Source organism: Aquamicrobium sp., from assembly GCF_023954335.1.
Classification (GTDB): domain Bacteria; phylum Pseudomonadota; class Alphaproteobacteria; order Rhizobiales; family Rhizobiaceae; genus Aerobium.
Window position 1 is genome coordinate 557,243 of sequence record NZ_JAMLIE010000001.1, and the last position, 54,891, is coordinate 612,133.

At 68.3% G+C, this 54,891-nt stretch carries 56 protein-coding genes and 1 riboswitch (2 of these 57 only partly in view); of the genes, 20 read left to right on the forward strand and 36 right to left on the reverse strand.

Features of this window, described 5'->3' with window-relative positions:
• The 10 genes from M9945_RS02760 to M9945_RS02805 form a co-directional block, all read right to left on the reverse strand.
• Positions 1 to 1,096: the 5' portion of an ABC transporter substrate-binding protein gene (locus M9945_RS02760; protein ID WP_367943307.1), read on the reverse strand. It extends 626 nt beyond the left edge of the window; 1,096 of the gene's 1,722 nt are visible here — the first part of the coding sequence; the start codon lies at positions 1,094 to 1,096; its stop codon lies off the left edge, out of view.
• A gap of 73 nt (positions 1,097 to 1,169) precedes the next feature.
• Complete coding sequence (locus M9945_RS02765; RefSeq protein WP_367943308.1) at positions 1,170 to 1,451, reverse strand: DUF2160 domain-containing protein; 282 nt, start codon at positions 1,449 to 1,451, stop codon at positions 1,170 to 1,172.
• A gap of 15 nt (positions 1,452 to 1,466) precedes the next feature.
• Positions 1,467 to 2,339, reverse strand: coding sequence for a carbohydrate ABC transporter permease (locus tag M9945_RS02770; protein WP_367944749.1), 873 nt, complete (start codon positions 2,337 to 2,339; stop codon positions 1,467 to 1,469).
• A gap of 43 nt (positions 2,340 to 2,382) precedes the next feature.
• Positions 2,383 to 3,249 (reverse strand): carbohydrate ABC transporter permease, encoded by an 867-nt coding sequence (locus M9945_RS02775; protein WP_367931177.1) that lies wholly within the window; start codon positions 3,247 to 3,249, stop codon positions 2,383 to 2,385.
• Positions 3,246 to 4,322, reverse strand: coding sequence for an ABC transporter ATP-binding protein (locus tag M9945_RS02780; protein ID WP_367943309.1), 1,077 nt, complete (start codon positions 4,320 to 4,322; stop codon positions 3,246 to 3,248). Before M9945_RS02780 ends, M9945_RS02775 begins: the two co-directional genes overlap by 4 nt.
• 14 nt (positions 4,323 to 4,336) lie before the next feature.
• Positions 4,337 to 5,419: an ABC transporter ATP-binding protein gene (locus M9945_RS02785; RefSeq protein WP_367943310.1), complete on the reverse strand. Its 1,083-nt coding sequence runs from the start codon at positions 5,417 to 5,419 to the stop codon at positions 4,337 to 4,339.
• A 41-nt stretch (positions 5,420 to 5,460) separates the two neighbouring features.
• Positions 5,461 to 6,987 (reverse strand): glycerol-3-phosphate dehydrogenase, encoded by a 1,527-nt coding sequence (gene glpD / locus M9945_RS02790; RefSeq protein WP_367943311.1) that lies wholly within the window; start codon positions 6,985 to 6,987, stop codon positions 5,461 to 5,463.
• Positions 6,988 to 7,355: 368 nt separating this feature from the next.
• Positions 7,356 to 7,823, reverse strand: a complete 468-nt coding sequence (locus M9945_RS02795) for a protein-disulfide reductase DsbD N-terminal domain-containing protein (RefSeq protein ID WP_367943312.1) — start codon at positions 7,821 to 7,823, stop codon at positions 7,356 to 7,358.
• 7 nt (positions 7,824 to 7,830) lie between these two features.
• Complete coding sequence (locus M9945_RS02800; protein ID WP_367943313.1) at positions 7,831 to 8,523, reverse strand: DsbA family protein; 693 nt, start codon at positions 8,521 to 8,523, stop codon at positions 7,831 to 7,833.
• 107 nt (positions 8,524 to 8,630) lie between these two features.
• Positions 8,631 to 9,446 carry a PaaX family transcriptional regulator C-terminal domain-containing protein gene (locus M9945_RS02805; RefSeq protein ID WP_367943314.1) on the reverse strand — a complete coding sequence of 272 codons (816 nt, stop codon included), beginning with the start codon at positions 9,444 to 9,446 and terminating at the stop codon, positions 8,631 to 8,633.
• Between the two features lie 45 nt (positions 9,447 to 9,491).
• Between M9945_RS02805 and M9945_RS02810 the strand changes: the two genes are divergently transcribed.
• The 7 genes from M9945_RS02810 (at position 9,492) to M9945_RS02840 (ending at position 17,838) form a co-directional block, all read left to right on the forward strand.
• Positions 9,492 to 11,165: an isovaleryl-CoA dehydrogenase gene (locus tag M9945_RS02810; RefSeq protein WP_367943315.1), complete on the forward strand. Its 1,674-nt coding sequence runs from the start codon at positions 9,492 to 9,494 to the stop codon at positions 11,163 to 11,165.
• Between the two features lie 63 nt (positions 11,166 to 11,228).
• Entirely contained in the window at positions 11,229 to 12,140 is a 912-nt protein-coding gene (locus M9945_RS02815) for a LysR substrate-binding domain-containing protein (RefSeq protein ID WP_367943316.1), read from the forward strand.
• A gap of 129 nt (positions 12,141 to 12,269) precedes the next feature.
• The gene (locus M9945_RS02820) at positions 12,270 to 13,430 is read left to right on the forward strand and encodes an ABC transporter substrate-binding protein (RefSeq protein WP_367943317.1); all 1,161 of its coding nucleotides are present in this window, start codon (positions 12,270 to 12,272) and stop codon (positions 13,428 to 13,430) included.
• Positions 13,431 to 13,630: 200 nt separating this feature from the next.
• Positions 13,631 to 14,635 (forward strand): ABC transporter ATP-binding protein, encoded by a 1,005-nt coding sequence (locus tag M9945_RS02825; RefSeq protein WP_367943318.1) that lies wholly within the window; start codon positions 13,631 to 13,633, stop codon positions 14,633 to 14,635.
• Positions 14,632 to 15,588: an ABC transporter permease gene (locus M9945_RS02830; RefSeq protein WP_367943319.1), complete on the forward strand. Its 957-nt coding sequence runs from the start codon at positions 14,632 to 14,634 to the stop codon at positions 15,586 to 15,588. The genes M9945_RS02825 and M9945_RS02830 overlap by 4 nt, the downstream gene beginning before the upstream one ends.
• Positions 15,578 to 16,393, forward strand: a complete 816-nt coding sequence (locus M9945_RS02835; protein ID WP_367931165.1) for an ABC transporter permease — start codon at positions 15,578 to 15,580, stop codon at positions 16,391 to 16,393. The genes M9945_RS02830 and M9945_RS02835 overlap by 11 nt, the downstream gene beginning before the upstream one ends.
• 20 nt (positions 16,394 to 16,413) lie before the next feature.
• Positions 16,414 to 17,838, forward strand: coding sequence for a gamma-aminobutyraldehyde dehydrogenase (locus M9945_RS02840; RefSeq protein WP_367943320.1), 1,425 nt, complete (start codon positions 16,414 to 16,416; stop codon positions 17,836 to 17,838).
• A gap of 58 nt (positions 17,839 to 17,896) precedes the next feature.
• On the opposite strand, the gene M9945_RS02845 is transcribed toward M9945_RS02840, so the two are convergent.
• A complete protein-coding gene (locus M9945_RS02845) occupies positions 17,897 to 19,768 on the reverse strand; it encodes a TonB-dependent receptor plug domain-containing protein (protein ID WP_367943321.1) in 1,872 nt (623 codons plus the stop codon).
• Between the two features lie 160 nt (positions 19,769 to 19,928).
• A riboswitch (cobalamin riboswitch) is annotated at positions 19,929 to 20,133 on the reverse strand.
• A gap of 202 nt (positions 20,134 to 20,335) precedes the next feature.
• Between M9945_RS02845 and exbB the strand changes: the two genes are divergently transcribed.
• From exbB to M9945_RS02860, 3 genes are read left to right on the forward strand one after another with little or no spacing between them, the layout of a single operon-like run.
• The gene (exbB, locus tag M9945_RS02850) at positions 20,336 to 21,433 is read left to right on the forward strand and encodes a tonB-system energizer ExbB (RefSeq protein ID WP_367943322.1); all 1,098 of its coding nucleotides are present in this window, start codon (positions 20,336 to 20,338) and stop codon (positions 21,431 to 21,433) included.
• A 5-nt stretch (positions 21,434 to 21,438) separates the two neighbouring features.
• Complete coding sequence (gene exbD / locus M9945_RS02855; RefSeq protein ID WP_367943323.1) at positions 21,439 to 21,915, forward strand: TonB system transport protein ExbD; 477 nt, start codon at positions 21,439 to 21,441, stop codon at positions 21,913 to 21,915.
• The gene (locus tag M9945_RS02860) at positions 21,912 to 22,817 is read left to right on the forward strand and encodes a TonB family protein (RefSeq protein WP_367943324.1); all 906 of its coding nucleotides are present in this window, start codon (positions 21,912 to 21,914) and stop codon (positions 22,815 to 22,817) included. Before exbD ends, M9945_RS02860 begins: the two co-directional genes overlap by 4 nt.
• Positions 22,818 to 22,852: 35 nt before the next feature.
• On the opposite strand, the gene M9945_RS02865 is transcribed toward M9945_RS02860, so the two are convergent.
• The 16 genes from M9945_RS02865 to M9945_RS02940 all read right to left on the reverse strand — a co-directional run bounded on the left by M9945_RS02865 (position 22,853) and on the right by M9945_RS02940 (position 40,696).
• Positions 22,853 to 23,641, reverse strand: a complete 789-nt coding sequence (locus tag M9945_RS02865) for a thiosulfate oxidation carrier protein SoxY (RefSeq protein ID WP_367943325.1) — start codon at positions 23,639 to 23,641, stop codon at positions 22,853 to 22,855.
• Between the two features lie 15 nt (positions 23,642 to 23,656).
• Entirely contained in the window at positions 23,657 to 24,721 is a 1,065-nt protein-coding gene (locus M9945_RS02870) for a YeeE/YedE family protein (RefSeq protein WP_367943326.1), read from the reverse strand.
• Positions 24,722 to 24,828: 107 nt separating this feature from the next.
• Entirely contained in the window at positions 24,829 to 26,127 is a 1,299-nt protein-coding gene (locus M9945_RS02875; RefSeq protein ID WP_367943327.1) for an FCSD flavin-binding domain-containing protein, read from the reverse strand.
• 11 nt (positions 26,128 to 26,138) lie between these two features.
• Positions 26,139 to 26,462, reverse strand: a complete 324-nt coding sequence (locus tag M9945_RS02880) for a cytochrome c (protein WP_367943328.1) — start codon at positions 26,460 to 26,462, stop codon at positions 26,139 to 26,141.
• 210 nt (positions 26,463 to 26,672) lie between these two features.
• Positions 26,673 to 27,692: a class I SAM-dependent methyltransferase gene (locus tag M9945_RS02885; protein ID WP_367943329.1), complete on the reverse strand. Its 1,020-nt coding sequence runs from the start codon at positions 27,690 to 27,692 to the stop codon at positions 26,673 to 26,675.
• A 130-nt stretch (positions 27,693 to 27,822) separates the two neighbouring features.
• The gene (gene pnp / locus M9945_RS02890; protein WP_367943330.1) at positions 27,823 to 29,973 is read right to left on the reverse strand and encodes a polyribonucleotide nucleotidyltransferase; all 2,151 of its coding nucleotides are present in this window, start codon (positions 29,971 to 29,973) and stop codon (positions 27,823 to 27,825) included.
• 250 nt (positions 29,974 to 30,223) lie between these two features.
• Positions 30,224 to 30,574: a 30S ribosomal protein S15 gene (rpsO, locus tag M9945_RS02895; RefSeq protein WP_367944750.1), complete on the reverse strand. Its 351-nt coding sequence runs from the start codon at positions 30,572 to 30,574 to the stop codon at positions 30,224 to 30,226.
• Positions 30,575 to 30,645: 71 nt separating this feature from the next.
• Positions 30,646 to 32,352 (reverse strand): sensor histidine kinase, encoded by a 1,707-nt coding sequence (locus M9945_RS02900; RefSeq protein WP_367943331.1) that lies wholly within the window; start codon positions 32,350 to 32,352, stop codon positions 30,646 to 30,648.
• A gap of 181 nt (positions 32,353 to 32,533) precedes the next feature.
• Positions 32,534 to 33,517, reverse strand: coding sequence for a tRNA pseudouridine(55) synthase TruB (truB, locus tag M9945_RS02905; protein WP_367943332.1), 984 nt, complete (start codon positions 33,515 to 33,517; stop codon positions 32,534 to 32,536).
• Positions 33,517 to 33,951 (reverse strand): 30S ribosome-binding factor RbfA, encoded by a 435-nt coding sequence (gene rbfA / locus M9945_RS02910; protein ID WP_367943333.1) that lies wholly within the window; start codon positions 33,949 to 33,951, stop codon positions 33,517 to 33,519. Before rbfA ends, truB begins: the two co-directional genes overlap by 1 nt.
• A complete protein-coding gene (locus M9945_RS02915; protein ID WP_367943334.1) occupies positions 33,938 to 34,513 on the reverse strand; it encodes a YcxB family protein in 576 nt (191 codons plus the stop codon). Before M9945_RS02915 ends, rbfA begins: the two co-directional genes overlap by 14 nt.
• 13 nt (positions 34,514 to 34,526) lie before the next feature.
• Positions 34,527 to 37,091, reverse strand: coding sequence for a translation initiation factor IF-2 (gene infB / locus M9945_RS02920; protein ID WP_367943335.1), 2,565 nt, complete (start codon positions 37,089 to 37,091; stop codon positions 34,527 to 34,529).
• Complete coding sequence (locus M9945_RS02925; protein ID WP_367944751.1) at positions 37,088 to 37,753, reverse strand: RNA-binding protein; 666 nt, start codon at positions 37,751 to 37,753, stop codon at positions 37,088 to 37,090. Before M9945_RS02925 ends, infB begins: the two co-directional genes overlap by 4 nt.
• 74 nt (positions 37,754 to 37,827) lie before the next feature.
• Positions 37,828 to 39,432 (reverse strand): transcription termination factor NusA, encoded by a 1,605-nt coding sequence (gene nusA / locus M9945_RS02930; RefSeq protein WP_367943336.1) that lies wholly within the window; start codon positions 39,430 to 39,432, stop codon positions 37,828 to 37,830.
• Between the two features lie 52 nt (positions 39,433 to 39,484).
• The gene (gene rimP, locus M9945_RS02935) at positions 39,485 to 40,111 is read right to left on the reverse strand and encodes a ribosome maturation factor RimP (protein ID WP_367943337.1); all 627 of its coding nucleotides are present in this window, start codon (positions 40,109 to 40,111) and stop codon (positions 39,485 to 39,487) included.
• Positions 40,112 to 40,240: 129 nt separating this feature from the next.
• Complete coding sequence (locus M9945_RS02940) at positions 40,241 to 40,696, reverse strand: SRPBCC family protein (RefSeq protein ID WP_367943338.1); 456 nt, start codon at positions 40,694 to 40,696, stop codon at positions 40,241 to 40,243.
• A gap of 47 nt (positions 40,697 to 40,743) precedes the next feature.
• Here M9945_RS02940 and M9945_RS02945 point away from each other — a divergent pair, with 47 nt between their 5' ends.
• From M9945_RS02945 to M9945_RS02965, 5 genes are all read left to right on the forward strand, one after another.
• A complete protein-coding gene (locus M9945_RS02945; RefSeq protein ID WP_367943339.1) occupies positions 40,744 to 41,067 on the forward strand; it encodes an ArsR/SmtB family transcription factor in 324 nt (107 codons plus the stop codon).
• Positions 41,068 to 41,149: 82 nt separating this feature from the next.
• Positions 41,150 to 42,739, forward strand: coding sequence for an apolipoprotein N-acyltransferase (gene lnt / locus M9945_RS02950; protein WP_367943340.1), 1,590 nt, complete (start codon positions 41,150 to 41,152; stop codon positions 42,737 to 42,739).
• A 126-nt stretch (positions 42,740 to 42,865) separates the two neighbouring features.
• Positions 42,866 to 43,270, forward strand: coding sequence for a helix-turn-helix domain-containing protein (locus M9945_RS02955; RefSeq protein WP_367931284.1), 405 nt, complete (start codon positions 42,866 to 42,868; stop codon positions 43,268 to 43,270).
• A gap of 164 nt (positions 43,271 to 43,434) precedes the next feature.
• The gene (metK, locus tag M9945_RS02960; RefSeq protein WP_367931283.1) at positions 43,435 to 44,682 is read left to right on the forward strand and encodes a methionine adenosyltransferase; all 1,248 of its coding nucleotides are present in this window, start codon (positions 43,435 to 43,437) and stop codon (positions 44,680 to 44,682) included.
• 20 nt (positions 44,683 to 44,702) lie between these two features.
• Positions 44,703 to 45,401 carry a tRNA (guanosine(46)-N(7))-methyltransferase TrmB gene (locus M9945_RS02965; protein WP_367943341.1) on the forward strand — a complete coding sequence of 233 codons (699 nt, stop codon included), beginning with the start codon at positions 44,703 to 44,705 and terminating at the stop codon, positions 45,399 to 45,401.
• A gap of 21 nt (positions 45,402 to 45,422) precedes the next feature.
• Here the strand turns inward: M9945_RS02965 and M9945_RS02970 are convergent, their stop codons facing one another.
• Complete coding sequence (locus M9945_RS02970; protein WP_367943342.1) at positions 45,423 to 45,587, reverse strand: hypothetical protein; 165 nt, start codon at positions 45,585 to 45,587, stop codon at positions 45,423 to 45,425.
• Between the two features lie 211 nt (positions 45,588 to 45,798).
• Positions 45,799 to 46,614 carry a tetratricopeptide repeat protein gene (locus M9945_RS02975; RefSeq protein WP_367943343.1) on the reverse strand — a complete coding sequence of 272 codons (816 nt, stop codon included), beginning with the start codon at positions 46,612 to 46,614 and terminating at the stop codon, positions 45,799 to 45,801.
• Positions 46,615 to 46,962: 348 nt separating this feature from the next.
• Here M9945_RS02975 and nirK point away from each other — a divergent pair, with 348 nt between their 5' ends.
• Together nirK and M9945_RS02985 are read left to right on the forward strand one after the other, a co-directional pair.
• A complete protein-coding gene (gene nirK / locus M9945_RS02980; protein WP_367943344.1) occupies positions 46,963 to 48,066 on the forward strand; it encodes a copper-containing nitrite reductase in 1,104 nt (367 codons plus the stop codon).
• A gap of 173 nt (positions 48,067 to 48,239) precedes the next feature.
• On the forward strand, positions 48,240 to 49,130 hold the full coding sequence (locus M9945_RS02985; protein WP_367943345.1) for an SUMF1/EgtB/PvdO family nonheme iron enzyme: 891 nt from the start codon (positions 48,240 to 48,242) through the stop codon (positions 49,128 to 49,130).
• 104 nt (positions 49,131 to 49,234) lie between these two features.
• Here the strand turns inward: M9945_RS02985 and M9945_RS02990 are convergent, their stop codons facing one another.
• Complete coding sequence (locus tag M9945_RS02990) at positions 49,235 to 49,669, reverse strand: pseudoazurin (protein ID WP_367943346.1); 435 nt, start codon at positions 49,667 to 49,669, stop codon at positions 49,235 to 49,237.
• A 209-nt stretch (positions 49,670 to 49,878) separates the two neighbouring features.
• Between M9945_RS02990 and M9945_RS02995 the strand changes: the two genes are divergently transcribed.
• Complete coding sequence (locus M9945_RS02995; protein WP_367943347.1) at positions 49,879 to 50,583, forward strand: Crp/Fnr family transcriptional regulator; 705 nt, start codon at positions 49,879 to 49,881, stop codon at positions 50,581 to 50,583.
• 17 nt (positions 50,584 to 50,600) lie between these two features.
• Here M9945_RS02995 and M9945_RS03000 read toward each other — a convergent pair whose 3' ends face one another.
• The 6 genes from M9945_RS03000 to M9945_RS03025 all read right to left on the reverse strand — a co-directional run bounded on the left by M9945_RS03000 (position 50,601) and on the right by M9945_RS03025 (position 53,980).
• A complete protein-coding gene (locus M9945_RS03000) occupies positions 50,601 to 50,804 on the reverse strand; it encodes a DUF1858 domain-containing protein (protein ID WP_367931640.1) in 204 nt (67 codons plus the stop codon).
• Between the two features lie 77 nt (positions 50,805 to 50,881).
• Positions 50,882 to 51,343, reverse strand: a complete 462-nt coding sequence (locus M9945_RS03005) for an Rrf2 family transcriptional regulator (protein ID WP_367931639.1) — start codon at positions 51,341 to 51,343, stop codon at positions 50,882 to 50,884.
• 37 nt (positions 51,344 to 51,380) lie between these two features.
• The gene (locus M9945_RS03010) at positions 51,381 to 51,845 is read right to left on the reverse strand and encodes a group III truncated hemoglobin (protein ID WP_367943348.1); all 465 of its coding nucleotides are present in this window, start codon (positions 51,843 to 51,845) and stop codon (positions 51,381 to 51,383) included.
• A 25-nt stretch (positions 51,846 to 51,870) separates the two neighbouring features.
• The gene (locus M9945_RS03015) at positions 51,871 to 52,407 is read right to left on the reverse strand and encodes a DUF2249 domain-containing protein (protein WP_367943349.1); all 537 of its coding nucleotides are present in this window, start codon (positions 52,405 to 52,407) and stop codon (positions 51,871 to 51,873) included.
• Positions 52,404 to 53,777 carry a hypothetical protein gene (locus tag M9945_RS03020; protein WP_367943350.1) on the reverse strand — a complete coding sequence of 458 codons (1,374 nt, stop codon included), beginning with the start codon at positions 53,775 to 53,777 and terminating at the stop codon, positions 52,404 to 52,406. Before M9945_RS03020 ends, M9945_RS03015 begins: the two co-directional genes overlap by 4 nt.
• Positions 53,774 to 53,980, reverse strand: a complete 207-nt coding sequence (locus M9945_RS03025; protein WP_367943351.1) for a hypothetical protein — start codon at positions 53,978 to 53,980, stop codon at positions 53,774 to 53,776. Before M9945_RS03025 ends, M9945_RS03020 begins: the two co-directional genes overlap by 4 nt.
• 294 nt (positions 53,981 to 54,274) lie before the next feature.
• Here M9945_RS03025 and M9945_RS03030 point away from each other — a divergent pair, with 294 nt between their 5' ends.
• Together M9945_RS03030 and M9945_RS03035 are read left to right on the forward strand one after the other, a co-directional pair.
• Positions 54,275 to 54,739, forward strand: a complete 465-nt coding sequence (locus M9945_RS03030; protein WP_367943352.1) for a hypothetical protein — start codon at positions 54,275 to 54,277, stop codon at positions 54,737 to 54,739.
• A 62-nt stretch (positions 54,740 to 54,801) separates the two neighbouring features.
• On the forward strand, positions 54,802 to 54,891 hold the beginning of the coding sequence (locus M9945_RS03035) for a DUF6522 family protein (RefSeq protein WP_367931633.1). 198 nt of this gene lie beyond the right edge of the window; the window shows 90 of its 288 coding nt (coding positions 1-90); it begins with the start codon at positions 54,802 to 54,804; the stop codon falls past the right edge of the window.

Sequence of the window (54,891 nt, forward strand, 5' to 3'; positions counted from 1 at the left end):
CCTCGTTGACCACGGGCAGCCCCTCCTTGACGAAGTCGGCGGTGAAGGCGGTGTAGGTGAACATCTGCTGGGCGACCTCGCCCTGCGACGGCACCGGGCCGGATTCGGAGAAGGTCATGCCTTGCGCCGCGGCCGGCGCGTACTTCTTCATCCATTCGAGATATTTCTCGATGGCGTAGACCGAGGCCGGGCCGTTGGTGTCGCCGCCGCGCGCGACGCACGAGCCGACGGGCCGCGAGTTCTCGTCGACCTTGATGCCCCATTCGTCGACCGGCAGGCCGTTCGGGATGCCCTTGTCGCCGTTGCCGGCCATCGACAGCCAGGCGTCGGTGAAGCGCCAGCCGAGCGAGGGGTCCTTCTTGCCGTAGTCCATGTGGCCGTAGACCTTTTTGCCGTCGATCTCGCGGCCGGTGAAGAACTCGGCGATGTCCTCATAGGCCGACCAGTTGACCGGCACGCCGAGGTCGTAGCCGTACTTCGCCTTGAAGTCGGCCTTGTTAGTCTCGTCGTTGAACCAGTCGTAGCGGAAGAAATAGAGGTTGGCGAACTGCTGGTCGGGCAGCTGGTAGAGGTCGCCGTCCGGCGCGGTGGTGAACGACTTGCCGATGAAGTCGTCGATGTCGAGATTGGGGTTGGTGACGTCCTTGCCCTCGTTTTCCATCCACTTGGTCAGGCTGCGCGCCTGCTGGTAGCGCCAGTGGGTGCCGATCAGGTCGGAATCGTTGATGTAGGCGTCGTAGATGTTCTCTCCCGACTGCATCTGCGTCTGCAGCTTCTCGACGACGTCGCCCTCGCCGATCAGGTCGTGGGTGATGTTGATGCCGGTGATCTTCGAGAAGGCGGGCGCCAGCACCCGCGCCTCGTATTCGTGGGTGGTGATGGTTTCCGACACCACCTTGATGTCCATGCCCTTGAAGGCTTCCGCCGCCTTGATGAACCATTCCATCTCGGCTTCCTGCCCGGCGCGGTCGAGCGCGGACATGTCGCCGATCTCGGCGTCGAGGAAGGCGCGCGCGGCGTCCATGTCCGCGAAGGCCGGAATTGCCCCGAACAGAAGCGTGAAGGCGGTGGTCGATGCCAGTAATTGCCGTCGCATGATTTCCTCCCATGGATTGCGATTGCATGTCCGGCCTCGCCGCGGGTTCGCGGCGAGGCCGTCTTCTTTCTCCCTAGACGTATCGGAACACGCCGATGGCGTAGACGACAGACAGGGCGAGAGCCCACCACAGGTCGGGTCCGACGAGACCCAGCCAGGCAAGATGGATGAAGGCGGAGCCGAGCAGCGACACGAACAGGCGGTCGCCGCGCGTCGTCTCGAAGCGCAGCACGCCGACGCGCGGGTTGCCGCCCGGCGAGACGTATTCCCACACCGCCATCGCCGCGAGCAGGGCGAAGATGGTGGCGAAGAAGGCGGCGGTCGGCCAGGTCCAGGCCATCCAGGAAAAGGTCATCCTCATACCCTCCCGTCATACCCGGCCAAGGGCGAAGCCCTTGGCGATGTAGTTGCGCACGAACCAGATGACGAGCGCGCCGGGGATCAGCGTCAGCACGCCGGCGGCCGCCAGCACGCCCCAGTCGAGACCGGAGGCCGAGACCGTGCGCGTCATCGTCGCGGCGATCGGCTTGGCGTCGGTCGTCGTCAGCGTGCGGGCGATCAGCAGCTCGACCCACGAGAACATGAAGCAGAAGAAGGCGGCGACGCCGATTCCGCTCGCGATCAGCGGCATGAATATCTTCACGAAGAAGCGCGGGAAGGAATAGCCGTCGATATAGGCGGTCTCGTCGATCTCCTTCGGCACGCCGGACATGAAGCCCTCGAGGATCCACACCGCCAGCGGCACGTTAAACAGGCAGTGCGCCAGCGCCACCGCGATGTGGGTGTCGATCAGCCCGAAGGCGGAATAGAGCTGGAAGAACGGCAGCGCGAACACCGCCGGCGGGGCCATGCGGTTGGTGAGCAGCCAGAAGAACAGGTGCTTGTCGCCGAGGAAGCGGTAGCGCGAGAAGGCGTAGGCCGCCGGCAAGGCCACGGCGACCGACAGCACTGTGTTCATCACCACGTAGATGATCGAGTTGATGTAGCCCGAATACCATGAGGCGTCGGTGAAGATCACCGTATAGTTGCGCAAGGTGGGATTTTGCGGCCACAGCGAGAACGCGCCGGTGATCTCGGCATTGGTCTTGAAGCTCATGTTGACGAGCCAGTAGATCGGCAGCATCAGGAACAGGATGTAGAGCGTCGGCACCAGCCACCAGAAGCGGGAGGCGGCGCCGCGCCGGCGCATCCGGCGCTGGAGCCCGGCATCCTCGGCCGGGCGCGCGGGAGAGGCGGCCGGCATCTCGCGCAGGCTGGTCGCCGTCGTGTGCTTCGCGTCGGCCATCTCACTTCTCCCCGTCATAGCTGGTCATGACCGTGTAGAAGACCCACGACAGGGCGAGGATGATCAGGAAGTAGATGATCGACATCGCCGCCGCCGGGCCGAGGTCGAACTGGCCGACCGCCATCTTGACGAGGTCGATGGAGAGGAACGTCGTCGAATTGCCCGGCCCGCCGCCCGTCACCACGAAGGGCTCGGTGTAGATCATGAAACTGTCCATGAAGCGCAGCAGGACGGCGATGGTCAGCACCCGCTTCATCTTCGGCAGCTGGATGTAGCGGAAGGTGGCGAAGCGCGAGGCGCCGTCGATGCGCGCGGCCTGGTAGTAGGCGTCGGGGATCGAGACGAGGCCGGCATAGCACAACAGGACCACGAGGCTCGTCCAGTGCCAGACGTCCATCAGGATGACGGTGATCCAGGCGTCGACCGGGTCGCGGACATAGTTGTAGTCGATGCCGATCTCGGCGAGCGCGCGGCCGAGCAGGCCGATGTCGACGCGGCCGAACACCTGCCAGATCGTGCCGACCACGTTCCACGGGATGAGCAGCGGCAGCGCCATCAGCACGAGGCAGACCGGCACGCCCCAGCCCTTGCGCGGCATGTTGAGCGCGATGAAGATGCCGAGCGGGATCTCGATGGCGAGGATGATGAAGGAGAAGGCGAGGTTGCGGCCCATCGCGTCCCAGAAGCGGCGCGAGTTCAGCATCTGCTCGTACCATTCGGTGCCGGCCCAGAAGAAGACGTTGTTGCCGAACGTGTCCTGCACCGAATAGTTGACGACCGTCATCAGCGGGATCGCGGCCGAGAACAGCACGAGCAGCAGCACCGGCAGCACCATGAACCAGGCCTTGTTGTTCCAGGTCTTGTTCATGGCCGGCCTCCCAGCTCTACGCGCCATGAGTCGGCGTAGAGGTTGATGCCGGCGGGGTCGAAGCTTATGCGCGGCTCGGCGGGGATCTCCTCGTCCTCGGCGGCGATCAGCGCGATGTCGCGGCCTTCGAGCGTCGCGCGCACGATCTTGCGCCGGCCGACATCCTCGATCTTGGCGATCCCGACCGGCATGCCCTCGCGCCCGAGGCGGACGAACTCCGGGCGGATGCCGAGCTCGACCGTGCCGGAAAGCGCGGCCGCCGGGGCGCCGGGCAGCGCGATCCGCGCCTCGCCGATCCGCGCCTCGCCGCCGGACACCGAAACCGGCAGCACGTTCATGCCGGGCGAGCCGATGAAATAGCCGACGAAGGTGTGGCGCGGCCGCTCGAACAGCTCGGCCGGGGTGCCGATCTGGACGATCTGGCCGTCATACATGACGACGACCGTGTCGGCGAAGGTCAGCGCCTCGGTCTGGTCGTGGGTGACGTAGACCATGGTGAAGCCATAGCGGCGGTGAAGCTGCTTCAGCTGCGAGCGCAGCACCCATTTCATGTGCGGGTCGATGACGGTCAGCGGCTCGTCGAACAGGATGGCGTTGACGTCGGCGCGCACCAGCCCGCGCCCGAGCGAGATCTTCTGCTTCTGGTCGGCGGTCAGGCCGCGGGCACGCTTCTGGGCAAGGCCGGCGAGGTCGATGATCTCCAGCGTCTCGCGCACCTTGCGGTCGACCTCCCGCTCCGGCACGGCGCGGTTGCGCAGGGGGAAGGCGAGGTTGTCGTAAACGCTCATCGTGTCGTAGACGACCGGGAACTGGAACACTTGGGCAATGTTGCGCTCCTGCGTCGAAAGCCGGGTCACGTCCTGCCCGTCGAACAGCAGCCGCCCCTCTGACGCGTGGATCAGACCCGAGATGATGTTGAGCAGCGTGGTCTTGCCGCAGCCGGAGGGTCCGAGCAGCGCGTAGGCGCCGCCGTCCTCGAAGGTGTGGGTGACTTCCTTCAGCGCGTAGTCGTCTTCCGATTGCGGGCGCTCGCCATAGGCGTGGCGGATGTGGTCGAGGTCGATGCGCGCCATGATGCCCTCCCTCTTTAGGCCGCTTGTCTTGCCGGGCCGCGCACGGCGCGGCCTTGCGCGTCGAACACCATCAGATGGCGCGGGTCGATGAACACCTCGACGCGCTCGTCCGGCTCGAAGGCGAGGATGCCCGGCGTCAGCATCACCCAGCCGGCGTCGGCGAAGGCGAGGTGGACGAAGCTCTCCGAGCCGGTGATCTCGGTGATCGTCACCTTGGCCGTGACCGGCACCGCCCCGGCCGAGCCGCGCTGCGGCGACAGGTGGTGCGGCTGGAAACCGACCGTGTAGACGCCGTCCGGCGCGTGGGCGGCCTGCGCCGGCACCGGCAGCCCGACGCCGCCCTCCAGCGCGAAGACGGCCCCGCGCTTCTCGAGGACGATGGTGTTGAGCGGCGGGTCGGCGAAGGTCATGGCGGTGACGAGGTCGACCGGCTCGCGGAACACCGCGACCGTCGGGCCGAACTGAGTGACCCGGCCCTCGGAAAGCGTCGCCGTGTTGCCGCCGAGCAGCAGCGCCTCGGACGGCTCGGTCGTGGCGTAGACGAAGATCGCGCCCGACTCCTCGAATATCTTCGGCAGCTCGGCGCGCAGCTCCTCGCGCAGCTTGTAGTCGAGATTGGCCAGCGGCTCGTCGAGCAGCACGAGGCCGGCCTTCTTGACGATGGCGCGGGCCAGTGCGGTGCGCTGCTGCTGGCCGCCGGACAGGTTGAGCGGGGTGCGGTCGAGATAGGGGGTGAGGCGCAGCAACTCGGCGGCGCGGCCGACCTCACGCCTTATCGTCGCGGCGTCCGCGCCCGCCACGTTCAGCGGCGAGGCGATGTTGTCGTAGACCGTCATCGCCGGATAGTTGATGAACTGCTGGTAGACCATGGCGACGTTGCGCTTCTGCACGGCGACGCCGGTCACGTCCTTGCCGTCGAACAGGACGCGGCCGCCGGTCGGCTGGTCGAGGCCGGCCATCAGCCGCATCAGCGTCGTCTTGCCCGAAAGCGTCGGCCCCAGCAGCACGTTGAGCGTGCCGTGGCGAAGTTTCAGCGACACGTCGCGGATATGGTCCGCGCCGTTCACCGTCTTCGTCACCTGATCGAGTTCCAGCATTCTCCTCCTCCCAGAGAAGCCCGCCCGGCGAAGGGCGGCCGCTATTCGGCCGCCGTGCTCCGTTCCCGGGCGATTCCTCGCATGTAGTCCTCCAGCGCTGCAGCCTCCCTTGCCGTCAGGCGCAGGCCGCGCTTGGTGCGCCGCCACAGCACGTCCTCGGCGGTCGCGGCCCATTCATGGGCCATGAGATAACGGATCTCCGCCTCGTAGAGGTCGGCCCCGAAATGGCGGCCGAGATCGGCCACTGCCCGCGCCGGCCCGAGCAGGACGCGCGCCCGCGTGCCGTAGAGGCGCACGAGGCGCGCCGCATGCGCCGCCTCGAGAAAGGGATAGGCGGCTCTGAGGCTTGCCACCTCGCGCTCGAAGCCGTCGGGGGCGAAGTCGCCGCCGGGCAGCGGCGCGCTTGCCGTCCACTTCGCCCCGCGCGGGCCGAGAAAGCCCTCGATCTTCTCCAGCATGTGCTCGGCGAGCCGGCGATAGGTGGTGATCTTGCCGCCGAACACGTCGATCAGCGGCGCTTCGCCTGCCGGCGCCTCGGCCATCAGCACGTAGTCGCGCGTGGCCTCCTGCGCCTTCGAGGCGCCGTCGTCGTAGAGCGGGCGCACCGCCGAATAGGTCCAGACGATGTCCTCGCGCCGCACGGGCTCGACGAAATACTCGCTTGCCGCCGCGCACAGATAGTCGATCTCGGACTCGGTGATCGTCACCGCGCCGGGGTCGCCCTCATAGTCGCGGTCGGTGGTTCCGATCAGCGTGTAGTCGTTCTCGTAGGGGATGGCGAAGATGATGCGGCCGTCGCGGTTCTGGAAGAAATAGGCGCGCGGGTCGGCGAATTTCTTCTCGATGACGATGTGGCTGCCCTGGACGAGGCGCACATTGTGCGCGCCGTTCTGGCCTATCGTCTGCGACAGCACCTCGTCGATCCACGGGCCGGCGGCGTTGACGAGCAGCCTTGCCCGGACAGTCGCGGTCTCGCCGGTGGCGGCGTCCTCGACCGTCACGGCCCACAGGCCCGCCTCGCGGCGCGCGCCTGTCACCCGGGAGAGGGTGCGGATGGTCGCGCCGCGGTCGGCGGCGTCGCGGGCGTTGAGCACGACGAGGCGCGCGTCGTTGACCCAGCAGTCGGAGTATTCGAAGGCGCGGCGGAACAGCTTCTTCAGCGGCTTGCCGGCCGCATCGCTGCGCATGTCGAGCGTGCGCGTCGGCGGCAGCAGCCTGCGCCCGCCGATATGGTCGTAGAGGAAGAGGCCGAGCCGGATCATCCATGCCGGGCGGATGCCTTTCGCATGCGGCAGCACGAAGCGCAGCGGCCAGACGATGTGCGGGGCGCTCCTCCAGATCACCTCGCGCTCCATCAGCGCCTCGCGCACCAGCCGGAACTCGTAGAATTCCAGATAGCGCAGGCCGCCATGGATCAGCTTGGTCGAGCCGGAGGAGGTGCCGCTGGCGAGATCGCTCATCTCGGCGAGAAAGACGGAGAAGCCCCGGCCCGCCGCGTCGCGGGCGATGCCGCAGCCGTTGATGCCGCCGCCGATGATGAAGATGTCGTGGATAGCTTCGCCGCCCACGCGCGCCTCCCATGCGTCTTGCGACGCGCATTTTCTGGTAATTCTTGCTTAGGAGAATTATTGCGAATGTAAAACGAATGTCAAATGAAATTAAGATGACAGAAAGCTTCGGCGATGAGACGGCCCGGATGAGGCTGTTCGCTTGCCCTTTCCGGAGAGGGAATCGAAAGCCGTTTCCATCCGGATCGAGGTCCGTCGCCTGTTAGGTCTGGGCCTTTCAATCTCCCGGAAAGTCAGCATGTTGGCGGGAGCTTGTCGCCGTGCGGCCGGATCGCTTCCGTGCGGGAAGGCTGTGCGCGGCAGGATAAAGGTTTCGTTTTTCAGAAAACGAAAGCGATAACGGGCTTCTTTCGGCCGGGCCGCTTTCGTCAGCGCGGTTCCGGCGCTGCGTCGAGGTCGAGACCGCCGCCGGCTTCGTCTATCGCCAGCGAGCGGGTGTCGACCGTGACGGAGACGGGCGGGTAGCAGATCTCGTTCTTGCGGCAGCCCTGCGAGACGAGGTTGACGCGCGCCGCCTCGCCGGGCGTGAGCCGGGCGACCGCCTCGCCGTAATAGACCTCGGACGGGCCGAAATTGGCGTCCGCCTCCTCCATGAACCCCGGCCCGGTGTCGAGCGCCAGCGGCGCGCCGGTTCCGGCGTCGCGTGCCTCGAAGCGCTCGCGATAGAGATAGTGTCCTTGGGCGATGTCCCAGCGGAAGACGAGCACGCCGCCCGCCTCGCGTCTCACCGAAAGCCGGAACGCCTCCTCCGCCGGCAGGAGGCGGGCCGGCTGGGCGCGCGCCGCCGCGGCGAACAGCAGCGCGGCGGGAAACATCAGGAACGCGCGGCGGTCCATGCTCGCCTCAGCCCTTCTGCGCGTCGCGCGCGTCGGAGATCACCTGCCTGAACCCGGCCTCGTCCAGCGCCGACGCGACGAGGAACGGGCCGACGAGGAACACCGGCGTGCCCTGAAGCCCCAGCCCCTCGGCCTGCGCGTTGTTGCGGCGCAGGAGCGTGGTGATCTCGTCGTTCCTAGCCTTGGCGTCCCGTTCCAGCCGCCCCATGTCGAAGCCGGCGGCGGTGAGCGCCTCGCGCATCCTCGCCTCCGGCACTCGCCCGCCGTCGATCGCCATCAGCGCGTGGTAGGCCTTCTCGTAGCCGCCCTGGTATTTCGCCGCCAGCGCCAGCTTCGCGCCGTAGACCGACGATTGCGTCAGGATCGGCCAGTCCTTGTAGACGAGGCGGATCCTGCCGTCGGCCTTCATCACTTTTGTCAGCGGAGCGACCGTGCGTTTGCAGAACGGGCAATTGTAGTCGAAGAACGAGACGATGGTGACGTCGCCACGGGGATTGCCGCCGACCGGCGCGGCCGGGTCGTTGAGGATCATCTCGCCGGAAAGGTCGTCCGGCTGGCTTGCCGCGGCCGGGCCGGCAGCGGCGAGCGCGCCCAGACCGGCGAGGATGGCGCGGCGAGTGAGGCGCGCGCCTGCCGGCGCGGCATCGAGCCAGCGCCGCGAAAAGCCGGAGGCGACATCCGGCGCGTTGAAATGGGTCATGCCGTTCCCTTCGTTCTCGTCCCGCACCGGCCGGCGAGCGCGGTGCGCTTCCTTGGGCCCCGCTTCGCCGCGAAAGCCAAATCACAATCTCTCGACTTGCGTGTCGGCTAGCCGGCCCGGCCGAGGAAATCGTCCCAGATGCGGCGGCCGAGGTCGTCGAACCGGCAGGCCGCTTCGATGAAGGCGTGCCGCTGCGCCGCGTCGACCAGCGGCGCCGGCAGCATCGGGTCGAAGACGATGCGGCGGATGGCGTCGTCGCCGAGAAGAAAGCTTTCGCGTGCCGCCACGTCGAGCGGCAGCGCGGCGGCGTTTGCCATCCAGGCGTCGAGCCGCGCCACGCTTTGCCGGTAGGTCTCCTCCAGCGCGTCCGCCGCCCACAGCGCCATCGCCGCCCGCTGCCGGTCGCCGTCGAGATCGTCGACGCCGAACACGGCGGCCTCCTTCTCCAGCCCGAGCCCGGCGAGGCGCGCGCGCACCGCCGCCACCCCGCCGGAAAAATTGTCCGGCCGGATGTAGAGGCCGTTCTCGAGCTCGCGCATGCCGAGCATCGACAGGGCGCGACTGCGTGTGCGTAAAAGCTTGCGATCGGAGCGCGGCAAACCGCCGGTGGCGGCTGCCACCCAGCGGCCCTGCCATGGCGCGAGCCGCGTTTCCGCCTCGCGCCAGCCTGAGACGTCGGCGGCGATGGCACGGCCGGCCGGCCCCAGCCGGTAGACCCCGCGCGCCGCCGCCTCGACCAGCCCGGCCCGCGACAGGCGGGCAAGGGTGACGCGCATGCTGTTGGCCGAGATGCCGAACAGTGCCCCGGCCTTCACCGCCTCGGGCGCGCCGAGTTCCCCGCCGCCGGCGGCGCGCAGGAGGTTGAGCACGACGCGGCGCGGGTCGGGTTCCGATATATTACATGAATTGACGATTTCGGTCATAATATGTAATTTATATGCCAAAAGCCTTCAGGTCGAGGAACCGCCATGTCGTCCGCTTCCGTCTCAGATTCTCCGTCCCTTAGCAGCCGCTTCCACACCCACGAAGTGGAAAATCAGCCGCTGCCGCTGCGCGACTACAATGTCTGGCAGAGCGATCCGGCGCTGCGCGAGGCGGTCGAGCGCGAGGGCGCGCGCTGGGCCACCGATCATCTGGAGGAATACGGCGCGCTGGCCGGCGGCCGGCTGGTCGATCTCGGCTACACCGCCAACGAGAACAGGCCGAAGCTGCGCTCCTTCGACCGCTACGGGCGGCGCATCGACGAGGTCGAATTCCACCCCGCCTATCACGAGCTGATGGGCGAGGCGATGCGCTACGGCATGAACGGCTTCGCCTGGCGCAACGCCAACCGCGCCGGCGCGCATGTGGCGCGCGCGGCGGTGATGTATGTCGGCTCGCAGGCCGATGCCGGCGTCGGCTGCCCGATGTCGATGACCTATGCCGCGATCCCGGCGCTGCGCCACAATCCGGCGCTGGCAGAGAAGTGGGTGCCGAAGCTGATCTCCACCGAATACGACCCGCGCAGCATTCCGATGGAGGAGAAGACCGGCTGCACCATCGGCATGGGCATGACCGAGAAGCAGGGAGGCTCGGACGTGCGCGCCAACACCACCCGCGCCGTGCGCCAGCCTGACGGCTCCTACGCGCTCGTCGGCCACAAATGGTTCTTCTCCGCGCCGATGTGCGACGCGCATCTGGTGCTGGCGCAGGCCGAAGGCGGTCTCTCCTGCTTCCTCGTGCCACGCTTCCGCCCGGACGGCGCGCGCAACGCGGTCGAGATCCAGCGTTTGAAGGAAAAGCTCGGCGACTGGTCGAACGCCTCCTCGGAAGTCGAGTTCCAGGGCGCGTTCGGCGAGCTGGTCGGCGAGGAGGGAAGCGGCATCAAGGTCATCATCGAGATGGTGGCGCTGACGCGGCTCGACTGCATGACCGGCTCGTCCTCGCAGATGCGCCAGGCGCTGGTGCAGGCGCTGCACCACACACGCCAGCGCAAGGCGTTCGGCAAGCTGCTCATCGACCAGCCGCTGATGCGCAACGTGCTCGCCGACCTCGCGCTCGAAAGCGAGGCGGCGATCGCGCTCACCCTGCGTATCGCCCGCGCCATCGACACCGCCTCGCGCGACGAGCACGAGGCCGCGCTCGCCCGCATCGCCACGGCCATCGGCAAGTACTGGATATGCAAGCGCGCGGTTCCCTTCGTCAACGAGGCGCAGGAGTGCCTCGGCGGCATCGGCTATGTCGAGGAGACGATGATGCCGCGCCTCTACCGGCAGGCGCCGCTCAACTCGATCTGGGAAGGCTCGGGCAACGTCCAGTGCCTCGACGTGCTGCGCGCGCTGCGCAAGGAACCGGAGACGCGCGAGGCGCTCATGGCTGAGCTCGCGGCCGCGAAGGGCATGGACGGCGACTACGACGTCGCGCTTGCGAGCCTGCCGGCGCTGTTCGACGACCCGCAGACGATGGAGTTCCGCAGCCGCTTCATCGTCGAGCGCGCCGCCCTGATGCTGCAGGCCTCGGTGCTGTTGCATTCGGGGCAGGCGAGAATAGCCGCCGCTTTCTGCCGCTCGCGGCTCGCCGGCGCGCACGGCCTCGCCTTCGGCACGCTTCACGCCGACGCGCCGGTCGACCTGCTGATCGATCGCGCCATGGCCGCTGCCTGAAGATGGCCGCGGCGGGGGAGGCGGGCGCTTGCCCTTGCCCGGCCGCTGCGGCACCATCGCGGCATGGCCTTCACGCTCCGCCAGCTTCAGTATTTCATCGCCGTTGCCGAGCAGGGCGCGGTGAGCCGCGCCGCACAGGCTTTGTCGATCTCGCAATCGTCGGTGACGGAGGCGATCCGCGAGTTGGAGACCGATCTCGGCGTCGAGCTGTTCGAGCGCCATTCGCGCGGCCTGTCGATCACCCACAAGGGCCACCAGTTCCTGCGCCATGCCACGCGCATCCTCGCCGGCGTCTCCGACGCGCGGCAGGCCTTTTCCGACGACAAGGCCGCCGGCGGCGGCGAGCTCCATCTCGGCGTCACCTCGCTGGTCGCCGGCTACGTGCTCTCCGACCTTCTCGCCCGCTATCGGCGGGCGTGGCCGTCCGTCTCGGTCTCGGCCATCGAGGACAATGGCGACTATCTCGAGCATCTCCTCGTCGGCGGCGAGCTCGACGTCGCGGTGATGGTCATCTCCAACCTGCGCGACCGCATGGCGCTCCAGGCCGAGATCCTCGAGGTCTCGCCCTACCGGCTGTGGCTGCCGCTCGGCCACCGGCTGGTCGGCGAGGAGATCATCTCCATCGAGGACGTGGCGCGCGAGCCGCTGATCATGCTCACCATCGACGAGATCGAGGAGGCGACGGGCAAGCTGCTCGCCGCGCTCGGCGCGCGCCCGCACGTGGCGTTCCGCACCCGCTCGGTCGAGGCCGTGCGCAGCCTCGTCGCCACCGGCGCGGGGGTAGCGCTGCTGCCCGACCTCGTCTACCGCCCGTGGTCGCTCGAAGGCGACCGCATCGAGAGCCGCGACATTTCCGGCTCGCTGCCGGCGGTGCAGGTCGGCATGGTGTGGCGGCGCGGCTCCGGCCTTTCCGCGCAGGCGCGCAACTTCATCGGCGTGGCGCAGGGCCAGCGGGCTGTCCGTCAAGGACGGTAAGCCGAGGTATCGGTTTTTCCGATATGCCATTTCTGATAAATGAATTTGCGAAAGCGCAGGATTTGGCGGACCTTTTCCCCGAGGGTTGCAGCCGCCACGGAGAGCGGCGCCCGAATGGGAGACGTTGCCATGAAATCCTTCCTGAAATCCTGTACCGCATTGACCGTCGCCCTCGGCTTCGTCGCGCAGGCGGCGGCCCAGGACATGAAGACCGAGGTGGGCGAGGGCGAGGGCCGGCTCAACGTCGTCGCCTGGGCCGGCTTCCTCGAAAGGGGCGAGACCGACCCGAAATTCGACTGGGTGACCAAGTTCGAGGAGGCGACCGGCTGCAAGGTCTCGGTCAAGACCGCCAACACCTCCGACGAGATGGTGGCGCTGATGAACGAGGGCGGTTTCGACCTCGTCACCGCCTCGGGCGACGCCTCGCGCCGCCTGATCGCCGGCAAGCGCGTCCAGCCGATCAACATCGACCTGATCCCGAGCTGGGGAAAGCTCGACGACCGGCTGAAGGAAGCGCCCTGGCACACGGTGGACGGTGTCCACTATGGCGTGCCTTACGTCTGGGGGCCGAACGTGCTCGCCTACAACACCGAGGTGTTCAAGGAAGCGCCGACCTCGTGGAACGTGGTGTTCGAGGAGCAGACCCTGCCGGACGGCAAGTCCAACAAGGGCCGCATCCAGGCCTATGACGGCCCGATCCACATCGCCGACGCCGCGCTCTACCTGATGACGCACAAGCCCGACCTCGGCATCAAGAGCCCGTACGAGCTGAACGAGGACCAGTACAAGGCCGCGCTCGACCTGCTGCGCGGCCAGCGCCAGCTCGCCAGCCGCTACTGGCACGACGCCTTCATCCAGATCGACGACTTCAAGAACGAGGGCGTGGTCGCCTCCGGCTCGTGGCCGTTCCAGGTCAACCTGTTGAAGGCCGACGGCGCGCCGGTCGCCTCGGTCTTCCCCGAGGAGGGCGTCACCGGCTGGGCCGACACCTCGATGATGCATGCCGACGCCGCCAATCCGAACTGCGCCTACAAGTGGCTGGAGCATTCGCTGAACTCGAACCTCCAGAGCGACCTGTCGCTGTGGTTCGGCGCCAACCCGTCCGTGCCGGCGGCCTGCACCGACGGCTCCGTTATGCTGACGGCGGAGGTCTGCGAGCAGAACGGCTCGAACAATTTCGAGAAGGTCCGCTTCTGGCAGACCCCGATCACCCAGTGCGAAAGCCAGGGCGAGTGCGTGCCCTATTATCGCTGGGTGTCGGACTACATCGCCGTCATCGGCGGGCGGTAATCCAGCCGCAGAGGCCGGCGCCGTCCCTCACCCGACCCTTCGGGCCGCCCTCTCCCCGTGAACGGGAGAGGGGATCGCCAGCGTTCCGGCCAATCCCCCTTCTCGCCGTTCACGGGGAGAAGGTGCCGGCAGGCGGATGAGGGGCAGCGCCCCGCCGCGCCGGTTTGCCGGCGACGCCATTTCCGCGAATGGAATCAAGCATGACTACAGCCGTTTCCTTCCAGAAAGTCTCGCGCCATTTCGGCGCGGTGCGCGCGGTCGACGCCGTCGATCTCGACATCCGCGAGGGCGAGTTCTTCGCCATGCTTGGGCCCTCCGGCTCCGGCAAGACGACGTGCCTGCGCCTGATGGCCGGCTTCGAGCAGCCGACCTCCGGCCATATCGAGATATTCGGCGAGACGGCGGAGGGCGTGCCGCCCTACCGGCGCAACGTCAACACCGTGTTCCAGGACTACGCGCTGTTCCCGCATCTCAACGTCCTCGACAACGTCGCCTACGGGCTGATGGTGCGCGGTGTGGCGAAGGCCGAGCGGCACGCCGAGGCCGCCGCCGCGCTCGAGCTGGTCAAGCTGCCCGGCTATGGCGGGCGCAAGCCCGGCCAGCTTTCCGGCGGCCAGCGCCAGCGCGTCGCGCTCGCCCGCGCGCTGGTCAACAGGCCCAAGGTGCTGCTGCTCGACGAGCCGCTCGGCGCGCTCGACCTGAAGCTGCGCGAGCAGATGCAGGACGAGCTGAAATCGTTGCAGAAGGCGCTCGGCATCACCTTCGTCTTCGTCACCCACGACCAGGGCGAGGCGCTGTCGATGGCCGACCGCATCGCCGTGTTCAACGAGGGCAGGGTGATGCAGGTCGGCACGCCCGAGGATGTCTACAAGCGGCCGCGCTCGCGCTTCGTCGCCGATTTCGTCGGCTCCTCCAACGTGCTGCCGCCGGATTTCGTCGCCGGCCACGGCGGGACGCGCCAGTGGGCGAGCCTGCGGCCCGAGGCGCTGCGCCTCGCCGGCAACGGGGCTGGCGCCGGGGAGCACGTCGCCGCCACGGTCCTCGCCCGCGCCTATCTCGGCGCGTCGACGCGGCTTTCCCTCGACGCCGGCGGCGCGCGCCTCCATGCCGTGATCCCGGCCGGCACGCCGCTGCCGGAAGACGGCGCCGCGGTCACGCTCGCCTTCGACCGGGCCGACCTCCACATCATGGAGGACCAGTCATGACCATGGCGGCGGCGGTTGGCTCTCCCATTAGGTCGGGCCGCGGCGGCGTCTTCGGCGCGCTGTCCGACGTGCTGTGGCGCAACCCGCGCCTGACGTTGTTCCTGATGCTGACGCCACCGCTGCTGTGGCTCGGCATCATCTATCTCGGCTCGCTGTTCGCGCTGCTTTTGCAGAGCTTCTTCTCGATCGACGAGTATTCCGGCCTCATCAACCGCGAGTTCACGCTCTCGACCTATGCCGAGCTGCTCAACCCGGCCAATATCGACATCATCGTGCGCACGCTCACGATGTCGGCCTCCGTCACGGTCGGCGCGGCGGTCATCGCCTTTCCCATCGCCTATTTCGCCGTCCGCTACGCGCGCGGCAAATGGAAGGCGCTGTTCTATCTCGGAATCATGCTGCCCCTGTGGTCGAGCTATCTGGTCAAGGTCTATGCCTGGAAGCTGATCCTGGCGCGCGAGGGGATCCTGAACTGGCTGTTCGCCAAGCTGCATCTGACATGGCTGCTCGACGCGTGGCTCGCCATTCCCGTCATCGGCGGCAACTCGCTCGCCGTCAGCCACACCGGCACCTTCCTCGTCTTCCTCTATGTCTGGCTGCCCTTCATGATCCTGCCGATCCAGGCCGCGCTTGAGCGCGTGCCGGGCAATCTGGTCGAGGCCTCGGCCGATCTCGGCGCCTCGCCGCGCCAGACCTTCACCAACGTATTGTTCCCGCTGGCGCTGCCCGGGATCATCGCCGGCTCGATCTTCACCTTCTCGCTGACCATGGGTGACTACATCATCCCGCAGATCGTCGGCACCTCGCGCCGTTTCATCGGCCAGGCGGTCTATGCCCACCAGGGCACGGCCGGCAACATCCCGCTCGCCGCCGCCTTCACCGTCGTGCCCATCGTCGTCATGGGCTTCTATCTGTGGTTCGCCAAGCGAAGGGGGGCCTTCGATGCGCTCTGACACCGGACGCCGCTCGCCGCTCGGCCTCAAGGTCGCCGCCGGGCTCGGCCTCGCCTTCCTGCACCTGCCGATCCTCCTGATTTTCGTCTACGCCTTCACGACGGAGGAGCGCAGCTACCAGTGGCCGCCCCCGGGCTTCACCACGAAATGGCTGGCCGTGACGTGGAACCGGCCGGATGTGTGGGAGGCGATGCTGCTCTCGGTCAAGGTGGCGTCGGTCTCCACCGCGATCGCGCTGGTGCTCGGCACACTGTGCGCCGCCGCCGTCTCCGGCTCGCGCTTCTTCGGCCGCGAGACGATCTCGCTCATCGTCATCCTGCCCATCGCGCTGCCCGGAATCATCACCGGCATCGCGCTGCGCTCGGCCTTCAGCCTCGCCGAGATCCCCTTCTCGTTCTGGACCATCGTCCTCGGCCACGCCACCTTCTGCGTCGTCGTGGTCTACAACAACGCCATCGCCCGCTTCCGCCGCACCTCCGGCTCGCTGATGGAGGCCTCGATGGACCTCGGGGCCGACGGGTTCCAGACCTTCCGCTATGTCGTCCTGCCCAATATCGGCACTGCGCTGCTCGCCGGCGGCATGCTCGCCTTCGCGCTGTCCTTCGACGAGGTCATCGTCACCATCTTCACTGCCGGCCAGCAGCAGACGCTGCCGATCTGGATGCTGGAGGAGCTGGTGCGCCCGCGCCAGCGCCCCGTCACCAATGTCGTGGCCATGGTCGTCGTCCTCGTGACGTTCCTGCCGATCCTGGCCGCCTACTACCTCACCCGCGACGGCGACCAGGTCGCCGGAGCCGGCAAATGATACCTCAAGGAGGAAGTCCCATGCACACGCAGCTCCTGATCGGCTCCCGGTTCGAGGCCGGCACGGAAATCGAGGAAACGATCCTCAACCCGCGCACGGGCGAGACGATCCTGTCGGTGCCGGAAGCCTCGCAGGGGCAGGTCGATGCCGCGGTCAACGCGGCGCGGCGCGCCTTCGAGGGCTGGTCGCGCACCACGCCCTCGGAACGCTCGGGATACCTGCTGAAGATCGCCGCGCGCATCGAGGAAGACGCGGCCGAGTTCGCCCGGCTGGAGGCGCTGAACTGCGGCAAGCCGATCAACGCCGTGCTCAACGACGAGATTCCGGCCATCGTGGATTGCTACCGCTTCTTCGCCGGCGCGGTGCGCACCATGCCCGGCACCATCGCCGGCGAGTACCTTGCCGGCCACACCTCGATGATCCGCCGCGATCCCATCGGCGTCGTCGCCTCGATCGCGCCGTGGAACTACCCGCTGATGATGATGGCGTGGAAGCTGGCCCCGGCCGTCGCCGGCGGCAACACCGTCGTCTTCAAGCCGTCCGAGCAGACGCCGCTGACCGCGCTGAAGCTGGCCGCCATCCTCGCCGAGGTGCTGCCCGAGGGCGTGGTCAACGTCGTCACCGGCCGCGGCGAGAGCGTCGGCAACGCGCTGATCAACCACCGCGAGGTCGACATGATCTCGATCACCGGCGACGTCGCCACCGGCAAGAAGATCCTTCAGGCGGCGGCCAAGTCGGTCAAGCGCACCCATCTCGAGCTTGGCGGCAAGGCCCCGGTCGTCGTGTTCGACGACGCCGACATCGACGCGGTCGTCTCAGGGTTGCGCGCCTTCGGCTACTACAATGCCGGGCAGGACTGCACCGCCGCCTGCCGCATCTATGCCGGCGCGAAGATCTACGAGAAGCTGGTCGCCGACCTGTCTGCCGCCGTCTCGACCATCAAATACGGCCTCGCCGACGATGCCGAGAACGAGATCGGCCCGCTGATCTCGCGCCGCCAGCAGGACCGGGTGGCGAGCTTCGTCGAGCGCGCCGCCGAGCAGAAGCACATCGAGATCACCGCCGGCGGCAAGCCGGGGACGGAGGGCTTCTACTACCAGCCGACCGTCGTCGCCGGCGCGTTGCAGGAGGACGAGATCGTGCGCCGCGAGGTGTTCGGGCCGGTCGTCTCCGTCACCCGCTTCACCGATGTCGACGAGGCCGTGAACTGGGCCAACGACTCGGATTACGGCCTCGCCTCGTCGGTGTGGACGAAAGATGTCGGCCGGGCGATGGCGACCGCCGCGCGCCTGCGCTACGGCTGCACCTGGGTCAACACCCATTTCATGCTGGTCAACGAGATGCCGCATGGCGGGCTGAAGCAGTCCGGCTACGGCAAGGACATGTCGCTCTACGCGCTGGAGGACTACACCGCCGTCCGCCACGTCATGGTCGCGCACGGGTAAGGCGCGGCGGGAATGATCCGGGAGCCCGCCCAAAGGCAGGCTCCCGTTTTCCTGAGGCTCAGAACTTCGCCTTGAAGCCCGCATAGGCGGCGATGCCGGGCGTGTTGTAGCCGCGGACGACCTGATAGTCCTGATCGAGCAGGTTCTCGCCGCGCAGATAGACCTCGGTCGACTCGTTCACCTGATAGGCGATCTTGGCGTTGAGCAGGACGTAGTCGTCGAGCTTCACGTCGGCATAGGCCGTCCAGTCGAAGTCGATGGTATCGGCGGCGTATTTCAGGTCCGCGCTGACGGTCCACTTTTCGGCGGGGCGCGCCGTTGCGGCGAGGGTGACGGCATGCCGCGGAACGCGCCAGCTCCGCGTCCCGTCCGAATTGCGCGAGTTCGTGTAGGTGTAGGAGCCGCCGAGGTCGAGCCAATCGGTCGCGGCGTAGGAGAAGGACGCCTCGACGCCGTCGGAAGTCGTCCCGCCGGCAACCTGATCGTAGTAGCCCCAGGGCGGCCCGCCGAAATCGTCGACCCAGAAGATGCGATTGTCGATCTCCAGATGGAAATAGGTGAGGTCGGCAACGAGGCGGCCATCGAGGAAGCGTTGTTCTACGCCGATATCAAAGCTGCGGCTCGTTTCAGGCCGCAGGGTCGGATCGCCGCCGTCCGAATAGAGCTCATAGAGGCTCGGAGCGCGGAAACCGGTCCCGAATGACGAGTGCAGCCGGGTTCCGGTCTGGTCGAACAGATAGGACGCGGTGGCGCGCCAGGTCGTGTGCCCGCCGAACATCGAGTGGTCGTCATGGCGAACGCCCGCTGTCAGCACGAGGTTGTCGACGGGCTCGACGACAGCCTGTACCCAGACCCCGGTAAGGTCGATCTTGCCGAGTGGGGTCCCGCCGCCCCCATCCTCGGCTTCCTGGCGCTCGTGATCGACGCCGTATTGCAACAGAACGCGATCCGTCGCCTCGAACGATCCCTGATAGTCGAACTTTTGCCGCGTGCCGATGAAGGAAGCCGGCGATCCGGCCCAGATGCTCTCCCTGTCGGATTTGAAGCCCTGTACGGAGAACGTGTTCTTCAATCGTCCGTCGAGCAGGTCGAGATTGAAGCCGACCCGGCCTCCCATCATCGTGGCCAGCTCATAGCTGTCGGCATCGTCGGCGCTGCCACCGTCGAACTCGGTCTTCGCATCGATATAGAGCAAGGACCCGAACACCGAGAACGCCTCGTTGATGCGGTGCTCGGCGGCGAGGTCGAAGGTCACGTTCTCGTAGCCGTCGCGCTCGGTGCCGCCGGCCTTCGCGGAAATGCCGTCGTTGCGGAAGCCGGTGACGTTGGCCGCAATCCTCGATCCGCCCTGTGCGCCGGCGAGGCCGTAGCGGCCGCGCACTGTGCCGAACGATCCGCCCTCGACGTGAACCGTATGGCTGATGCCGTCCTCGACCTCGCCCAGCGTGGTGATGTCGACGACGCCGGCGATGGCGCTCGAACCGTAGAGCGTGCTTTGAGAGCCCTTCAGTATCTCCATGCCGGTGACACCGCCCGACAGCAGATACTGGTACTGTGTCAGAACCTGCGTTCCGGTCGTGTCCGAAACGTCGATGCCGTTGTATAGCGTCTTCACATAGGCACCGCCCAAGCCGCGGACGGAGATGCCGGTCTGTGTTCCGATGCCGCCGCTGGAGGTCACCGAAATGCCCGGCAGCCGCGTCAGGTAGTCCGTGACCGAGACGAGCGATTTCGTCTCGATCTCGCCTTGCGTCACCTGCTCGACCTTGGAGCCGGTCTTGCTCTTTTCGGTCGGGGTGCGGTTGGCGGTGACGGTGATCGCCTCGAGGGTGGTGACGCCCTGCTCGTCGGTCTGCGCCGCGTCCTGCGCCTGCGCGGCGCCGGCCATCAATGCCAGCGCGCTGGCGGTGGAGATCAGAAACCTGTTCATGTCAGTCCCCAAAGGTGCTGGGAGGCGCGTTGGCCCCCGGGCTTTTCAAGAACCGCAAGGAAAGGAATTGGGAATTGAACCCGCCCCGGCCCGTTCGCATGCGGCAACACGTTCTCGTGTCACCGCTACGGACGGCCGCGCCTGCATGCCCCTCGCATGCGGACAGGGTGACTGAAGCGGCAGGTCTCCTGGCTTCCCGTGTCTTCGCCTCTCTCCCGCCTTCCCGGCCTTGCGGCCAGTGGCATCTGGAAGATGGCTCAACGGTTACAGTTGCGGGGGCAGCTGCGGATTTGGCCGGACAGCCCGGCCGCACCGCATTCCCTTTTCATCCACCTTTCGGCGGAACCAGCTTCGCCGACTTTGCTAGCGTCACTTCGCCGTTGCGTCAACGCGCGCGGCGTTCCCGCCACAATATTCCCGTAAAATTGGCTTCCAAAAGAAACATGATTGTTTTAGTCGTGTTTTGCCGCCGGCAAGGGCGGGCGAAGGTTGCATGTCGCGGCCGGATGTGAGAGGCATCCGCGCGAGACGCACGCCGGACAGTATGCGAAAGCGGAAAGTGCCAGAATGTCGTCTATCCTGTTGAAGAGTTCACGCTGCCGCCAGCCGGCCGGCCGGGTTTTCGGGCTGCTGCTTGCGGCATTGGCCGTCGCGGCCCTCGCCGCCGGTGTGCCGGCGCGGGCGCAGGAGGCGGCGCCGCCGGCGGCCGTCGAGCAACCCGCCCCGCAGCAGCAGCAACCGGCCACCGCGCCCGAGGCCCCGGTTTCCCAGGCTCCCGCGCCCCAGCAGCCGGCGGCCGGGACGCCTGCCCCGGCTGTCGACGCCGCTCCGCAGCAGGGCGAGGCGCCGTCCGCGCCGCCTGCCGGGCCCCCTGCTGGAATAGACGCTTCCGAGATCGAGATCGCCGAGGACGGCGCGCCGGCCGACGCGCGCGACGACACCCTGCCGCACGATTTGTCGCCATGGGGCATGTTCATGGCCGCCGACTGGGTGGTCAAGGCGGTGATGATCGGCCTCGCCTTCGCCTCGCTCGTCACCTGGACCGTGTGGCTCGCCAAGTCGCTGGAGATCGCCGGCGCCAAGGCCAATGCCGGACGCGGGCTGAAGCGCATCGTCCAGGCCGAGAGTCTGCCCGACGCCGTGCGCTCGCTTCCGGGCAGGGGCGGGCCGGCGGCGCTGATGGTGCGCGCCGCCGCGCATGAGGTGGAAGCCTCGCGCTCGACCCTGCCCTATGGCGGCGCGGCGGGCCTGAAGGAGCGCGTCACCTCGCATTTGTCGCGTATCGAGGCGCAGGCCGGGCGGCGGATGACCCGCGGCACCGGCATCCTCGCCACGATCGGCTCGACCGCGCCCTTCGTCGGCCTGTTCGGCACCGTCTGGGGCATCATGAACTCGTTCATCGGCATCTCTGAGGCGCAGACGACCAACCTCGCCGTCGTCGCGCCGGGCATCGCCGAGGCGCTGCTCGCCACCGCGCTTGGCCTCGTCGCCGCCATTCCGGCGGTGGTGATCTACAACGTCTTCGCGCGCTCCATCGCCGGCTACCGGCTGCTCCTGGCCGACGCCTCGGCCGCGGTCGAGCGGCTGGTCAGCCGCGACATCGACCGCCGCGCCGTGCCGGGCGAGGCCGGCGCGGAGCATGCGCTTTCACGGGCAGCGGAGTAGGGTCCATGGCCGGTAGCCTCAACGCCAGCGCCGAGCGCGACGAGCTCGAGGAGAACCACGAGATCAACGTCACGCCGTTCATCGACGTGATGCTGGTGCTCCTGATCATCTTCATGGTGGCGGCGCCGCTGGCCACCGTCGACATCAATGTCGACCTGCCGACCTCGACCGCCGCCCCGCAGCCGCGCCCCGACGAGCCGCTCTACGTGACGGTGCAGGAGGACCTGTCCGTCTCGGTCGGCAACGAGCCGGTCGATCACATCGCGCTGCGCGACGCGCTCGACCGCGTCACCGGCGGCGACAAGGAAGCCCGCATCTTCCTGCGCGCCGACAGGTCGGTCGCCTATGGCGACCTGATGAACGTCATGAACCTCCTGCGCATCGGCGGCTACCTCAAGATCGCGCTGGTCGGGCTCGAGGGCGTCTCCGAGGCCCCCGCCGGCACCCCCGACGCCGCACCGGTGGAGGCGACGGACGGATGAAGCCTCGTCCCGACATAGCCTGGTCGCGGCAGCTCGCCGGCATCTCGCTGTCGGCGATGATGCTGTGGCTGTTCGCCGGCACCGTGGTGCTGGCGGCGCATGCGGCGGCCGGCTGGTGGGTGATGCGCGAGCGTCCCCAGCAGCTGGAGGCGGCCGAGGAACCGGCCGCGATCATGATCGACCTCGCGCCCATGGCCATGGCCCCGGCGGCGGTCGAGGAGCAGGTCTCGCCCGACGAGGTCGATTGGGAAGCCGCCGAGGCGGTCGAGGCCGAACCCGTCGAGGAGATCGAGCTCGCCGAGGCGGTGGAGCCCGTGACCGAGCCGGTGGAGGCGATCGAGCCGGAGCCGGACGAGGTCGAGCCGATCGAGCCCATCGAGGAGCTGGTGGCCGCGCTCGACCCGGTCGAGGTGCCGCTGCCGGTGACGCGCCCCGAGCCGGAGAAGAAGCCGGAGGTCAAGCAGGAAAAGCCGAAGGAAAAGCCGCGCAAGAAGCAGGAGGTCAAGGCCAAGCCGAAGCCGCAGCCTCCCGCGGTCGACAAGCGCAGGGCGCAGATGCAGACGCAGCGCGAGGCGCCGCGCGCCGCCGCCCGGCAGAACAGCGCCGGCGCGTCCGCCTCCGTCTCGCCGGCGCGCTGGCGGGCGCGCGTCGCCTCGCATCTCGAGCGGCGCAAGCGCTATCCGTCGGCGGCCAAGCGCCAGGGCCAGCAGGGCACGGCGCAGGTGCGCTTCACCATCGACGCCTCGGGCAACGTCCAGTCGGTGTCGCTGGTGCGCTCCTCGGGCGTCGCCCTTCTCGACGAGGAAGTGGTGGCGCTGGTCCGCCGCGCCTCGCCCGTGCCGGCCCCGCCGCCCGGCGTCAACCGGACCATCGTGGTCCCGATCCGCTTCAGCATGCGATGACGAAAGGGCCGGCGCGATGCCGGCCTTTCCTTTTCCTATCCGACGACGATCCGCGCCTCGGCGTCGGTCACGTGGCCGGTGTCCTCGCGCCAGGTGAGGGCGAGGGTGCCGGACGCCTGCGGCGCGATCTGGAACTTGAGGTAGGGATCGGCCGAAACCGACCGGTAGAGGTCCGCGGCGAACACCGGCTCGCCGTCAAGGCTCGCCTCGAACCGCTCGATCAGCCGCTGCGGCAGGGGCGCGCCGTCGGGGCCGGGGCGCAAGCCCGTCTCCATCGGGTGGCCGATCATGGTCAGAACCGGGCCGGCCGCGCCGGCAGCGAGCGTCTCCGGCACGCGCACCCGCGTCTGGAACAGGCTGTCGCTGGCATAGGTGCCGGCATCTGTCAGGCAGCCGCTGACGGTGACGCGCACCTCGCGCTCGGCGATCAGCGCCGTGCCGTCGTCGAGCAGCGCGAGCGCGACCACCGTCTGGCTCTCGTTGAGCCGGATGCGCGTCTCGACCGCGGCCGGTGACAGCGGCGTGAAGTGAAAGGTTGCGACCTGCGGGCTGGGATTGGCCGGGGCGAAGATGTGGAGGGCGCGGACGCCGGTCCCTTCCACCGCGACGGACAGCGGCACGGAATTGCCGTTCTCGGACACGAAGGGCAGGTCGAGGGCGATGCCGCCTTCCTTCGGCTCCACCCCGTCGAGGAGGCCGGCGATCTCCGGCACGCGCCGCCATGCGCCGGCGCCCTGCGCGCCGGCCGGCAGGGCGGGCGCGGCGAGGCCGGCGGCGGCGAGCGCGAGCAGGTGGCGGCGGGTGAGGGCAGGTGGGTTCTTCATCGTCGGCACGTCTTTCTAGCTCTGCTCGGCGACGGCCGGCCTCGCCACGCGCAGCGGGCCGCGCAGGGCGACCCACGCGCCGCCGAGGATGCCGCCTGCCGCCACGAAGGAGGCGGGGGCGAGGGTCGAAAGCCCGGTCAGCCCCTGGCCGATGGAGCAGCCGAGCGCCAGCGCCCCGCCGACGCCCATCAGCGCGCCGCCGGCCATCGAGCGCAGCATCGCCTGAGGGCTGGCGAAGCCTTCGAGCAGCAACGTGCGGGTGACGAGCGCGGTCGCCAGCGCGCCGAGGAAGACGCCGGCGACGATGGCGACGCCGAAGGAGGGGCGCATGCCGGTCGCCAGCATCGCATACTGGATCGTCTCGCCGACCGGGGCGACGAAGGTGAGCGAGGCGAGCGGCGCGGGCTGGAAATCGTCCGCGCCGAGGACTCCGGTGGCGTACCAGCCGGCGACGACGGCGAGGCCGACCGCCGCCCCGCCGGCAAGCGTGCCGCGCTCGCCGCGCGCGGCGGGCCGCAGGGCGAGGAAGGCGAGAATGGTGGCGAGGGGAAGCGCGAGGACGAGCCGCGCGGCGGGCTCGGAAAAGCCGTAAGGCGCGAGCGCGGCGGCGAGATCGGGCGGCGACGCCACCACGCCGACGGCGGAAGCCGCGATCCGCAGCGGCGCGATGAGGCCGGACAGCGTCGCATAGGCGGCGATGCCGAGCGAGACCAGCACCACGAAGGAGCGCAGATTGCCGCCTGGAAGGAGCACCAGCGCCCGAGCGCCGCAACCGTTGGCCAGCACCATGCCGTAGCCGAACAGCAGGCCGCCGGTGAGGATGAGGGCCGGCGCAAAGCTCGTCTGCGCATAGAGCGAGCGGCGGAGATCGATGAGCCCTGCGGCGTCGAGCGCCTGGGAGCCGGCGATGGCGAGCGCCAGCGCCAGCGCGAAGGCGCGGATCTTCGCGGTCCCCGTCCCGGCTGGCACCCACCAGCCGCGCAGGCCGGAAACGAGGCAGAACCCGGTGGCCCGTGCCGCAATGCCGAAGGCGAGGCCGATGACCAGCCCCGCCCACAACGTCAGTTCAACAGCGTCCATGCGTCTCTCTCGGTCGGCGCAACTCCGGCGAACGAGGCGTTCCCGGCAAGGCCGGCCCGCCTCCGATGTCTTTCGCTTTGCCTGCGGCAGGTTCGGGAGCCGGCGCGTCAGGCGGCGGCCGTTCCCCAGATATCCTGCGTGATGGCCGCATACCAGCCCAGCGTATACTGCGCCTCGCGCTTGCGGAAGGCGGCATCCGCCTCGGCCGGGCTGACGCCGCCCGAGCCCTCGACGGAGATCACCTTGCCGTCCTCGGCGCGGTAGACGCCGGCGACGGAGATGCCGTAGTCCGGGCCGATCAGGCTGTAGCAGGTGTTGGCCCACATCGGCTCCGGCGTCGCCTCGCCGCCGAGCGCGGCGACGATGGACGCGGCCACCACCTTGCCCTGCGTGTTGGCCGAGAAGCCGGATTTCGGCATCGGCGCGGCGATGGTGGCGTCGCCGACGACGTGGATGTCGCCGACCTGCGCGCTCTCGAAGGTCTCGGCCTTGACCGGCACCCAGCCCGATTCGTTGACCACCCCGGCGGCGTGGGCGATGGCCCCGGCCTTCTGCGGCGGGATGAAGTTCAGCGCGTCCGCCCTGTGGATCGTGCCGAACTCGGTCTCGACCTCGCGCTTCGCCGCGTCGACGCGCACGATCTTGCCGTCCTTCGACAGCGGCACCCATTCGATCAGGTCGCCGTAGAGCGCCTGCCAGCCGGCCGTGAACAGCCCCTGCTTGGAGAAGGCGTCCTTGGAATCGAGGATCAGGATCTTCGACTTCGGCTTGTTGGTCTTGAGGTAGTGGGCGATCAGGCTGACGCGCTCGTAAGGGCCGGGCGGGCAGCGGAACGGATCGGCCGGAGCGCCGAGGATGAACACCCCGCCATCCTCCAGCGCCTCGAGCTGGGCCTTGAGCAGCTGCGTCTGCGGCCCGGCCTTCCATGCGTGGGGCACGAGTTCGGCCGCAGCCTCGTCATAGCCCTCGATGGCGTCCCAGCGGAAGTCGATGCCGGGCGCCAGCACCAGCTTGTCGTAGGCCAGCGTCTCGCCCGAGGCCAGCGTGACCGTGCGGCCCGCGCCGTCGACGTCGCGGGCGAGGTCGGTGACGAGGCGCACGCCGTAGCGCCCGGTCAGCTCGTCATAGCCGTGGCCGATGGATTCAAAATCGCGCAGGCCGCCGAGATAGAGGTTGGAGAACGGGCAGGTATAGAACCGCGCCTGCGCCTCGACCAGCGTCACGTCGATATCGGGCGCGCGGCGCTTGATGTACTTGGCCGCCGTCGCGCCGCCGAAGCCGCCGCCGACGATGACGACGCGGCCCGCCGCGCTGCCGTTGGCGCGGGCGATGGCGGGCATGGAGAGCGCGGAGCCGGCGAGCGCCGTGGCACCGATGGATTTCAGAAGAGTGCGTCGCGAAATCATGTCCGGTCCCCTCACGGCTCGATCTCGGAGAAATGGCGCGCCAGCGCCTCGAGCTCGGCGTCGGTGAAGCCGAGCGCCAGCCGCGTCATCACCGTCGTGTCCCTGGCCTCGCCGGCCTTGTAGGCGGCGAGCTGGGCGTTGAGCACGGCGAACGGCTTGCCGGCGATCGACGGGATCGCGCCGGGCGAGCGCCCGTCCGTGCCATGGCAGTTGGCGCAGGTGCCGGCCAGCAGCGAGACGTCGACCCCTTCGGCCGCCGCCCCGCCGGCCAGAAGGCTGGCTGCCAGCGCCAGCGCGGCCGGCGCGCCTCGGTGAAATCTCCATACTGGTCGCATCGCAGAACCCCTCGCCCATGACCGGAAAGATAGGACATCTAACCGGCCGCGGCCGCAGGTGTCAGGCTATGGGATTGCGCGGTCTGGCGGCAATAGGAGGCGATTTTCCCATAGTTGGACTCCATTAAAGAAAATCATTCCGTCATTGGCGGAAACGGGAAATCAAATTCCTGACTGTAATAGTCATGTTTTGCGCGGAGGCGGCCGCCGTCAGCGCACGGCCCACAGCACCTTGAACCGCTCGTTCCGCGCCGTCTCGCCATGGCGCGCGAAAGTCTGTTGCAGGACGGCCTCGTAGGGCAGCGGCCGGTTGGCGACGAGGTAGAGCCGCCCGCCCGGCTTCAGTGCCTTGGAGGCGGCGCGGATCATGCCCTCGCCGATGGCGGGCTCCGCCGCCCGGCCCTGATGGAAGGGCGGGTTCATGACGACGAGGTCGTAGCGCCGCTCGACCGGCTCGGCGAGGAGATCGTGCCAGAAGACACGCGCCGCGACCTGCGGCGCCAGCGCCGCCATGTTGGCCTTCGCCGCCTCGCAGGCGGTGAAGCTCGCCTCGAAGAGGTCGATGGCCGCAACGTCCGGCGCGCGCTGCGCGAGGCTCGTGGCGAGATAGCCCCAGCCCGCGCCGAAATCCGCCGCGACGCCCTTCAAGCCGGCCGGCAGGCTTTCGAGCAGGAAACGCGAGCCGGTGTCGGCACGCTCGTGCGAGAACAGGCCGGGCAGGGTGCGGAAGCCGCCTTCGAGCGCCAGCGCCGGGTTGGCCGCGTTGAGCGCCGCGATGATCCCGGCCGCGTGATCGCCCCGGCGCAGCCAGAAGACGACGCCATGATGCTTGGAGGCGCGGCCCTCGACCTCGCCGAGGCCGGCGAGCCGCTTGGCGAGGCTCGCCGCGCCGTCGGTCTTGCCGCCGGCGACGACGACACGGCCGCCCGGCCGCACCCGCTCCAGCGCCTCAGCCACCCACAATTCGTTCTGGCCGCGATGGCGGCCGGCGAGCACCAGCGCGAGGTCGTAATCCTCGCCCTGCGCCTCGGGCTCGGCCGCAACTCCCGCTTTCCGCAAGGCGAGGAAGGCCGGGCGGAACGCCTGCACCGCCGCGATTTCGGCCGCGAAGCCGTCCGGCCGGCGAAAGCCCGGCGCGGCGTTGAGGAACAGCACGCGCGCGTCCTTGCCCGGCATGTCGATAAGCCCGGCCTCGAAGGGGTGGAACAGGGTTTTGGTGAAATCGTCCATCGAGAGCCCGCCTTGCGGAGTTTCTTTCCTGCTGCGCCGGTGAGGGGTCGGCGCCGGCGCTGCCCGTAAAACCGCAACGGGCGCGGACCTCACGGCCCGCGCCCGTCCGCTCATGCATCCGCGGGAAAAATCAGGCGTCGGCGTCTTCCGCCTCGTCCTTCTTCTTTTCCCGGACGATCTCCTTGCCGGTCGTCTGGTCGACGACCTTCATCGACAGGCGTACCTTGCCGCGCTCGTCGAAGCCCATCAGCTTGACCCAGACCTTGTCGCCTTCCTTGACCACGTCGGTGGTCTTCTGGACGCGGTCGGCGGCGAGCTGCGAGATGTGGACGAGGCCGTCCTTGGGGCCGAAGAAGTTGACGAAGGCACCGAAGTCGGCGGTCTTGACCACCGTGCCCTCGTAGATCTCGCCGACTTCCGGCTCGGCGACGATGGTGTGGATCCACTTCTTCGCCGCCTCGATCTCCTTGGCGTTGGAAGAGGCGATCTTGACCGTGCCGTCGTCCTCGATGTTGATCTTGGCGCCGGTCTTCTCGACGATCTCGCGGATGACCTTGCCGCCCGAGCCGATCACGTCGCGGATCTTGTCGGTCGGGATCTGCATCACCTCGATGCGCGGCGCGAACTCGCCGAGCTCCGAGCGGCCTTCGGTGATCGCCTTGGCCATTTCACCCAGGATGTGCAGGCGTCCGCCCTTGGCCTGGTCGAGGGCCTGGCGCATGATCTCCTCGGTGATGCCGTCGATCTTGATGTCCATCTGGAGCGAGGTGATACCGCCGGCAGTACCGGCCACCTTGAAGTCCATGTCGCCGAGATGGTCCTCGTCGCCGAGGATGTCGGAGAGCACCGCGAAGCGCTCGCCTTCCTTGATCAGACCCATGGCAATGCCCGCCACCGGCTTCTGCAACGGCACGCCCGCGTCCATCAGCGCAAGCGACGTGCCGCACACCGTCGCCATCGACGACGAGCCGTTCGACTCGGTGATCTCGGAGACGACGCGCAGCGTGTAGGGGAACTGCTCGGCGGCCGGCAGCATCGGGTGGATGGCGCGCCAGGCGAGCTTGCCGTGGCCGATCTCGCGGCGGCCGGGCGAACCCATGCGGCCGGTCTCGCCGACCGAGTAGGGCGGGAAGTTGTAGTGAAGGAGGAAGGTCTCCTTGTAGGTGCCGGTCAGCGAGTCGATGTACTGCTCGTCCTCGCCGGTGCCGAGCGTCGCGACGACGACGGCCTGGGTCTCGCCGCGGGTGAACACAGCCGAGCCGTGGGTGCGCGGCAGGATGCCGACTTCCGAGACGATCGGGCGCACGGTCGAGAGGTCACGGCCGTCGATGCGCGAGCCGGTGTCGAGGATGTTCCAGCGCACGATCTTGGCCTGGAGCTCCTTGAAGACGGCGCCGACCTGCTCGGGCGTCCACCTGACATCCTCGCCCTCGGCCGGCGTGAAATGCGCCTTGACCTTGGCCTTCACCGCGTCGACCGCGGCGTAGCGCTCCTGCTTGACCGTGTTCTTGTAGGCTGCGCGCAGCTCGCCCTCGACGAGGGCCAGCATCTCGGCTTCGAGCGCCGAATAGTCGGGGGTGACATGGTCGCGCGGGTCCTTGGCGGCGACCTCGGCCAGCCTGATGATCGCGTCGATCACCGGCTGGAAGGCGCGGTGGCCGAAGGTGACGGCGCCGAGCATCACTTCCTCGGAAAGTTCGTGCGCTTCGGACTCGACCATCATGACGGCGTCGCCGGTGCCGGCGACAACGAGGTCGAGCTTCGATTCCGGCATCTCGTCGACATGCGGGTTGAGCTTGTACTCGCCGCCGATGTAACCGACGCGCGCGCCGCCGATCGGGCCCATGAAGGGCACGCCCGACAGGGTCAGCGCCGCCGAGGTGGCGACGATGGCGACGATGTCGGGATCGTTCTCGAGGTCGTGCTGGAGCACGGTGACGATGATCTGGGTGTCGTTCTTGTAGCCGTCGGCGAACAGCGGACGGATCGGCCGGTCGATCAGGCGCGAGACCAGCGTCTCCTTCTCGGTCGGGCGGCCTTCGCGCTTGAAGTAGCCGCCGGGGATCTTGCCGGCCGCGAAGGTCTTTTCCTGGTAGTTGACGGTGAGCGGGAAGAAGTCGAGGCCCGGCTTCGGCTCCTTCATCGAGACGACGGTGGCGAGCACGACGGTCTCGCCATAGGTGGCGAGCACCGCGCCGTCGGCCTGACGCGCGATCTTGCCGGTCTCAAGGATGAGCGGGCGTCCGCCCCACTCGATTTCAACTTTGTGGTGATTGAACATGCCTTGTCCTTCAATACGGAAGCTTTGCCGCGCCGCTTGAATGGCGGAACGGCGCTTCCCGGCTTCGTTCGGAACGAGCCATGGGCAAGACAACGGGGCGCTTCGTCGGTGAAAAAGCGTCCTGCAATCCTGCCCCATGACCCTGTCCGGGGCGGCTCCGCGGGCTGCTGCTGGCGGAACCGGGATTGCGGGCCGGAGGCCGGCCCATGGATACGGCCGGCAGCGGCGAGCCGCCGCCGGCCGGCTGGTGCTAGCGGCGCAGGCCGAGCTTCTCGATCAGGGTCTGATAGCGACCCTCGTCCTTGCGCTTCAGATAGTCGAGCAGGCTGCGACGCTGCGAAACCAGGGCGAGCAGGCCACGACGGGAGTGGTTGTCCTTCTTGTGGTCCTTGAAGTGCTCGGTCAGGCTCTTGATGCGCTCGGAAAGGATCGCCACCTGGACTTCCGGGGAACCGGTGTCGCCCTGCGTGGTCGCGAATTCCTTGACGAGTTCCTGCTTGCGTTCTGCGGTGATCGACATCGTGCTTTTCCTTATCGATTGGAGGAAACGGGTCGCCCACGGCCGGGATGTCGTCCAGCGGGGGCCGGTGAACATGCGCATTTTGCGGATGTTGGCGCGCATATAGTGGAAAGCCGCAGCGATTGCCAGCAAAATCGCCGCTGGCCGCCGGCTCAGTCGCCCGTGCCGCCTGTCTTGGCGGTATTGGTCTTGGCCGGAGCGGTCTCCGGCCGCAGCCGCTCGACAGGCATCGAGACGCGGCATTCCAGCCCGTCATTGTGCAGGGTGCGCTCGATCTCGGCCTCCAGCGCCCCGCCCAGCATCCGCTCGATCACCTCGGTGCCGAAGCCGCGCGTGTCGCCGCGGCGGCGCACGCGCGGGACGTACTCGCGCCAGTGGAAGACGAGACGGTCGCCCGAGCGCCGCCAGCTTATCTCCAGCCGCCCGTCCGGCCAGGCGAAGGCGCCGTACTTGGCGGCGTTGGTGGATAACTCGTGCAGGGCCAGCCCCAGCGTCTGCGCCGCCTGGTTGGACAGGCGAAAGGCCACGCCGGAAATCTTCAGCCGGTCCGCGTCGTTGGGCCGGAACGGCTCGATCTGAGCCTCGACAAGCGCCTTCAATTCGACGCCGGCGACGCCGCCGGCGATCAGGAGGTCGGTGGAGCGCGCCAGCCCCTGGATGCGCTTCTGGAACGAATCCTGGAACGAGGCGAAGGAGCGCGCGTGTCGCGCCGTCTGCTTGGCGATGGAGGACACGACGGTCAGCTGGTTCTTGGAGCGGTGCGCGACCTCGCGCATCAGGAAGCGGATCTCGTTCTCGGCCGCCTTGCGATCGGCCGAGGCCTGCGCCAGCGCCTGCGACACGGTGGCGAATTCGGTGATCGGGTAGTCGCCTTCCTCGACATGCTCGCCCGCGCCGAGCCGCCGCGCGTCGTCGGCCAGCCGCTTGACCGAGCCGGTGATGCGCCGTCCGAGCACCCAGGCCAGCACCACGCCGACCGCGACGATGGCCAGCCCGCCCAGCGCCAGCATGCGCATGGCGCTGACGACCGGCGCGCGCACGACCGATGTCGGCGCCCAGACGATGGTCTGCCAGCCCGTCAGCTCCGAGCGCGCGCGCACGGTCTCGTAGGTCTCGCCGTCGCGCTCGACGGTGACGGGAAAGGTGGTTCCGGTCGTGGGCTGCTCGCCGGCATAGAGGAAGAACGGCTTGCCGACGTCCTCCCAGCCGATCGAGGAGGCGACGACCGTGCCGTCGCCGTCGACGATGACCGCGTTCCAGCCGCCGCGCAGGTTGCGCGCGGCCAGCGCCCCGGCCAGCGCTTCGACGTTCTGCGACAGGATGATCAGCCGCGTCTCGCCGTGGCTCTCGTCGAGCGGCAGCATGACGTTGAACACCCAGCGTTGCGCCGTGCGCCCGTAGAAGACGCCGGTGACGGCCGGCTCGCCCGAGGCGACCGCCCGCTCGGCCGTTTCCCTGTCGGTGACGTCGCCGAGCGGCGTGCCGAAGGGCGCGCGGGTGTTCAGGATCTGCTGGAGCGAGGAATCGGCGAGCGCGAGATAGGTGCCGGTATCCTTCAGCGCGACCGAGACGCGCTCGTAGAAGCCGGCGAGGTCGTCGCCCTCCCAGGAGGTCGAGAAGACCTTGAGCGTCGTCACCATGCCGGCGATCTGCCGGTCGACGGTCTCGGCGATGGAGCCGGCGGTCGCTTCAGCCAGCGTCGTCAGCATCGTCTGCTGCGCCTCGTTGTTGCGGCGGAAGGCGACGGCGGAGAAGATCAGTTCGGGTATGACGATGGCGGCGACCAGCAGCCACAGGATGGTGCTGATCGAGATCCGCCCGCGGCTTCCCGCATTCCTGACGTGATTGCCGTCCGACAAGGTCTTCCTCGTATCATCCGCCTGGGCGGACAATGCCCGCCCGGCGACAGGAAAGCCAGCGAAATCAGCGGGAAGGCTGGAGCAGCGGGCGTTCTGACCAACGCAGCTTCCGCTGCTCCAGCTTCTTTCCTTTAGCCGCCTTTATGCGACGTCAGACGTTTCCGTCTGACTGCAAAATGCTCTAGCCCGCGAAAACGCGCTTGGGTCTGAACATGCCCGCCTCGATCGCGCCGATCGCCACCAGCCTTCCATGGGCGAAGGCGCATGCCTCGTCCGCCTCGACCGGCGCGTCGCGGCCGCGCACGATCACGGGGTTGCCGAGCCGGATGCGCGCCGCGGTGTCGTCGCTGACCGTGACCTGCGGCAGGCAATCGAGGCCGGCGCCGGTGTCGAGCAGCAGCGCGTCGAGCGCCGCCCATTCGGCCGGGCCGGGGCGCGGCTTGCGCTCTTCCTGCCCCTCTTCCGACATTGGCGGGGAGACCGGCGTCGCCGCCTGCTCGAGCTCGGGAAGCGTGACGAAGTCCTCGGGCGTGAACGGGAAGACCTCGGTGCGGCGCAGCTCGGAAATGTGGCCGTAGCAGCCGAGGTCGCGGCCCATGTCGCGCGCCAGCGAGCGGACATAGGTGCCCTTGCCGCACTCGATCTCGAATACGGCGGTGTCGGCGTCGGGCATCTCGATCAGGTCGAACCGGCCGATCTCGACCTCGCGCGCCGGAATCTCCACCGTCTCGCCCTCGCGGGCGAGGTCGTAGGCGCGCTCGCCGGCGATCTTGATGGCCGAGAACTGCGGCGGCACCTGCATGATGACGCCGGTATACTTCGGCATCGCGGCGCGAATCTCAGCCTCGCCAGGGCGCAGGTCCGAGGTCTTCGTCACCTCGCCCTCGAGGTCGTCGGTGGTGCGCTCCTGCCCCCAGGTGACGGCGAAGCGGTAGACCTTGGCCCCGTCCTGCACGTAAGGAACGGTCTTGGTGGCTTCGCCCAACGCGATCGGCAGCATGCCCGAGGCGAGCGGGTCGAGCGTGCCGGCATGCCCCGCCTTTTCCGCGCCGTAGAGCCACTTGATCTTCGAGACGGCGTCGGTCGAGCCCATGCCCTTCGGCTTGTCGAACACCAGCCAGCCGGAAACCGGCCGGCCCTTCTTCTTGCGCTGGTGGCGGGCCATCAGTCTTCTTTCTCTCCGTCGGCGTCGTCGGCATCGAGGTCGCGCGCCACTTGCGGGGAGCGTAGGAGCTCGTCGATGCGGGCCATGTTGTCGTAGCTGGTGTCGGGCCGGAAGCGGAATTCCGGCATGTACTTCAATTGCCTCAGCGCGCCCGAGACCCGGCCGCGGATGAATTTCGCGTTGCGCGCCAGCGCCTTGATGATGGCCTGCTCGCCCTGCGAGCCCGGGGCCTCGCCGATCAGCGAGACGAAGACGGTGGCGATCTTCAGGTCCGGCGACATGCGCACTTCCGAGACCGAGACGAGTACGGCCTCCAGCGCCTCGTCGCGCACCTCGCCGCGCTGGAGCGCCTCGGTCAGGGCATGGCGCACCTGCTCGCCGACGCGAAGCTGGCGCTGGGACGGCCCCGAACCGCCGCCGCTAGGTCTTGACATCGGCCCACTCCCTTGTTGCCGCGAGGAACGCGTTTCGTTGCGCGGGCTCCTTGAAGACCCGGTCGGGCACGATCACCGCCGTCAGGCCGCTGACCCAGAAAAGAACACATCCGCAGATGTCGTCGATGCGCTCGACCGCCGTCCATTCGTAGTGCGCCGCGCTGCCGGGAATGCGCGTACGCAGGCCGGTCGGGTCGACCAGCAGGTCCTGCGGCCGGCCGACCAGCCGGTTGAGCTCGATCAACCTTCGCGGGTACGTCCTCAGATAGAACCATCGCTGGTACGCCACGATGGCCCCTCCGCCGACCAGCACCCCCACGACGAAGACCGCCATCTCCCGGGAGTCCAGGATTCCAAGGCGCTGCAGCGCGACAAGCCCCGCGACGAGCATCAGCCACAGCAGCATGCCGGCGAAGAAACGCGACGGCGAGGGCGGCTTCCTGCCTGCTCTCATCGCAGCCTGCTGACTGGCGATCAATGCCGTGAAATCGCCCGGTTCCAGCTCGTATGCGAACTCGAAACGCTCCTGACCCCGGAGGCCGGGGCCAGCTTCACCCGTCATGGCCCGGCTCCGTCTACAGCGAGCGCGACACCATCTCGACGCGGTAGGCCTCGATGATGTCGCCGGCGCGGATGTCCTCGTAATTGGCGAAGGCCATGCCGCATTCCTGGCCGACCGGCACCTCCGAGACCTCGTCCTTGAAGCGCTTCAGCGTCTTCAGCGTGCCCTCGTGGATGACGACGTTGTCGCGGATCAGGCGCACGCCCGCGCCGCGCTCCATCTTGCCTTCCGTGACGCGGCAGCCCGCCACCTTGCCGACCTTGGTGATGTTGAACACCTCGAGGATCTCGGCGTTGCCGAGGAAGGTCTCGCGGCGCTCGGGCGACAAGAGGCCGGACATCGCCGCCTTTATGTCGTCCACCAGGTCGTAGATGATGTTGTAGTAGCGGATCTCGATGCCCGCGACCTCGGCCGCGTCGCGCGCCTGCTTGTTGGCGCGCACGTTGAAGCCGATGATCGCCGCGCCGGAGGTCTCGGCCAGCGACACGTCGCTCTCGGTGATCGCGCCGGCGCCCGAATGGACGATGCGCGCGCGCACCTCGTCGGTGCCGAGCTTGTCGAGCGCGGTGACGATGGCCTCGATCGAGCCCTGCACGTCGCCCTTGATGACCAGCGGAAACTCCTTGAGCCCGGCGGTCTGCAGCTGCGACATCATCTGCTCGAGCGAGCCGCGCTGGCCGGCCTGGCGGGCCACGGCCTTCTCGCGGGCAAGCCGCTGGCGATATTCCGCGATCTCGCGGGCGCGGGCCTCGTTCTCGACCACGGCGAAGCGGTCGCCGGCCTGCGGCGTGCCTTGCAGGCCGAGGATCTCGACCGGCATCGACGGCGGCGCGTCCTTGACCTGCTCGCTCCGGTCGTTGACCAGCGCGCGCACGCGGCCCCACTCCTTGCCGGCGACGATGATGTCGCCGGGCTTGAGCGTGCCGGTCTGGACGAGCACGGTCGCCACCGGGCCGCGGCCCTTGTCGAGCTTGGCCTCGATGACCACGCCCTCGGCCGTGCGGTCGGGGTTGGCCTTCAGGTCGAGGATTTCGGCCTGCAGCAGGATCGCCTCGAGCAGCTTGTCGAGATTGGTGCGGTTCTTGGCCGACACCTCGACGTCGAGCACCTCGCCGCCCATGGATTCGACGAACACCTCGTGCTGGAGCAGCTGGGTGCGCACCTTCTGCGCGTCGGCCGTCGGCTTGTCGATCTTGTTGATGGCGACGATGATCGGCACCCCGGCCGCCTTGGCGTGGCTGATCGACTCGATGGTCTGCGGCATCACGCTGTCGTCGGCCGCCACCACCAGGATGGCGATGTCGGTGGCCTGCGCGCCGCGGGCGCGCATGGCGGTGAAGGCGGCGTGGCCGGGCGTATCGATGAAGGTGATCTTCTGCCCGTTCTGCTCGACCTGATAGGCGCCGATATGCTGGGTGATGCCGCCATGCTCGCCGGCCACGACATTGGCATCGCGGATGGCGTCGAGCAGCGAGGTCTTGCCGTGGTCGACATGGCCCATGATGGTGACGACGGGCGGACGCGGCAGGCGGTCCTCTTCCCGGTCGACGATGTCGAACAGGCCTTCCTCGACGTCGGACTCGGCGACGCGCTTGACCGTGTGGCCGAACTCGGACGCCACCAGCTCGGCGGTGTCGGCGTCGATCACGTCGCCGGGCTTCATCATCTGGCCCTGCTTCATGAAGAACTTGACGATGTCGACGGCGCGCTCGGCCATGCGGTTGGCCAGCTCCTGGATGGTGATCGTCTCCGGCAGCACGACCTCGCGCGAAATCTTCTCGCGCGGCTCGTTGTGCAGCGAGCGCTTGAACTTCTCCTGCCGGCGGCGCATCGACGACAGCGAGCGGCCGCGCGCCTCCTCGTCGGACAGCGCGGAGGTCAGCGTCAGCTTGCCGCGGCGGCGCTCTTCCTCGCCCTTGGCCTTGACCGGCTTGGGCGCGGGCACTTCCGGCTTGACCGGGCCGCGGCGGACGGCGCTGCCGCCGCGCGGCTTCTCTTCCTCGTCTTCGGCCGCAGCCGCGGTCACGACCTTCTTTTCCTCGGCGGGCGCGCGGCGCTGGGCTTCCTGCTCGGCGCGGCGGCGGGCCTCGGCCTCGGCCTGAAGGCGCGCTTCCTCCTCGGCCTGACGGCGCGCGGATTCCTCGCGCTCGCGGCGGCGGCGCTCGTCTTCCTCGGCGCGGCGCTGCGCGTCCTCGGCGGCGCGCTTGCGCTCCTCGACCTCGCGCACCTTGGAGTCCTGAAGTGCGCGGCGGCGCGCCTCCATCTCCTCGGTCGACAATTCGTTCAGCACCATGCCGGAGCGCGAGGACGGCGCTTCGGGGCGGGGCGCTGCAGGCGCGGCGGGCCGTGGCGCGGCCGGCTGCGGCGCGCGCGGCTTCAGCGTCACCGCGGGCGGCGGCGTCTCCTGTTTCTCGCCGGGCAGCGCGAACTTGCGCTTCTTGGTCTCGACGACGACGGCCTTGGTGCGTCCATGCGAAAAGTTCTGCCGCACGGTGCCCTGCTCAACTCCGGGCCGCTTCAGCGTCAGCGTCTTCTTCGTGTTGACGCTCAGCGTCTTGTCGTCCTTGGTATCGCTCATTCCATGTCCTCTGCGGCGTCGTCGCATACGCCGGTTGCCGCAACAATCGTCCGGTCGCCAATCATTCGGTCGTCAGGGGAGCCGCCCCTGTAACGGTCAAGCGCCACCACGGGCTTCAATACCGCCCTGCCCGCGTCATGCGCAAGCACGGCAGCATGTATCACATTTGTGCCACCCAATGCCAAACCCAATTCGGCCTCCGAAAAGAGTTTGTAGGCGGGGGTGGCCGGCCCGCCGAGATGCACCGTGGCGCGGCGGGCCTGATCGATCTTGCGGACCCCGTCCGGCGAGGCTTCCGCGGCGTGCAGGACGAAAAGGGCCTTGCCCGAGCGCACGGCGGCATCGACCTTGGCCGCGCCGAGCGCGACCTGGCCCGCCTTGCGGGCAAGGCCGAGGCTGCCCAGCGCGCTCTGCGCCAGCAGCCTGTCGACCATCCCGCCCAGATCGTCCGGCGGCGTCACCTTGGCTTTCAGGGCGCGGGCGAAGAGGTTCTTCCGCGCCGCCTGGTCGACGTGGCCGCGTTCAGCCGTGACCCAGCAGCCGCGCCCCGGCAGGTTGCGCTTCAGGTCGGGAACGACCGCCATGTCGGGCGACGCCACGAAGCGCAGCAAGCCTTCCGGCTCGCCGGCGCGGCGCGTCACGATGCATGTGCGTTCGCTCATTTCGTCCAAATGCGTTCCCTGCGGTGCCGCGCGCGGCGTTGCCAGTCCGGAGCACGATCATGTCCGAAGCACGATCATGCTTCGGCCGTGTCCTCTGCCGGCTCTTCCTCTTCCTCGTCGGCGACGAGGTCGTCCTCGGAAATCCAGCCCATCTTCAGGCGGGCGGCCACGACCATCTGCTCGGCCTCGGTGCGCGAGATGCCGAAATCGGCCAGCACGCCGGGGAAGAACTTGGTCTCGCCGTCCTTGCGCTCCTTCCAGCCGACGAGGTCGTCGACCGCGTAGCCGGCGAAGTCCTCGACCGTCTTCACGCCGTCCTCGCCGAGCGCCACCATCATCGCGGTTGTGATGCCCGGAAGCTCGCGCAGCTCGTCCTCGACGCCGAGCTCGCGGCGCCTGGCGTCCTGCTCGGCCTCGATGCGCTCGAGATATTCGCGCGCCCGCATCTGGATCTCGGTCGCGGTGTCCTCGTCGAAGCCGTCGATCGAGGAGATCTCGTCCGACTCGACATAGGCCACTTCCTCGACCGAGGTGAAGCCTTCCGAGGCCAGCACCTGGCCGACCATCTCGTCGACGTTGAGCGCGTCCATGAACAGGTTCGAGCGCTCGACGAACTCCTTCTGCCGGCGCTCGCTCTCCTCCTGCTCGGTCAGGATGTCGATGTCCCAGCCGGTGAGCTGCGAGGCGAGGCGCACGTTCTGGCCGCGCCGGCCGATGGCGAGCGAGAGCTGGTCGTCCGGCACCACCACCTCGATGCGCTCGGCGTCCTCGTCGAGCACCACCTTGGCGACTTCGGCCGGCTGTAGCGCGTTGACGATGAAGGAGGCGGCGTTGTCGTTCCAGGGGATGATGTCGATCTTCTCGCCCTGGAGCTCGGCCACCACCGCCTGGACGCGGCTGCCGCGCATGCCGACGCAGGCGCCGACGGGGTCGATGGAGGAGTCGCGGGAAATCACCGCGATCTTGGCGCGCGAGCCCGGATCGCGGGCCACCGACTTGATCTCGATGATGCCGTCGTAGATTTCCGGCACTTCCATGGTGAACAGCTTCGCCATGAACTGCGGATGGGTGCGCGACAGGAAGATCTGCGGGCCCCGCTGCTCGCGGCGCACGTCGTAGACATAGGCGCGCACGCGGTCGCCATACTTGAAGTTCTCGCGCGGGATCAGCTCGTCGCGGCGGATGATGCCCTCGCCGCGGCCGAGATCGACGACGACGTTGCCATATTCGACGCGCTTGACCGTGCCGTTGACGATCTCGCCGACGCGGTCCCTGTACTCGTCGTACTGGCGGTCGCGCTCGGCCTCGCGCACCTTCTGGACGATGACCTGCTTGGCCGACTGGGCGGCGATGCGGCCGAAATCCATCGGCGGCAGCTGCTCGGCGATGAAGTCGCCGACCTGCGCGTCCGGGTTGCGCAGCCGCGCGTCGGCGAGCGAGATCTCGCGCGCGTGCTCTTCGACGGTCTCGACCACCTCGAGCAGGCGCTGGAGCTTCATCTCGCCGGTCTGGGCGTTGATGTCGGCGCGGATGTTGGTCTCCTGGCCGTAGCGCGAGCGCGCCGCCTTCTGGATCGAGTCGGCCATCGCGGCGATCACGATGGACTTGTCGATCGCCTTCTCGCGCGCGACCGCATCGGCGATCTGCAGAAGCTCGAGCCTGTTTGCACTCACTGCCATCTTGGTCTCCCTGAGGTGAGGCAGGTTCCCGGCGCCTCGCCGGGCATCCGGTTCAGTTTGGTTTTTCGGTGGTCTCGCCGGTGCCGTCTTCGGCATCGTCTTCGGCGTCACCGTCACCGGCGGCCCGCCGCAATTCCTTGTCGCGCCGCAGCGCCTCGCGGATCAGCTCGTCCGTCAGGATCAGCTTCGCCTCGGCGAGCACGTCGAACGGCACCTTGACGTTCGGCCCCTCGCCATAGGCCGCCTGGTCCCGCTCGATGGTGACGCTCTCGTCGTCGGCGCCGAGGATGATGCCGCGGAAGCGGCGGCGCTCCTCGACCGGAAGCGTGGTCTCCAGCTTGGCGAGGTGGCCGATCGCGGCGGCGAAGTCGCCCTTGCGCACCAGCGGCCGGTCGATGCCCGGCGAGGAGATTTCCAGATGATACGCCTTGTCGATCGGATCTTCCACATCGAGCGCCGGCGAGACGGCGCGGCTGGCTTCCTCGCAGCCCTCGACGTCCATCGTTCCGTCCTCGCGCTCGGCCATGATCTGCAGCGTCAGCCCGTTCTGGCCGGTCAGCCGCACCCGCACCAGCCGGAAGCCGGACGCCGCCAGCACCGGGCGCACGATGCCGGCGATGCGCGCGTCGAGGCCCGTCTCGCGGATGATGCGGTCGTCGCCGGCAAGGGGTTCTGTCATCTCGTCTCCGTCTCGCGGTAACAAAAAAGAGCGGGACCGGGTGGACCCACTCTTCGCCGTACCGACCAAGAATTTGAAGCTGATATAGAGGAAGGTGAGGAACTTATCAAGGTGCCGGGCAGGCCGCGCCTACTTGAACATGCCCTCGCGCAGGTTGATGCCGTATTCCGCATGCGCCTTGAGCGCGCACAGCATCTGCATCCAGCCCTGGCAATTGCCGTACGACGCCTTGAGGCCCGCATCGGTGTCGCGCCAGCCTTGTTCGGCGATGGTGACGAGGGTGCGTCCGTCGCCTGTCGGCTCGAAGGTCATCGTCACGGTGGTGAAGGTGCCTTCCGCCGCCGTTCCCGCCTCCGCCTCCCAGCGCAGCACGATCCGCCGGTCCTTCTCGACCTCGACCACCTCGACCGGGAAGGCGCCGGGAAAGTCGTGGAAGTCCCAATGGACGGTCGCGCCCGTCTCGAGCCGGCCGCGCGCCCCGCCCGTGGTGAAGTAGCGCGACAGTTGCTCCGGATCGACGACCGCCTCGAACACCTCGGCTACCGGCTTGGCGATCCGGCCGGACACTGTGAACTTCAACTCCATGATGCCGCCTCCTTGTTGACGGCGATATCATGTTATAAAAATATAACATGTCAAGCGACGATGATTCGGACAGGGTTTTCAGGGCGTTGGCGGCACCGCTGCGCCGTGCGATCCTCGACGCGCTCAGGGACCGGCCGCGTATGACCGGCGAGCTGTGCGCCGCTTTCCCGGCAATCGACCGCTGCACCGTGATGCAGCATCTCAAGGTGCTGGAGGAGGCGGATCTGGTGATCGTCCATCGCAAGGGGCGCGCGCGGTGGAACCATCTCAATCCCCTGCCGATCAAGCATATCCACGACCGCTGGATCGGCCCCTACGCCGCGCGGGCCGTCGACATGCTCGATCGGCTGAAGACCGACCTCGAAGATTGACCGTCCACGCGTTTGGAGCCGGCCCCGGCCGCTGCTAGAACAGCATCCGGGCTGATTCGCGAAAACACGATCCGGGGACGGGATGGAGCGCCTTGCCGGCAGGGTGATATTGCTGTGGGGATGGCGCCGCGCGCTGGCGGCCCTCTGCGCCGGCGCGTTCGCGGCGCTCGCCCAGCCGCCCGTCGATTTCTTCGCCGCCTGCTTCGTCTCCTTTCCGGTTCTGGTCTGGCTGATCGACGGCGCGGCCAGCCAGCCGGGCGAGCGGCTGGCGCGGCGCATGCTGCGCCCCTTCGCCATCGGCTGGTGGTTCGGCTTCGGCTATTTCCTCGCCGGCCTGTGGTGGACGGGCGCCGCGCTCCTCGTCGAGGCCGAGCTGTTCGCGTGGGCGCTGCCGCTCGCCGTCCTCGGCCTGCCGGCGCTGCTCGCGCTCTTCTACGGCCTCGCCGTCTTCCTCGCCCGCCTGCTGTGGAGCGACGGGGCAGGGCGCATCGCCGCGCTCGCCGCCGGCTTCGCCGTCGCCGAGTGGCTGCGCGGCTTCGTCCTGACCGGGTTTCCGTGGAACGCCATCGGCCAGGCGGCGATGCCGGTGCCGCTGATGATGCAGTCGGCGAGCGCCGTGTCGATGCCCGGCATCAACGCGCTCGCCGTCTTCATCTTCGCCGCGCCGGCGCTGCTCGTGTCCGCGCGCGGCCGCGTCCCGGCTTTCGCTGTCGCCGCCCTCGCCGTCGCGCTCCACCTCGGCTACGGCGCCTGGCGCCTCAACGGCGCGGACGCCGCGCCCGAAACGCTCCTCGAGGTCCGGATCGTCCAGCCCTCGATCTCGCAGGCCGAGAAATGGGACGCTGCCGTGCGCGAGCGCATCTTCGCCACGCTGCTTGAGCTGTCGGCGCGCCCGCCGCGCGAGGGCGCCGCCGCCCCCGACCTGATCGTCTGGCCGGAAACGGCGATCCCCTTCGTCCTGTCCGACCGGCCGGAGGCGCTGGTCGCGCTGGCGGAACTGGTGGGCGAGGGCCAGACGCTGTTCGCCGGCTCGGTGCGGGTCGAGGGCGAGCGGGCCGACGCGCGCTACTACAACGCCATCGTCGCCATCGGCGACGACGGCGAGATCGTCGATGCCGCCGACAAGATATGGCTGGTGCCGTTCGGCGAGTTCATGCCGCTCGCGGATCTGTTGTCGCGCATCGGCGTGGAGAAGCTGGTGCGCTCGGTTTCCGCCTTCACCGCCGGCAGCCACCGGCCGCTCCTCGCCACGCCGGCCGGCCCGACGGCGCTGCCCTTCATCTGCTACGAGATCATCTTCCCGGGCATGGCCGGCTATGGCGACACCGAGGCCGACTTCATTCTCAACGTCACCAACGACGCCTGGTTCGGCAACACGCCGGGTCCCTACCAGCATTTCCGGCAGGCGCAGATCCGCGCGGTCGAGGCCGGGCGGCCGCTGGTGCGGGCGGGCAACAACGGCATTTCCGCCGTGGTGGACGCCTATGGCAGGATCGTCGACGCCTTCGCGCTCGACGCGGTCGGCGCGCTCGACGTCGCCGTGCCCCGCCAGCGGCTGACGGCGCCGGGCCGGCCCGACCTTGCCGGCATCGGCATCCTCGCCGTCCTGGTGCTGTGGGCCGGCGTCGGTTTTCACGCCGCGGGACGTCGCGGATTGACAGGTATATATTAGATACTCATAGTGCAGCCGCGTTTCCTGCGGGATTCGACATGCTGGACCGTCGGGGGGCGAATCCGGCAACCGTCCCGGCGAAAGGGCCGATCAGGCGGTTCGTGGCTGGGCGACGGCGAGGAAACCATGACGGAAAGCAAGAAGAAGCCCAATCCGATCGACGTGCATGTGGGCGGGCGCATCCGCCTGCGCCGCAACATGGTCGGCATGAGCCAGGAAAAGCTGGGCGAGCATCTCGGCATCACCTTCCAGCAGATCCAGAAATACGAGAAGGGCACCAACCGCGTCGGCGCCAGCCGCCTGCAGGCGATCGCCTCGTTCCTCGAGGTTCCCGTCTCCTATTTCTTCGAGGGCGCGCCGGGGGAAGGGCCCTCCGAAGGCTTCGCCGAGGACAGCCAGACCGCCTTCGTCGTCGATTTCCTCTCCAGCACCGAGGGGCTGCTCCTGAACCGCGCCTTCGCGCGGATCGGCGACCCGAAGGTACGCCGCCGGATCATCGACCTCGTGCGCACGCTCGCCGACGACGAGTGACGGACGCGGCGGGACGGCCGCGCGCGTGACCCCGGCTCCAGCCGGGAGCATTTTCGCGTTTTTCCCTTTTTGCGAATGCCTGTTTGCTTGACGGCCCAAGCCGCCGACAGATAACTAGCTGCGCGATGGTCGGGGGTGCCGGCCTTTTTCATGAGGGGATGCCCGTGTCTCGCAGCGACTACCTTTTCACCAGCGAATCCGTTTCCGAAGGCCACCCCGACAAGGTGTGCGACCGGATTTCCGACGAGATCGTCGATCTGGTCTATCGCGAGGCCAAACGGACCGGCACCGACCCGTGGACGGTGCGCGTGGCGGCCGAGACGCTGGCGACCACGAATCGCGTCGTCATCGCCGGCGAGGTGCGCGTGCCGGATTCGCTGCTGAAGACCGGCAGGAACGGCGAGAAGGTCATCAACCCGGCCAAGTTCAAGTCGGTTGCGCGCAAGGCGATCCGCGACATCGGCTACCAGCAGGACGGCTTCCACTGGAAGACCGCCAAGATCGACGTCCTGCTCCATCCCCAGTCGGCCGACATCGCCCAGGGCGTCGACAACGCCGCCGACCGGCAGGGCGAGGAAGGCGCGGGCGACCAGGGCATCATGTTCGGCTATGCCTGCAACGAGACGCCGGACCTGATGCCGGCGCCGCTCTATTACAGCCACCGCATCCTCGAGCTGCTCTCGGCCGCCCGCCACAAGGGCGAGGGCGACGCCGGCAAGCTCGGCCCCGACGCCAAGAGCCAGGTGACGGTGCGCTATGTCGACGGCAAGGCCGCGGAGGCGACCTCCATCGTCGTCTCGACCCAGCATCTCGACGAGAGCTGGGATTCGGCCAAGGTGCGCTCCGTCGTCGAGCCCTATGTGCGCGAGGCGCTCGGCGACCTGAAGATCGCCGACGACTGCAACTGGTACATCAACCCGACCGGCAAGTTCGTCATCGGCGGCCCGGACGGCGATTCCGGCCTCACGGGGCGCAAGATCATCGTCGACACCTATGGCGGCGCGGCCCCGCATGGCGGCGGCGCCTTTTCCGGCAAGGACACGACCAAGGTCGACCGCTCGGCGGCCTATGCCGCGCGCTACCTCGCCAAGAACGTGGTCGCGGCCGGCCTTGCCGATCGCTGCACCATCCAGCTCGCCTACGCCATCGGCGTCGCCCAGCCGCTGTCGGTCTATGTCGACCTGCACGGCACCGGCAAGCGCGTGACGGAGGAGCAGGTCGAGAAGGCGCTGCGCAAGGTGATGGACCTGTCGCCCTCCGGCATCCGCCGCCACCTCGACCTGAACAAGCCGATCTACGCCCGGACCGCCGCTTACGGCCATTTCGGCCGCAAGCCGGGCCGCGACGGCTCGTTCTCGTGGGAGAAGACGGATCTGACCAAGGCGCTGAAGCAGGCGATCGCCGCCGCCTGAACGGAGCGAACGGGCCGGGCATGAGCGAAGAACGCCGGAAACGCTCGACCGAGGCTTTCTTCGGTCGCCGCCGGGGCAAGACCCTGCGCCCGGCGCAGGCCGAGACGGCCGGGCTCCTCCTGCCTGCCTTGAAGCTCGATCTGACGCAGCCCGCGCCGGCCGACTTGGGGACGCTGTTTTCGGTTCCGGTCGACGGCGTGCGGCTGGAGATCGGCTTCGGCGGCGGCGAGCATCTCCATCACGAGGCCGGACGGTTCCCGGGCACCGGGTTCATCGGCGTCGAGCCCTTCGTCAACGGCATGGCGAAGTTCCTGTCGCGGCTCGACGAGGCGCCGCGCGCCAATATTAGGCTCTACGACGACGACGCCACCCGCCTGCTCGACTGGCTGCCGGACGCCTCGCTCGACGGGATCGACCTGTTCTATCCCGACCCGTGGCCGAAGAAGCGGCACTGGAAGCGGCGCTTCGTCAGCCCGGTCAACCTCGCCCGCTTCGCGCGCGTGTTGAAAGCCGGCTCACGGTTCCGCTTCGCCTCCGACATCGATACCTATGTGAACTCGACGCTGCTCGCCTGCCGGGGGCATGGCGGCTTCGAGTGGCAGGCGCGCTCGGCCGAAGACTGGCGCGTGCCCTATGAGGGCTGGCCCGGAACGCGCTACGAGGCCAAGGCGCTGCGCGAAGGCCGCACCCCGGCCTATCTGACCTTCCTGCGCCGATAAGGCGTCAAAAATTTTGCCGGCTCAGTAGCGGCGGATGCCGTGGAACTGGTCGGGATCGATGCCGAGACGCTTCAGATCCTTGTCGCCCGGCTGCCTGTACTGGCGCGTCGCCGCCGAGACGGCCAGGGCGCTGCCGACGACATTGATGAAAGCGTTGAAACCGCTGGCGATTCTTCTGGAGGACATGGTCGTCGCCTTTCGCATTGTGCAACGCAGCATAAATGGGAAGACGAAGGCGGATTTTCCAGTAGTACGTGCGCTATGGCGGCAACCTGCCGCAGGCTTGCCCGTTCGGGCTAAACCGTTTCAGATTTCAGCGGAAACGGTCTATCTCTTTGTTTTTACGCAATTCCGGACGGAAAAGTGCTGCACACTTTTCCTGGAATTGCTCTGGCCGTCAGTTGGTGTTGCGCTCTTCCTCGCGGATCTGGCTCCAGGTGTTCTGCTGGGCCAGCATCGAGCGCAGATAGGCGACATTCGCCTGCGCCTGGTCGGTGGGCAGCTCGCGGGTGGCGATCTCCTCGGCTTCCTTGAAGCGCCCCTGCAACCCGACGACGAGCGCGAGGTTCTGGCGCACGCGGCTGTCGGCGCCGGGCGTCTGCACCGCCTGCCGCAGATAGTGCTCCGCCTGCTTGAGGTCGCCGCCGAGCAGGTGCGACATGCCGAGATTGGACAGGACCGACGGCTCGCCCGGCTTCAGCTCCAGCGCCCGGCCGTAGAGCCTGCGCGCCTCGTCCTGCTGGCCGAGCTGGTCGAGAATGGCGGCTTCCGCCGAAACCAGCTTCCAGTCGGGATATTCGGGGGTCTGCGCCCGGCGCACCGCGTCGAGCGCCGGCTCCAGCTCGCCGGCAGCGGCCAGCGCCTTGCCGTAGCCTGCCAGCACCTGGCGCTCCTTTGGGAAATCGATGGCGAGCTTGCGCATCACCGCCAGCGCCTGGTCGCTGCGCCCGCTCATCTGCAACGCCTCGGCATAGCGCATGGCCGTGGCGGCGTCCTTGGGGTTCTTGGAATAGGCGCGGCCGAGCGCGTCGGTGCTGGACGTCAGCGCCGGCCCGGAAAGCGAATTGAGCGAACGCGAGCCATCGCGGCTGACCGAGCCGGTGCTCATGCGGTCCTTGCCGGCGCAGCCGGCGACCGAGAGGGCGGCCAGCACCGCGAGCGCGGCAATCGTCGCCCGTTTTGCGCTCGTCTTGGCGGTGCGTCTGCTGGTCATCGGCTTGGCGTCTCCTTCCGGGATGCGTTCCGCGCAGGGCGGGTGCATCGGCAAAGAGCAATATTCCGTTAACCCTAACGGACGGTTAATGTTGCCAGTGGCCTGCCGCCAGCCCTCTCCGGTACGGGCGCGAGCGGAGCCGCTATGTGCGCTGCAACAGGTTCAATCTGTCGCACCCTCCAACCTAACCATATGGGAAATAATCGCTTTTCGCACCGGATGCGACAAGCTGTCCTGCGCTTCGGGCCACCTGTGCCTTTGCTTTTTGCGCCAGCGCAAAGTCCGTTTCGGCCATCGTTCCTAGATTCCGCTCATAACCGAACGCAAGGTCATTCAAGGAGACAGACCATGTTCACGAGACGCGAAGCACTTCTGGGCGTTGCCGGCGCTGCTGCCGCCGTTGCCGCGCTCCCCGGCATGCAGGTGGTCGCCAACGCGGCGGAGGTCGCCAACCTGCCCCGCGAGAAGGTGACCCTGGTCGCCCCGCCCTTCGTGCATGCTCACGAGCAGGTCGCCACGGGCGGTCCCAAGGTCGTCGAGTTCACGATGGCCATCGAGGAAAAGCCCGTCGTCATCGACAATGACGGCACCGAGCTCCAGGCGATGACCTTCAACGGCTCCATCCCCGGCCCGATGATGGTGGTGCATGAGGGCGACTATGTCGAGCTGACCCTCATCAACCCCGAAACCAACGAGATGGCCCACAACATCGACTTCCATGCCGCCACGGGCGCGCTGGGCGGCGGTGCGCTGACCTTCATCATGCCGGGCGAGCAGGTCAAGCTGCGCTTCAAGGCCACCCGGACCGGCACCTTCGTCTATCACTGCGCGCCGGAAGGCATGATCCCCTGGCACGTCGTCTCGGGCATGAGCGGCACGATCATGGTGCTGCCGCGCGACGGCCTGAAGAACGACAAGGGCGAGCTCGTCAAGTACGACACCGTCTACTACATCGGCGAGAACGAGTTCTACATCCCGCGCGACGAGAACGGCAACTTCGTCAAGTTCGCCTCGCTGGGCGAGAGCTACGAGGAGACGATGAACGTCATGCGCGGCCTCGTTCCGACCCATGTGGTCTTCAACGGCCGGGTCGGCGCGCTGACGGGCGACAACGCCATGAAGTCGAAGGTCGGCGAGACGGTGCTGTTCGTCCACTCGCAGGCCAACCGCGACAGCCGGCCCCACCTGATCGGCGGCCACGGCGACTATGTCTGGGAAGAAGGCAAGTTCGCCAACCCGCCCGCAAAGGACCTGGAGACCTGGTTCATCCGCGGCGGTTCGGCGGGAGCGGCGCTCTACACCTTCCTGCAGCCGGGCGTGTACGCCTACGTCAACCATAACCTGATCGAGGCCGCAGAGCTCGGCGCCACCGCCCACGTCGTGGTCGATGGCGAGTGGGACAACGACCTCATGATGCAGGTCGAGGCGCCGGGGCCGATCCCGACCAACTGACCGGGATCAGGGTGCTTCGACTCTGGCTGCGGCCCGTCCTTCTCCGGGGGCGGGCCGCTTCCTTTTGGCGCACCTTGCCGCGCCCGTTTGGCGGCGTTGATTGCGCAAAAACAAACAGTTGAACCGGGATCGGCCTATCATTCGTCAACAAGCACTCCGCAGGGAGACGTAAGATGAAGGTCCATATTTCCGCCGCCATCGCCGCTGTCGCGTCCGTCGCCGCAGCCGCCCTGCTGATGCCGCTTCCGGACGCGCCCGCCCCGTCGGGCCGCCTCGGCGTGGTCGGGCCCATCGAGACCGTTTCCGTCGAGGCCGGGCGCTTCTCCTACGCCGTCGCCGGTGAGTACCAGAGGTCCGGCCGCGTCATCGAGGGCCCGGTGGTCGAAAGGCAGTTCCGCCGCCCGGTCGAGATCATGAAGTATCAGGTCAGCGTCGCCGAATATGCGGCCTGCGTCACTGACGGCGCCTGCCAGCCGGCCGACACCCGCGCCGCCGGCGACGCGCCCGTCACCGGGGTGAGCTGGCGCGATGCCACCGCCTATGCCGCATGGCTGTCGCAGCGCACGGGCGACGCCTGGCGACTGCCGAGCGACGAGGAATGGTCCTTCGCGGCGGCCGAGCGCTTCGGCCCCGAGGCCAACGGCATCGTCGAGGACGACGACGGCGCCAACCCCGCCGCGCGCTGGCTCGCCGCCTACCGCTATCGCGCCGACCCCAAGGAGCGCGACATGGAGCCGAAGCCGCGCGGCCATTTCGGCGTCAACTCCAACGGCCTCGCCGATCTCGGCGGCAATGTCTGGGAATGGACCGAGACCTGCTTCGTCCGCAACCGGATCGACGCGGCCGGCCGTCTGGCCGAGGCGACGACCAATTGCGGCGTGCGCGTCATCGGCGGGCAGCATCGCAGCTACATGTCGAACTTCCTGCGCGACGGCAAGAGTGGCGGCTGCGCCGCCGGCATGGCCCCGCCCGACAATCTCGGCTTCCGACTGGTGCGCGAGCCGGCCCCGGCCGTCGGCGTCGCGCTGCTGCGCCGCATCGTCGGCCCCGAGGGTCGCGGCTGAGCCTCTCCCTCGGGACGCAGAAGCGCCGCATCCCTGTCCGGCATGCGGCGCTTCGCTTTTATGGGATCCGGCCGGGCCTTCCGGCGCCCGGCGTCGCCGGTCTCTTACTCGCCGAGCTGCGCGAACAGGTCGGCGAAGACCTGCTTGGCCTTGCCCGGCTGCCTGACGGCGGCGGCGGCCTCGGCATTGGCCGGCTCGCCGGCCACCACCAGCATCACCATGCCCATCGCGTAGTGCGGCGTGCACTTGATGCCGTAGACGCCCTCCTGCTCGATCGTATAGACGATCTCCTCGTTGATCTTGCCCTTGAACTCGGCGGCCCCGTCCGGAAGCATGCCCTTGATCGACTCGGCATTGTGGCCCTTGTCGACGACGACGAACTTGATGGTGTCGCCCGGCTCGACCTTGAGGAAGTCGGGCTCGAACACCATCGCGCCCTTCTCGCCCTTGTTCAGCATCTTCACCTCGTGCTCGGCGGCATCGGCGGTTCCGATGGCGAACGCCGCAAGGACGGCGAGGGCGGCGGCATGTTTTCTCATGGGTATCCCTTTCTCCGGTTGGGCAAGCGGCCGCGGGACGGATTGCTTGCAAAAACCCGTATTTTCTTTACCAGAAAGATGCGGTCCATGTGAACAATCGCCGCATGCGGGCCGCTTGCGCGCCATGCCCGGCCTGTGAGACTGTTGTTTCACTCAGGCGGCGGGCGCGACATCCGCGTCCATGCCGGCGCAGAAAGGACGATGCGAAGGTGAGCCGTCTCGATCGCTCGCTGATTTCGGGCCTGCCGCTGTTCGACGGAATGGCGGCCGACGATCTCGACCGCATCCTCAACGCCGCCCGCTCGCTGCGGTTTTCCGCCGGCTCGAACGTCTTCGAGCAGGAGGAGGAGGCCCATTCCTTCTTCGTTCTGCTCGACGGCCATGTGCGGGTGATGAAGACGACGCCGGAGGGCCAGCAGGTCACGGTGCGCTACATCACGCCGGGCGAGCTGATGGGCATCGCCCAGGCGATCGGCCGCACAACCTATCCGGCGACGGCTCTGGCCGTGGTCGATTGCGTGGTGCTGGCCTGGCCCGGCACCATGTGGTCGCAATTCGCCGCCGCCTTCCCCTCGTTCGGCGCCAACACCTACAAGACCGTCGGCGAGCGGCTTCAGGACACGCAGGCGCAGGTCGTCGAGATGGCGACCAAGCAGGTCGAGCAGCGGGTCGCGCACGCGCTGCTGCGCCTGATCAACCAGCGCGGCCGCAAGACCGAGGAGGGCATCGTCGTCGACTTCCCGATCTCGCGGCAGGACATCGCCGAGATGACCGGGACGACGCTGCACACGGTCAGCCGGCTTTTGACCGCCTGGGAGGAGAAGGGTCTGGTCAAGGGCGGCCGCCGCAAGGTGACGGTGGTGGAGCCGCACCGGCTGATGGTCCTCGCCGAGGGCCGCGCCTCGGGGCACTGAGCGCCCGAAGGCCGGATTCAGGCACGCATCGCGTCCTCGATGGCGTGGCGGAAGCGGTCGCCGTCGAGCGCATGCTCCTTGACCGCGTCCTCGACGGTGTGGAACGAGGCGATCGGGCAGCCGACGCACAGCATGCCGTGATCGAGCACGACCCGGATGGTGGCCGGCCACTCCCTCATGATGTCGTCCATGGTCATGTCTTCGTCCAGAGCCGGCTTCATGGCGGCAACTCCCGATGATGGGACTGTGCGGCCAGCCTAGCGCCGAATTCGCGCCCGCTCCTTGCGCCGCCGCAACTTCACGCCGGAAGTGTCTCGCCCTCGCGCTGGCGCGCCGGAACCGGGCTGCCGAAGAAGTCGCCGGGCGTCAGCGCGATGTCGGCGAGCGTGTAGCGGTCGAGCGTCGCCTGGAACGAGGCGGCCGCCTCGCTCATGACCCCGGCGAGCTTGCAGCAGCGGGTCAGCACGCACTGGTTGCCGGTGGCGAAGCATTCGACCAGCGAGAAATCCGGCTCGGTCAGGCGGATCACGTCGCCGATGCGGATGGCCTCGGGGCGGCGGGCGAGCGTCAGCCCGCCGGAGCGCCCGCGCACCGCCTTGAGGTAGCCGCCGCGCGTCAGCGTGTTGGCGACCTTGTTGAGGTGCGTCCGCGACAGGCTGTAGACGCGCGCCGTCTCCTCGATGGTGATGAGCCGGTCGCCGGCCGAGGCAGCATACATCAGCATGCGCAGCGCGTAGTCGGAAAAGTTGGTCAGCCGCATCTCGTGGTCACATCCGTTGTCTCGAGGCCTGCCCGTCTCAAAGCCCGTCTCCCGCGATGGGCGCGATCGTCGTCGTGTCCTCGCCCCTGCTGAAGGCGACGGCAAGGCGGAAAGAATGGGCGATGCGAAGCGCCCTGTCCATGAAAAGGGCGGCGACATCCGCGGGGCAGAGCCGCTGCACAGTGTCGCGGAACAGCGAGAGCCAGCGGCGGAAATGATCCTCGCCGAGACCGGGGATGCGCAGGTGCGGCGGCAGCGGCCGCCCGCCATAGCGGTCGGTGCGCAAAAGCGTCGCCGACCAGAAGTCGCACAGCTTGTCGAGATGCGCCGGCCATTCGTCGGGCGCGAGCGCCGCGTTGAAGATCGGGCCGATCAGCGGGTCGCGCCGCACGTCGGCGTAGAAGCCGTGGACGACGGCGCGGATCATCGCCTCGTCGAGCAGCTCGGGCAGCGGCTTGCCGTCGACGAGGATCGTCCGCTGCGGCGATGCGCGGCCCTTCATGCCGGGGTTCCTTCGCGGGGCGCCGTCACGATGCCGCCTGTCCTTCGCCTGCGAGGACGACGATGCGATAGCTGCCGTCGGCCGTGGTCTCGCCGCGCCAGCGGTGGCCGCGCGTCTCCAGCTCCTTGAGCAGGAAGATCGGCTCGCGCGGCAGGATCGCGGCCAGCGTCTCGCCCGGCGCCATCCGCTCCAGCACCTCGAGCGTGCGCACCATGGGCTCGGGCGGGTCGAGGTCGCGGTTGTCCAGCTCGATCGACGGCTCGGGCCAGCGCTCGCCCCCGGCGCCCGTCCCGTTGCCGGCTCCGTTGTCGTTCTGCGGTGAGGTGGCGGCGGCCTGCGGCGTGAACAGCACCTCCCAATCGCCGCCGCCGATCTCGCGCGCGCTCGGCTCGAAGCCGCGCGCGCCGAGCACGCCGAAAAGGGGAGCGGGCTTGAAGGGGGCGAGCAGGCGCAGGCTCTGGCCAGGCGCGAGGCCGGCCACCGCCTCCATGATCGCGCCGAACGGCTCGCCGCCGTCGCGCAGGATCGGCCGCACGTCGAGATCGAGGGGCGGAATGCTCATCTTGCAGCTCCCATGCTGGGTGTCCGGCCGCGCCGCGGCAGGAACAGCCGCGGCCGCGTCGCGCCTTCGGGCAGGCGCATCGCCGTGTTGACGTTGACGAGGCGGCGCACCAGCACCAGCTCCGCGCCGATGGCGAGCGTGGCCGCGAGCGTCGCCACGGAAGCAAGCCGGAACAGGGCCGGCATGTCGGCCAGCAGCGCCGCCGTTCCAACGAGGACGGACAGGAAGTAGAGCGCGAACCACGCACCGTCGCGCCGCTCGACGACGAGGTCCTGCACGCGCGGCGTCGGCTTGCGGCCCATCACCGGGCCGTAGCATTCGAGCCAGGTCAGGAACGGGACGATCTTGTAGAGCTGCGACAGGCCGAGCCCGGTCAGCCAGCCGAAGGCGACGAGATAGACGAGCGCGCCGGCATGGGCGGCGATCCCGCCGCTCGCCCACAGGGCGAGGAGGAGAAGGGCGGAAAGATAGAGCCCGCCGAACGCGCCGAGCGCCGCCTTGCTGTTCAGCTCGACGACGCGCCGCTTGCGCATCCGGTAGAAGAAGGAGAGATCCGCCGAATAGGCGGCCAGCGCGACGAGCGCGAGGGCGCCGGCGGCGAGAAAGGCGAATTGCGTGCCCGAGAAAAGCGCCTCGGCCGGCGCGGCGAGGGCGGCTGCGAACAGCGCGCCGCTTCCAGCGTAGAGCACGACCCGGCCCGTCGCCCGCTCATGGTCGGGCGCGAGCATGAACATCGGCAGCAGGCGGTAGCTGACGCCGATGGCGGTGAAGGTCAGCCAGCCGCCGAAGCCGGCGGCGGCGTGGACGGGGATGCCGGCGGCGTGGAGGTCGAGCAGGACGGGCACGGAGACGAACCCGGCCAGCGCCAGCGAGAACAGTGCGCCGAACGCGGCGGTGGCGGCAACGTAGGCGAGCCCGACCGCGACGAACCGCGCCGGCAGCGGCAACTGCCGCGCGCTCCACAGGGTCGCGCCGAGGACGAAGAGGGCGAGCGCGAAGCCGGTCGGCAGCAGGATGGCGGCCAGCGCGAGCAGCGGAACGGCCGCGCCGTCGCCGGCCGCGAGATGCAGGAAGCCGCACAGCAGGCAGGCGAGGCCGCCGATCAGCGCCAGCAGCGACGGCAGCACCAGCCCCTCGTGCAGCAGCGGCTTGGCCACCAGCACCGGCACGAACTGGAACAACGCCCCGACGAGCAGCAGGCTCAGCCAGCCGATCGTCACCATGTGGACGACGACCAGCGTCTGCGGCGCGCGGATGTCGGCGGCCGGGAAGCCGTAGCCGGCGACCATCAGCACGAGCGCGCCGATAAGAAAGGCGAGCGCCGCCGCGAAGCTCGCCATGGTCCAGCGGGAAAGGGCCGCGCCCATCATCGTGAAAAATCTCCCGAAAGCGGGCGGCGCTCGCCGCTGTCGCCCGGGCGGGCGTCGCGGCAGGCGCCGTCGCACAGCGCGATATGGCTGCAGCACGGCGCGGAAAAGGCGGACATGGCGACGAGCTCGCCGATGCTCGCCGCCATCGGGCCGTGATCGCCCGCGAACGGTCTCGCCTTGTCATGCTCGTGCATGCTATCCATGCCTCGGTCCGCGGCTTGCATGGCCCGTCCTTCCGCGAGCGACCATCTGCCACGCACTATCCCCATCTAAACATAGATTGTCAATCTAACGATTATTCCGCTCCATCGACCTGCGGCTTTATGTCTATGGGGCGAAAAGGACGGATGCCTTTCAAGTGGCCTCGGTTAATATTGACTTTGAAATACCTGTTTTTATAGTCGCGACGTTCCAGCCATCGACAGAGCCAGAACCGTTCAACCGGCCCGGCATGTCGGATCAGGCATCGGGCCGACAACCCGTGAAAGGAACCGGATATGTCATCGTCTGGAATTTTGCCGCGTCTTCTCGCCGCTGCTGCGCTCGGCGCCGCCCTGTCGCTGCCGGCTGCCGCGCAGGAGCTGCTGTGGCACTCGCCCGAGGCGGCGCTGGAGCTGGCGGGCGCGCCGCGCGAATCCGGCTCCAACGGGCTTCGCCTTCTCAACCACGGCGACGAGGTGGTCGCCGTGCGCGTCTGGTATCCGCCCGACACCGAGATCGCGCCGCACCCGCACCCGGCCGGCAAGGTGGCGCTGGTGACGGTGCTGGCCGGCGAGATCGAGCTCGGCCTCGGCGACGCCTACGATGCTGGCAGGCTGACGCCGGTTCCGGTCGGCGCGACCGTGGTGCTGCGCGCCGACGACCCGCAGCATTTCGGCCGCACCGGCCCGAGCGGGGTGCAGCTTCTGCTCGTGGCGGCCCCGGCCGACGCGATCGCCCCGGCGCTGCTCGCCGCCGAGTGAAGAACCGGATCGCGGCCCGCCTGCTGCGGCGGGCCGCGATCCTTCAGAAAGGAAGGTATGGAATGCGGATCGAACGGGACGCGCAGGGCGATTTCGTGCTCGAGCCGGCGCTGCTGATGCGCGGGCTTTCGATCTCCGAGGCCGAGTTGCAG

Bases quoted from the DNA above. Each gene is read 5' to 3' on its own strand.
- M9945_RS02800 (WP_367943313.1), bottom strand. From the start codon at position 8,523: ATGACCCATTTCAACGCGCCGGATGTCGCCTCCGGCTTTTCGCGGCGC.
- pnp (WP_367943330.1), bottom strand. From the start codon at position 29,973: ATGTTCAATCACCACAAAGTTGAAATCGAGTGGGGCGGACGCCCGCTC.
- rpsO (WP_367944750.1), bottom strand. From the start codon at position 30,574: ATGCGCATGTTCACCGGCCCCCGCTGGACGACATCCCGGCCGTGGGCG.
- M9945_RS02970 (WP_367943342.1), bottom strand. From the start codon at position 45,587: ATGTCCTCCAGAAGAATCGCCAGCGGTTTCAACGCTTTCATCAATGTC.
- M9945_RS02880 (WP_367943328.1), bottom strand. From the start codon at position 26,462: ATGCGACCAGTATGGAGATTTCACCGAGGCGCGCCGGCCGCGCTGGCG.
- M9945_RS02945 (WP_367943339.1), top strand. From the start codon at position 40,744: ATGTCAAGCGACGATGATTCGGACAGGGTTTTCAGGGCGTTGGCGGCA.
- M9945_RS02765 (WP_367943308.1), bottom strand. From the start codon at position 1,451: ATGACCTTTTCCTGGATGGCCTGGACCTGGCCGACCGCCGCCTTCTTC.
- M9945_RS02780 (WP_367943309.1), bottom strand. From the start codon at position 4,322: ATGGCGCGCATCGACCTCGACCACATCCGCCACGCCTATGGCGAGCGC.
- M9945_RS02870 (WP_367943326.1), bottom strand. From the start codon at position 24,721: ATGGACGCTGTTGAACTGACGTTGTGGGCGGGGCTGGTCATCGGCCTC.
- M9945_RS02860 (WP_367943324.1), top strand. From the start codon at position 21,912: ATGAAGCCTCGTCCCGACATAGCCTGGTCGCGGCAGCTCGCCGGCATC.
- M9945_RS02990 (WP_367943346.1), bottom strand. From the start codon at position 49,669: ATGAGAAAACATGCCGCCGCCCTCGCCGTCCTTGCGGCGTTCGCCATC.
- M9945_RS03020 (WP_367943350.1), bottom strand. From the start codon at position 53,777: ATGATGGGCGCGGCCCTTTCCCGCTGGACCATGGCGAGCTTCGCGGCG.
- M9945_RS02805 (WP_367943314.1), bottom strand. From the start codon at position 9,446: ATGACCGAAATCGTCAATTCATGTAATATATCGGAACCCGACCCGCGC.
- M9945_RS02965 (WP_367943341.1), top strand. From the start codon at position 44,703: ATGAGCGAAGAACGCCGGAAACGCTCGACCGAGGCTTTCTTCGGTCGC.
- M9945_RS02825 (WP_367943318.1), top strand. From the start codon at position 13,631: ATGACTACAGCCGTTTCCTTCCAGAAAGTCTCGCGCCATTTCGGCGCG.
- M9945_RS03015 (WP_367943349.1), bottom strand. From the start codon at position 52,407: ATGAGCATTCCGCCCCTCGATCTCGACGTGCGGCCGATCCTGCGCGAC.
- M9945_RS02840 (WP_367943320.1), top strand. From the start codon at position 16,414: ATGCACACGCAGCTCCTGATCGGCTCCCGGTTCGAGGCCGGCACGGAA.
- M9945_RS02795 (WP_367943312.1), bottom strand. From the start codon at position 7,823: ATGGACCGCCGCGCGTTCCTGATGTTTCCCGCCGCGCTGCTGTTCGCC.
- M9945_RS02835 (WP_367931165.1), top strand. From the start codon at position 15,578: ATGCGCTCTGACACCGGACGCCGCTCGCCGCTCGGCCTCAAGGTCGCC.
- M9945_RS03025 (WP_367943351.1), bottom strand. From the start codon at position 53,980: ATGGATAGCATGCACGAGCATGACAAGGCGAGACCGTTCGCGGGCGAT.
- M9945_RS02925 (WP_367944751.1), bottom strand. From the start codon at position 37,753: ATGAGCGAACGCACATGCATCGTGACGCGCCGCGCCGGCGAGCCGGAA.
- M9945_RS02955 (WP_367931284.1), top strand. From the start codon at position 42,866: ATGACGGAAAGCAAGAAGAAGCCCAATCCGATCGACGTGCATGTGGGC.
- M9945_RS02865 (WP_367943325.1), bottom strand. From the start codon at position 23,641: ATGAAGAACCCACCTGCCCTCACCCGCCGCCACCTGCTCGCGCTCGCC.
- M9945_RS03000 (WP_367931640.1), bottom strand. From the start codon at position 50,804: ATGAAGCCGGCTCTGGACGAAGACATGACCATGGACGACATCATGAGG.
- M9945_RS02875 (WP_367943327.1), bottom strand. From the start codon at position 26,127: ATGATTTCGCGACGCACTCTTCTGAAATCCATCGGTGCCACGGCGCTC.
- M9945_RS02810 (WP_367943315.1), top strand. From the start codon at position 9,492: ATGTCGTCCGCTTCCGTCTCAGATTCTCCGTCCCTTAGCAGCCGCTTC.
- M9945_RS02975 (WP_367943343.1), bottom strand. From the start codon at position 46,614: ATGACCAGCAGACGCACCGCCAAGACGAGCGCAAAACGGGCGACGATT.
- M9945_RS02845 (WP_367943321.1), bottom strand. From the start codon at position 19,768: ATGAACAGGTTTCTGATCTCCACCGCCAGCGCGCTGGCATTGATGGCC.
- infB (WP_367943335.1), bottom strand. From the start codon at position 37,091: ATGAGCGATACCAAGGACGACAAGACGCTGAGCGTCAACACGAAGAAG.
- M9945_RS03005 (WP_367931639.1), bottom strand. From the start codon at position 51,343: ATGCGGCTGACCAACTTTTCCGACTACGCGCTGCGCATGCTGATGTAT.
- exbD (WP_367943323.1), top strand. From the start codon at position 21,439: ATGGCCGGTAGCCTCAACGCCAGCGCCGAGCGCGACGAGCTCGAGGAG.
- M9945_RS02830 (WP_367943319.1), top strand. From the start codon at position 14,632: ATGACCATGGCGGCGGCGGTTGGCTCTCCCATTAGGTCGGGCCGCGGC.
- M9945_RS02985 (WP_367943345.1), top strand. From the start codon at position 48,240: ATGAAGGTCCATATTTCCGCCGCCATCGCCGCTGTCGCGTCCGTCGCC.
- lnt (WP_367943340.1), top strand. From the start codon at position 41,150: ATGGAGCGCCTTGCCGGCAGGGTGATATTGCTGTGGGGATGGCGCCGC.
- M9945_RS02770 (WP_367944749.1), bottom strand. From the start codon at position 2,339: ATGCCGGCCGCCTCTCCCGCGCGCCCGGCCGAGGATGCCGGGCTCCAG.
- nirK (WP_367943344.1), top strand. From the start codon at position 46,963: ATGTTCACGAGACGCGAAGCACTTCTGGGCGTTGCCGGCGCTGCTGCC.
- M9945_RS03030 (WP_367943352.1), top strand. From the start codon at position 54,275: ATGTCATCGTCTGGAATTTTGCCGCGTCTTCTCGCCGCTGCTGCGCTC.
- M9945_RS02815 (WP_367943316.1), top strand. From the start codon at position 11,229: ATGGCCTTCACGCTCCGCCAGCTTCAGTATTTCATCGCCGTTGCCGAG.
- M9945_RS02915 (WP_367943334.1), bottom strand. From the start codon at position 34,513: ATGACGGGTGAAGCTGGCCCCGGCCTCCGGGGTCAGGAGCGTTTCGAG.
- M9945_RS02775 (WP_367931177.1), bottom strand. From the start codon at position 3,249: ATGAACAAGACCTGGAACAACAAGGCCTGGTTCATGGTGCTGCCGGTG.
- rimP (WP_367943337.1), bottom strand. From the start codon at position 40,111: ATGACAGAACCCCTTGCCGGCGACGACCGCATCATCCGCGAGACGGGC.
- M9945_RS02940 (WP_367943338.1), bottom strand. From the start codon at position 40,696: ATGGAGTTGAAGTTCACAGTGTCCGGCCGGATCGCCAAGCCGGTAGCC.
- M9945_RS02785 (WP_367943310.1), bottom strand. From the start codon at position 5,419: ATGCTGGAACTCGATCAGGTGACGAAGACGGTGAACGGCGCGGACCAT.
- nusA (WP_367943336.1), bottom strand. From the start codon at position 39,432: ATGGCAGTGAGTGCAAACAGGCTCGAGCTTCTGCAGATCGCCGATGCG.
- rbfA (WP_367943333.1), bottom strand. From the start codon at position 33,951: ATGTCAAGACCTAGCGGCGGCGGTTCGGGGCCGTCCCAGCGCCAGCTT.
- M9945_RS03010 (WP_367943348.1), bottom strand. From the start codon at position 51,845: ATGAAGGGCCGCGCATCGCCGCAGCGGACGATCCTCGTCGACGGCAAG.
- M9945_RS02820 (WP_367943317.1), top strand. From the start codon at position 12,270: ATGAAATCCTTCCTGAAATCCTGTACCGCATTGACCGTCGCCCTCGGC.
- M9945_RS02885 (WP_367943329.1), bottom strand. From the start codon at position 27,692: ATGGACGATTTCACCAAAACCCTGTTCCACCCCTTCGAGGCCGGGCTT.
- truB (WP_367943332.1), bottom strand. From the start codon at position 33,517: ATGGCCCGCCACCAGCGCAAGAAGAAGGGCCGGCCGGTTTCCGGCTGG.
- exbB (WP_367943322.1), top strand. From the start codon at position 20,336: ATGTCGTCTATCCTGTTGAAGAGTTCACGCTGCCGCCAGCCGGCCGGC.